Raw genomic sequence first — 57,671 nt, 5'->3', positions numbered from 1 at the left:
GTGGAAATTCCATCTTGATTCCAACCTGTCAGCAATAGTTCTGTTTCTGACAGAAAAGCTAGACCTGTTGCCTTTCCCGATATCGTGGCATGAGTTACGGGGATTCGATCTTGCCCGATGCGAACGATCTTTCCTTCAAAATGGTTGGTGATAAATAACGTATTGTCAGAGTCGATCGCGATACTTTCTAGAAATGTATTGGCAGGAAATTCAGCGATTTGTTGGCTTGGCATCAACTCAATGGGAGTGCTTTCAAAGATAGGCGGTAATCCAATTGGTGTAGACATTGCGATCGTTCCTTTTTCGAGTATAGTCAGACAATCCACAAGTTGGTCAGACACTGAAAAGAATGGACAGTGCGACGAGACTTCGATATTATTTGCGCGAAGGGCACTCACCCAACGCTGAATCGAGAGTAGCACAGTCACATCTATAGTTACCAAATGGATACTAATGGAAATGTTTTACCTATGAAATTTGGATGTCCAGTTGAGCTGACGATTGAACGCATTAGTGGAAAGTGGAAAAGTGTGATTATGTGGTGGCTAAGGCAGCACAGGAAAAGCTTTGGAGAACTGAAACATCTTATTCCTGGAATCTCCGCCAAAATTTTGACGCAGCAATTGCGGGAGTTGGAAAAAGATGGTTTGATTGATCGAGAAGCCTATCGTGAGATGCCTCGACGAGTAGAATACTCCATCACGCCTTTAGGCGAAACGCTCAGCCCGATCATCGAGTTAATGTGCGAATGGGGAAAAAATCAACTGCCTGAATTTAAGTTTGGTTTACGGGATTTGACAGGCTTGCGCGTTCTTATTGTTAGTCCAGAAATGGGAGGTTTTTTGCGATCGGAACTGGAATCTCACGGGGTGCAAGTAGCGATCGCTACCTCCACAATCGAGGCGCTACAGACTTTCGATCTAACACAACCTCAAGCCTTGGTCATTGACACAGATATGCCAGACGACCAAGTATACACGCTCGTTCATCAAATCAAAGAGCTGGAGTCAGCGCAAGGCAAGCAAATTTCCACGATCGCACTGATCGCTGTTGCAAGTTCTGGCGATCGTCGGCAAGCTCTTCGCTCTGGTTTCCAGATTTGTCTGACTCAGCCTGTGGATATCGCAGAATTAGTTTGCTCTCTAGCTAGTTTAACTGGGTCGCTAGTAGATAACTAAAGCAGCCCAATATTCCCAATCAACTGCCGTAGACAACACAGATATGGTAATAGCGCAATACGGTTCAGTTAATATTTTTTTGTCATTGCGAGCGAATAGCGTTAGCGTAAGCGATCCGTTCCCCGTAGGGGTTCCCGAAGGGTAGGAAAGCAATCGCAGTATCTGTTTTTCACCAAAAAACGGGGTCTGAAGCCCCGTCGTTCTACGACGGCTTTTTCTTCTCTTTCAATGTCCTAATTAATTCTCTAAGTACATCGGTCTTGGTTCTACCCACGTCCTTGCAGTATTGCTCAAGAATCTCAAACTCAAATCCCTCGATCCGAAAATCTAAACGTTTCTTCATGATTTATCCGGCTTTTTGCTGTACTATATTATAGGAGGATGAGTCATGTTTGGTTGCCAACAAAATCTAATTCGAGCTGGTTCAGATACAGTATCTGAACCAGCTCTCAAGTAGATGACACTTCACAATGTTTCTGGATCGAGTTCTTGGGTTTTACCTGCGCGATACTCATTGAAGGCTACTGTTACAGATATTCTTCACTAATCCCAGCATCCTTGAGAAGAATTCTTAAGATTCCAGTAGGTAAGTCTCGATTGCTATGCACAGGAATAGAGAGGATAACTGCAACATCCTCTTTTGCGTAGATATGATGGCTACCAGTGATTCTTTTTAGCTCCCAACCAGATCGCTCAACAATTTTGCAGAGTGCTTTGCCAGAAACAGATTTCATAGAGATAACTCAATTAACTGTTTATCGGGCGCAAGTTCATTTTGCTGACTGGCGACTTCAAGCCAACCCTGAACAGCATCTTCCAGCATCTCTAATAACTGTTCATAACTCTCTCCCCATGTGTGACAACCTGGAAGTGCTGGAACTGAGCCGCACCATACACCATCTTCTTGCCAGATAATCGCCTTAATCTTCATGAGCAATCTTTAATAGCTATTTGCTAAGAATTTTAGCGCATTGCTTCAAAACTTGTGAAGAGCGCGATCACCCCACTGGTAATTTTGAAGTATTGGGTATTGCGATCGAGCGTTGAAACTACAACTCATCAATCGTCACTAACCCCCCCTCAGTGAACTGAATCACAAGTTCTTGCTCCTCCAACAAAGCAGTTCCAATCAGAGGTCTTCGCCCTGTAGCGAATATACGAACTTCTCGTTCTTCCCCGTCCCAAAGGATGATTGCTTCGTGAACTGCTACTAGGACTTCACTGTTATCTGCTAAGTTTACAGGCAGATCGTACAGGAACGGCAACCCCAGCAAGGTAACTGCCTCCGGTGGCAAACATAGGTAGTCAGTGAAGCCCGTGTCTATGACAAACTCGATCGGGAAAGTCGAGCCGCTTGGGAGGATAAATGTCAACGCGACGATCGCGTGCCTATCCGTCACAATACCAGAAATCACTTGCTGACACGCTCCATTACACCACCCAACGAGGCAGCCACATTGTAACCAATACGAATGCCAAAAAGTCGAGCATACGGATGCTTTGCCCTCAGACTATGCGCGGCTTTTAGCCCAGTTTCATCAACTTCGTAGTCACCTGTTTCTATGTCAATGATGACCATCTTGCCAATATTTTCTTCTAACTCTATTTTTTTGCGGATGGTGCTCTCATACAAATGTTTCGCACGACGCGCGACTTCTTCACGACTCAAAAGGATTGTTTGCATACATTTTTCCTTTTTTGTAATTCTTGATGCTGTTATGGATATGATAGCTCACTTACACGGCTACATAACGCTGACTGAGTAGGCACGAATTGCTCCATCTACTGTCGCAATAGTCATACCATTCTCTAAAGCTTGACAGATCAGCATTCTGTCAAATGGATCGCGATGTAATGGTGGCAGTTTAGCCAGTTGAGCTACACTACTTTCATCAAGAGCAAGACTGACTATTTGATGAAGATCGCGCTGTTTGGGTAAATATGTTTCGGGATGCTCCGGCAGAGGTAACTTACCCAACTGGTACTTGACAATTGCTTCCCAGACTGAAACTGCACTCAAATAGACCTCATTATCTGGATCGCGAATTGCATCTCGAACATCTGTTGATAACTGCGTGTCACCACTGATGAACCATAAAAATATGTGCGTATCTAGCAGAATCTTCATTTACCTTCAAATGCACTGAGGATATCTTCCGGCAAAGGAGCGTCGAAATCATCTGCAACGGTAAACTCGCCTGCACACAAACCAAATGGTCGCAATTGTTTGGTGCTAGAAATAGGTCTGAGTTCGGCGATCGGCTTATCTGCTTGCAGGATCACAAAAGTTGCACCTGCTTCCACTTGACGCAGATACTTTGAAGGATCGCGCTGAATTTCGTCAACTGTCACGTTCAACATAAAAATGCCTCTAGTGCGTATTTATTTTACCACGACTCTAAAAACTCTTCAACGGTCAATTCAATATCACCTGCAATCTGTCGCAGCAATCTCGGAGAAATATCGCGACCTTTATGAAATGGAACAGTGGTTCCTCGACCATCTTCATGACGAAACTGTTTGTGCGATCCCTTCTGACGAACCTCCACAAACCCAAGATTTTCTAAGATGCGAACAATCTCTTGGGGCTTCAAAACAGGAATATTGCTCATAACCTACGCAACTACAATTTGTTGAGTACCAACAAACTCTGTATTGAACGTTAGATTCTCATCTTCCAACAACATCTCGATCACTTCATGCAGGTTCGCTTGTAATTCGTCTAAAGTTTCTCCTTGAGAATGCGCTCCTGGGAAACCGGGAACATAGCCTACATACAAAGCAGTTTCATGGTCTTTCTCAACAACCGCAGTGAACGTTCTCATAAAGTTAAATTCAAACAGCTTGATTTTTAAGCAAAACCGAACAGCTCTAAGTATAGCAGATATGTCTCACAAAAAACAACAATTAAGACTATAAATTCAGAGAGCGATTTCAATAAGCAATTCAATACTCACAGACTGGCAAGCTGTGGATTTTTTTTCCTAAGATTTTGTAATTGTAATCCATCAAGCTTGATTGGAGCATTCTATTCAAACCAATTGTAAAGCTTGGATGCAAGAGACTCCAACCGCAACGGTTTGGAATTAAAACCCGATCGCATACCTTGACGCACATCATCAATAGTTATTCCCTGCTCGATCAAGAAAGGAATAATATCAATTAAGTTGTTCTCAATATCTTGCGGCTGAAAACTGTACTCTGGATCTGCTTTTAGAGTATACCTACGGCGACGTTTCAAATGATGCTGGTGCATCGCCCAACGGTAGTGATCGTTGTATGCCTCATCATTATCAACAATCACGTCATTGCGATCGATGATATTGGCATTTCCCCAATACACTTTTTCTGCAACAACAAATACGAGATCGCAATAGAGACGACAGAAATTTGGAAAGGAATCGCCACTCACCCAAAAGTTGATATCTCCAACATTAGGTTTCATCTGCGTAATGTGACAATACGTATGCAGAAATTGCTTGTTCCAAATGTATGGATCTTGATTACCGCCAATACGATCGTGATAAACGACAGTAGCATCAAGCGCTGCTACAGCACGAGACGGATGGTAGATGAGATAACCATTCATGCTAAAAACCTAACGAAAATGCAACCCAACGTTCACGCTCACCGGACGCGAATAACCTTTGCATCTCAATCAACTATATTGAGGCGTTCCGGTGCAGCGTGGTTGTTAAACGTCACAGGCGAACAAACTAACGCCAATATCCGATCGATAACGCATCTTGTTCACTTGCAGATAAGGTTTTCAACTTCTGAAGACAGAACTCTTCGTAGAACAATAAGGCTAGAAACTAAAAGAGCGATCGTACCGAATTGAAGGGCGATCGCTCTACTGGTAATTTTTTTGTTAGACAGTCAACTACTAACGCCTTTTTCATTCAAAGATTCAAGTCGTGACAGCCATTTGTTGAAGTGAGAGCATTTGCTCCGAATTACTGGCAATCCAATTTTTTCAGCTAACTGTGACCCAAAAGTAGACTTCGCTTTTCCGTAATCAGGAAACTGCGCCATGATACGCTTGCTAGGTGCTGTTTGCGGCCCATCGTTGATTAACTCAGGTGTCTGATATTGACTAGCGATAGCTTGGAGAGCTTCAATCTCTTTTGTCCGTCCAGCATCAAGGTACTCAAAACACGTTGGGTCAGAAAACAGGTATGCTTCATATTCATGTAACTGAATATAAGGAATGAATCTACGATCACCAATATCCTCCGCAAAGTGTTCCTCTAAAAATTCAACTCGCCGTATCGGATCTTGACGCATACGCTCAGATTCAGCTAATCCCGGAAAATCAGGGTGAATAGCATACAAATCAATCATGGTAGTAAAAAATACATCGGAATTGCTATCTTCCTTGAGCGATCGCAGGATATCGTTTTTCATCGGTGCATAATTGCGTCCACCACCGCGGTGCACTTTCCCATTTTTCCTAGCATGAGCAATTAGCCTAGGACGATTCATAAACACCTTATGTAGAGCTAAGTGCGGTTTTATCAAAGTGTCAGCGAATGTCTGCTCGGTTTGTCCTTCGGCAAATAGGTAGAGACGCACCATTAATGTGGTCCTCCCCCAATGATATTTTTCTCCCAAATTTCTCCCAGACTATACTCGTCAAGCCAAGCATCTAATTTTGTGGGATTTAGCCTCTTAAATTGCGATTCCTTGCCCTCTCGATTCACCGCAATTACATCGTCAGGATCGAAATTATCCAAGAAAGAACTAGATTGAGTGCTAATGAGAATTTGCGTATGGAGTGCAGCCTTACTAAACAAATCTGCCACAACATTTAGAGCGTAGGGGTGCAGCCCTAATTCCGGCTCATCAACGACAATGAGTTCTGGCAGTTCATCTTCTGGCTGTAAGAGCAGCGTGGCAAGACATATGGCACGCAAAGTACCATCTGAAAATTGATGCGGCCCAAATACCCGATCGGACCCCTTTTCTCGCCAGTTGAGAATGACGCGATTAGATGCGTCTGGCTCAAGAACAAAGTCATCGAAGAACGGTGCAATAAGACGGATGGTTCCGATAATGCGTTGATAAGCTGCACCCTCATTTTCTTCACGGAACCTCAGAAGTAATGCAGCTAAATTTCCAGCATCGGGCATTAGCCATCGGCTGTCACCAACGTAACAGGATTGTCGGACTCCCGCCGTAGAAGATGTGTCATGAAAATGGTATACACGGCAACGATTCAGCAAATATTCCAGCATTTTAGCCGTTTGCTTACCTTCCTTTGCTGCTTCTTTGATTCTGGTTTCCTGATGTCCTGCACCTAATTCGTCAGTCCTTGGGGATGTCCTGCCTGTTTGTAGAAAGCTCAAAGTCTCTTCGGCAAAAATAAGGGTATCACCAGCCGCATGAAACAGCCGAAAATGATAGGAGTCCACCCCATTTTCGACTTCAAATTCTAGTTTTGCTTCTATTTGGGGCGTTGTCTTAGGTCCAAAATATAGGAGGGATTGAGCTCGACCAGATACACCAATAAACTGTTGGAAGCGTCCAGCCATCATCTCGTTTAGCATCTTGAAAAACGAGATGAGATTGCTCTTTCCTGCTCCATTTGCTCCAATCAGGATATTTAGGGGATGTAGCTGAATATCTATTGCCTTAATAGACTTAAATCCATTGAGGGTTAATCTTTGTAGCCTATTCAAAAGTCAGTCTCCTAAGTCTGCGATGGTGTGTTTGCTTTTTTGCATAATGTCTAACTATTAATTATACCGCTGTTACGGTCTAACACTCCGATCGCGCTCCTTGACCCCATACCCACTTTGTTTCTCAAACCCAACTCCAGATTACTTGAAAACCAAAGTTTGCCGGATTTGTCTATCAACAAAAACAGAAAACCCCCAAACTCTCTGAAAAATAGGGTTTGGGGGTTTTATTCCTAAATCTCGTTCAAATCACAACTTACTAAGTTCGATCGCCGGAGCACGCAAAGACACCGTTTTATCCGCAGCAGCCTTAGCCACCAACGAAGGCACAGAATCGCGCAATCTTGCCGTCAACTGAACCGTCGTCGCATCATAAACCTGAGTCAACATCTTCGGATACAAACCAATGCCAATAATCGGCACTAACAGCGCAGCAATGATAAACACTTCACGCGGTTCTGCATCCACCAATTCTTCATGTTCCGCCAATTCCTTGTTTTCCGGGCCGTAGAAGATTTCCCGCAGCATTGAAAGCAGATAAATCGGAGTCAAAATCACCCCGACAGCAGCTAAACATACCACGCAAACCTTAAATACTGGATTGTAAGCATCGCTGGTTGCAAAACCGACAAACACCATCAATTCTGCTACAAAACCGCTCATTCCGGGCAATGCCAAAGAAGCCATAGAACAAGCAGTCCACATGGCGAAAACCTTACGCATTTTCTGCCCAACACCGCCCATTTCGTCGAGCATGAGGGTGTGAGTGCGATCGTAAGTGCAACCAACCATAAAGAACAAACTCGCCCCAATTAAACCGTGGGAAACCATTTGCAGCATTGCACCGCTAATTCCCAAATCGGTAAACGAAGCTATCCCGATTAACACAAAGCCCATGTGGGAAATCGAAGAATAAGCAATTTTCCGCTTCAAGTTTCGCTGCGCAAAAGAAGTTAAAGCAGCGTAAACAATGTTTACCACACCCAAAATTACCAAAATCGGTGCGAAGACAGCGTGAGCATCCGGGAGCATTCCTGCATTCATCCGCAACAAAGCGTAGCCACCCATTTTTAGCAGAATTCCTGCTAGCAACATATGGGCTGGTGCGGTGGCTTCGCCGTGAGCGTCGGGGAGCCAAGTGTGTAGGGGGAAAATCGGCAGTTTGACACCGTAAGCTATTAGGAAACCTGCGTATAGTAGCAATTCGATATTGGGGGCGAAGTCTTTAAGTGCGATCGCCCGCATATCAAAAGTCACCGTATCGCCATAAAACGCCATCGTCAGCGCACCAACCAAAATAAACAGCGAACCGCCCGCCGTGTACAGAATAAACTTAGTTGCTGCGTAGAGCCGTTTTTTGCCACCCCAGATGGACAAAATCAGGTAAATCGGCACTAATTCTAATTCCCAAACCAGGAAAAATAGCAACATATCCTGCACGGCAAAAACGGCTATTTGCCCGCCGTACATTGTCAGCATCAAAAAGTAAAATAGCTTCGGTTTAAACGTAACTGGCCAAGCTGCTAAAGTAGCTAAAGTAGTAATAAAACCAGTCAGCAAAATCAGCGGCATCGATAAACCATCAGCACCCACAGACCAATTCAAATCCAGTTGCTGTACCCAAGTATAACTTTCTACCAGTTGCAGTCCCGGATTGCTGAAGTCGTACTGAGTGTAAAAAGCGTAAACAAGCAGAGCAAAATCAATCAAACCGACAATCAAAGCATACCACCGCACCGTCTTGCCATCCTTATCGGGAATTAAAGGAATCAGCAAAGCCGCAGCAATAGGAAACAGGATTGTTGTTGTTAACCAGGGAAAGTTAGCTGTATCCATTGCGTTTTAAAATTATCCATCAATTATTAGGTTTAAACATATTTTGGCAATTTTGCTCTAAATTTTATACTTTCTTTATACTAAACGTAATTTTTGCAATAATTGCTACGAATGATGCGATCGCATAATTCGAGTTTAATCAAAGATTTATTTCTATTTGCTAATGGTCAATTATGAGTTATTGAGCTACTACCCGTTCCCCCCTTATTAAGGGGAACGGGCGTGTTTTCTCTCAAAAGAATTGCCTTAAATTGTAGGTTGGGCCCGTGTCACGAAACCCAACATTTTTCTTAGATTTGTTGGGTTTCGCTACGCTTAACCCAACCTACAGAAGAGTTTGAGAACACGCTCTAGAAAGTAGGGTGCGTCGCTGGCAAATTTTTGGGTAATCTATCATAATCTTATGGCGACGCACCCTACAGAAACTTACAAGGGAGGAGACAGCATTGCCCATAGGTGTCAACTTAAGCCTGAAAGCCTTGGTATCTCTCGTTCATAGCTAAGTCTAGATCCCCCTAAATCCCCCTTAAGAAGGGGGACTTTGATCGGACTCTTATCCCCCCCTTCTTAAGGGGGGCTAGGGGGGATCTAGATTTAATAGTCTTGCCAGCAGTCTGTGACTGGGTTAGAAGTTAAGTTGACACCAATGAGCATTGCCGTTTCCCTACGGATTTAACTAACTCCCGAAACGATCGCAAAACCCAGAACTGCAACAAACACAATCAGGGCATAAAATTGAGCGCGACCGTTTTCAATGTATTTCAATCCTTCGCCTGTTACCAGGGCGAGAAAACCAGTCAAATTGACCACACCATCGACGACTCGCAAATCCACTTCCATGACTTGCCGCGCTAAACGGCGACTGCCTTTGACAAACAGAAATTCGTTGATGTCGTCTAGATACCACTTGTTGAGGGAGAATTCGTAAAGCGGTTTGATTTTTTGGGCGATCGCATTTGCATCAATTTTCCGGCTCAAATACATCAGAGAAGCCAAAGTAATGCCCAACAAAGCAATACCTACAGAACTTCCGCCCATGATTAGAAATTCCGTCAAATCGAACTCGGCGGCGTGTTCCAATACTTCTTCGAGAGACTCACCAGGAGCATGGATAAACTGCTCAAAATAATTAGCAAATGGCGTACCGACAAAACCAATTAACACAGAAGGTATTGCCAACACCACTAAAGGCAGAGCCATTGTTAACGGAGATTCATGAGGGAAATGGTCGTGTTCATCGTGACTTTCCCCAGTTGTGGCCAATTCCTTAACATTCATCGCCCCAGGACCGAAAACCAAACCTGGTTGCAGAAGTTGCTGTTTGATGGCGTTGTCATTACCCCGGAATTCGCCCTCAAAGGTGCTGAAATACATCCGGAACATATAAAACGCGGTCATCCCAGCCGTTACCCAGCTCACAGCCCACAGAGCGGGATTTGCTTGGAAAGCTTGGGCGAGGATTTCGTCTTTTGACCAAAAACCGGCAAACGGCGGAATGCCACAGATTGCCAAATTTCCGATTAAGAAGCAAGTTGCCGTAATCGGCATATATTTCCGCAACCCGCCCATCAGTCGCATATCTTGAGCGAGGGCGGGGTTGTGCCCGACGACATCTTCCATGCCGTGAATCACTGAACCAGAACACAGGAACAGCATGGCTTTGAAGTAAGCGTGGGTCATCAAGTGGAACAGTCCGGCACTGTAAGCGCCGACTCCCATTGCCATTACCATGTAGCCCAATTGGGAGATGGTAGAGTAGGCTAGGCCTTTTTTGATGTCATTTTGGGTAATGGCGATCGAAGCGCCCATAAATGCTGTAAAACAGCCCGTACAGGCGATTAAATTCATGACTGCTGGCAACCCTTCAAATACTGGGTACATCCGAGCAATCAGGAAGACACCGGCGGCTACCATTGTCGCGGCGTGGATCAGAGCTGAAATTGGTGTCGGGCCTTCCATGGCGTCTGGTAGCCAGACGTGGAGGGGGAATTGAGCGGATTTGGCCGCTGGTCCCAAAAATATCAGGACTCCGAAGATGGTGGCCAAAGTGGCGCTCAGGGCACCGGATTCGACTAAGGAGTGCAGGCGCTCCCCCATCACGTCAAATTCAAAGCTGCCGGTGGCCCAGTAAATGCCGAGGATGCCCAGCAGCAGGCCGAAGTCGCCGACGCGGTTGGTGACGAAGGCTTTTTGGCAGGCGTCAGCAGCGGGTTTGCGATCGTACCAAAATCCCACTAGCAGGTAGGAACACATACCTACGAGTTCCCAGAAGATATAAATCTGAACGATGTTGGGGCTGACTACTAGACCTAGCATCGAGGCGCTGAAGATGCTGAGATAGGCGTAAAAACGCACGTACCCGTCATCGTGAGCCATGTAGCCATCGGTATAAATCATCACTAAAAAGGCGACCGTAGTGACGATCGCCAACATGACCGAAGTCAGGGGGTCGATGACGTAGCCCATATTCAGCGAGAAGTCCCCAGCAGAAGCCCACTGAATAGTGCGGGTGTAGGGTGCGTGACCCTGTAGTTGACTCCACAACAATGCAAAAGAGAGTACCATTGACCCTCCGAGCGTGGAGACGATTAGTATCGCATTCCCTTGCCGGAGTTTGTTGGTGGCTTGGTTAAAGGTGATTAAGCCTAGACCTACTAGCATTGCGCCTGCCAGTGGCAGGACTGGAATCAGCCAAGCGTATTGATAAAGCAGTTCCATGACTGATGAAGTTTAAAGTTTCTACTAGATTGACAAAACTGTAAACAATTGTCACACAAGCCTGCATGAATGGGTAGAAAGACTCTCTACAATTCTTAAGATCAGATAAGACGGCGGTTGAAACCGCCCGGTCTTATTTAAATCTATTTCAAAACATAGATAGACAAATCTCGCAGTCCTGTGTCTCCAAGACTGCGATATTTATTTTGGATCGGATGCCGATCGGTTTAGCTGTGTATGTACTTATTGTCAATCGTTGTCCACTTAATTAGTAATTAGAGGCATAGCGATCGACAAATGGGGAATTCCTTCTGCCTTCTACATACCAGCCGAATATTTGCTACACAAGAGCCGAATGCCTTTGAACCGTTGAATTGTTACCTGTTGACTGCTTCCTGGGGTTGCAGCCGTTGAGTTGGGGCATATACCCCAGAGGTCGCCAGCATCCAGGAGTCGAGAGTCCGGCGCAGTTCCTCCCGTCCTTGGTAATGTTCAAATCTAAATCGAACTTTGTCCCCTTCAAACAAAATCAGCGTCGGGAGACTTGTCAGGCGATAAGTGTTGGCTAATTTCAAACTTTCATCGGCATTCACCCCTAGGAGCTTGACTTTTCCTGCCCACTGTCTCTCAAATGTTGTGAGCGTAGGGTCGATCGCGCGGCACAGACCGCACCAGGGCGCCCAAAAATGAACTAACACGGGGGTAGATGCTTGAAAAACCTCTTGTGCAAAAGTGCGTTCGCTAACGGACAACACCATGATCCCTCAAAAATTAATAAATTTTTTCTATCCTAGGGATCATGCTACCAGTATATGTTCCCAGTCGCACGCATCAAAAAAGGATGAATTTTCCACAGCAGGGTAGTAAAAATGACTACACCTACATAGGAAGGGCGCAAAAACTCAAGCAAATCAAGGCTTTGACGTTTTTGGAGGATAGCCAAAAATGGCAAAATTGATGTCCGAGATTTGATGGTTTCAAAGGATTCGCCAAAACGGGCCTGAAGTCGCCTGTCACCGTGCCACACTCCGAACAGGTGGTGAAGTACCAAACCAATGGAAGTCAGGAGGGTAAAGCTAGTGCCAATCCAGAGGGTATGGGCTATGCACCAAATCACCTGTCCCACCATTTGCGGGTGGCGGGTGATGCGGATGATGCCGGTTTCGTAGAGGTGAACTTGGGGTTTTTGGATGGCGGCAATTTCGAGGAGATTGAAAGTTGCTGGGTATAGAAACAGGAAAGAAATTGCCGAAAGTATCCAAACTAGAGGTTTGATAGCGGGGATGCCTTGTAGCTGCCAAAGCTGTATACCGTCGTAGCGGTGGTTGAAAAAGTAGACAATCAGAATGACTGCTAGGGGCAAACTGACTAGGGCAAATAAAACGCGGTAAAGTCTTGCCCCTATGAGCTTTTCAGCTTTGGGGCGGAGGGCTGCTAAACCGCTGTGGGCGGAGGCAAAACCGAGTAAAAGTCCGAGAATAATTAAGTGGGAGTTGAGCGCCAAGTCGATCGTCATCAGAAAAATGGGTAGAAACCCCGTCCTTTTAGGACGGCTTTACTTGAAGTTTTGTTAAAACCTGCTATTTCACACGGGACTTGCTAGAGTGTGAAAGTAACGCGCTCAAGGTGAGCATGACACTAAAAGCCTTCAGCTATCGATTCTACCCAACGCCAGAACAAGAAAGTTTGTTGCGACGCACACTGGGCTGTACCCGTTTGGTCTATAACCGTGCTTTAGTCGCAAGGACCCAAGGATGGTATGAAGATCAAAAGAGAATCGGCTATGCTGAAACTTCTAGTATGTTAACCGAAGGTCAGAAAACGGAAGAACTGGATTTTCTTAATGAAGTTAGCTGCGTGCCATTGCAGCAATGTTTGCGACACCTGCAAACAGCTTATACTAACTTCTTTGATGGGCGAGCGAAATACCCCAATTTTAAGAAAAAGCGGAATGGCGGTAGCGCAGAGTTTACCAAATCTGCTTTTAAGTTTAAAAACGGACAAGTCTACTTAGCAAAGTGCGCGCAAGCACTGCCTATTCGCTGGAGTCGAACACTGCCGAGCGGTGCGACACCATCAACCTTAAGTGTGAAGCTTGCACCGTCTGGTAGGTGGTCAGTCTCTCTCTTGGTAGATGTTGAGATTAAGACGTTACCCTCCTGCGACAATCAAGTTGGCATTGACTTAGGAATTGCGAGTTTACTCACTCTGGACACTGGTGAAAAAATTACCAATCCCAAAGGATTTAAGGCAAAGTATCGAAAACTCAGGAGAGCGCAGAAATCTTTAAGCCGAAAGCAAAAAGGGTCTAACAACCGCCACAAAGCACGACTCAAAGTAGCGAGAGTGCATCAAGAAATTACTGATGCAAGAAAAGATAACCTTCACAAACTAACCACTCAACTGGTGCGCGAAAACCAAACAATTGCCATTGAGGACTTAGCTGTGAAAAACATGGTTAAAAATCGGAAACTCGCCCTAGCTATCAGTGATGCAAGTTGGGGTGAATTGGTCAGACAACTTGAATACAAGTGCAAGTGGTACGGCCGTACTTTAATCAAGATTGACCGATGGTTTCCGAGTTCAAAACGATGTGGCAATTGTGGCCACATCGTTGAAAAGATGCCGTTGAATATCCGGGAATGGGATTGTCCTAATTGCGGGACGCACCATGACCGAGACATCAATGCAGCAAAGAACATTTTGGCGGCAGGGCTTGCCGTTGCAGTCTGTGGAGCGACCGTAAGACCCGAACAGAGTAAATCTGTGAAGGCTGGTGCGAAACCCCGTCAGGGACAGAAGCAGAAACCTAAATCGTAAGGTTTGGGAATCCCCATGCGTTCACGCCGGGGAGGATGTCAATGTAAATATTAAGAAAAGTTATTGATTCGTGGCCAATTTGTGTCACAAAGTATCTATGGGAGCATTCAGTGGTCAGTTGACGGTTGACGGTTGACAGTTGACTGTTCGCTGTTCGCTGTTCGCTGTTTGCTGTTTGCTGTTTGCTGTTGACTGTTCGCTGTTGACTGTTCGCTGTTGACTGTTCGCTGTTTGCTGATGGCAGTCAACCGTCAACCGTCAACCGTCAACTGACAACCGTCAACTGACAACTGACAACCGTCAACTGACCACTGACAATTAGATATATGTCTGACCTTCCTTTCACTTTAGACCAGTTACGTATTCTCAAGGCTATCGCTTCTGAAGGTAGCTTCAAACGCGCCGCTGACAGCCTGTATGTATCCCAGCCAGCAGTTAGCTTGCAGGTGCAAAACTTAGAGAGACAGTTGGACGTGCCGCTGTTCGATAGAGGGGGGCGTAGGGCTCAACTCACGGAAGCGGGACACCTGCTGCTGAGTTACGGCGAGAAAATTTTATCGCTTTGTCAAGAAACTTGTCGAGCTCTGGAAGACTTGCAAAATCTTCAAGGTGGCACCTTGATTGTGGGGGCATCTCAAACTACTGGGACTTATTTGCTACCTCGGATGATCGGGATGTTTCGGCAAAAATACCCGGATGTGGCGGTACAACTTCACGTTCACTCGACTCGTCGTACTGCTTGGAGTGTGGCTAACGGACAAATCGATTTGGCGATTGTGGGCGGAGAAATTCCTACGGAACTTCTGGAAGCCTTGGATGTTGTTCCTTATGCTGAGGACGAACTGGCTCTGATTCTCCCTCCGTCTCACCCGATGGTAAAACAAGAAACAATCCAAAAGGAAGACCTTTACAAATTGCAGTTTATTTCCCTGGATTCCCAGTCTACTATCCGTAAAGTCATCGATCAGGTGTTGTCTCGCAGCGGCATTGATACTCGCCGCCTGAAAATTGAGATGGAACTCAATTCCATCGAGGCGATTAAAAATGCCGTGCAGTCGGGGTTGGGTGCTGCATTTGTGTCGGTTTCGGCGATCGAAAAAGAGTTGCTGATGGGTGTTTTGCACAAATCTCAAATGGAGGAAGTGGTGGTGACTAGGGTTTTGTCGCTGATTTGCAACCCGAACCGCTATCGTTCTAAAGCTGCCGAGGCTTTCAGTAATGAAATTTTGCCTTCCTTTGCTACTTATTCTGGTATCAAGGAGATAAAAGAATCTCCCGGCTTTGAGTTCGATCCTAGAGAGATTCTATCTCCCAACTCGGCGGGTAGTTAATCTGTGGACTGGGGCGCGATGGGTGGCGGGTAGCCATCTCAAGTGTTTGTTGATTTGGGAGGGACACAGGGGTACAAAGGGAGAGGGGGATTGAATTTTACTTTTTTTCCCCAAGGATTTAAGTATACAATTTAAAGGCGCGACTGTTGATTAGACTTCTTTAAAAAAGTAAGTCTTGAACAGGCTTTCTGGTCTGTTGCACAATAAATATGGTCGATGTCTATTAGATTGTTGTGTCTATCCCGGTCTGATTTGGTAGTGAGAATGCTTCTCCTCACCATGAGGTTGAATAGCTAAGGGTCGATTCTTCAATTCTTTTGTCTCAAATCTAAAATTGATAATGGAAGTTTACTGCACGCGCCCAGGATGTCCGCGCCCTCAAAACTATTTTCCCGATCTCGATGACAGTTCGCTGCTGAAAACTGTGCAGCAAAGGTATTGCAAAACCTGTGGAATGCCCCTGATTCTGAGCGGCCGCTATTTGCCGGTCAGGCTTTTGGGTCAAGGGGGTTTTGGGGCTGCCTTTCTGGCTCGCGATCGCTATACTCCGGCGATGCGTCAGTGCGTTGCTAAACTGTTGCAACCGTCGGTGAGTCTGACTCCGGCACAACTAACAATCGCTCAGAATCTGTTTGAACGGGAAGCGGCGGTTTTGGAAGAACTGGGCAACGAACACCCGCAAATTCCGAGTCTGCTGGCTTTTTTTGAGTTGACTGTTCCCAGTTTGCAGGCGGGGAAAACCGATCAGTTTTTCTATCTGGTTCAAGAATTTATTGATGGTGAAAATTTGGAGCAGGAACTGGCTGTAAAAGGCAAGTTTTCGGAATCGGAAACGGTGGAAGTATTGCGGGGAATTTTGAAGGTTCTCGATTTTGTTCACTCTCGCGGTTCGATTCACCGGGATATTAAACCTGCTAATATTATGCGGGGGAAAAATGGTCGGCTTTATCTATTAGATTTTGGGGCGGTTAAACAGGTAACTCAAAGTGCTGGAAGTGCTAAAGCTTCTACTGGGATTTATTCTTTGGGTTATGCTCCCCCAGAACAAATGAATGGCCAAGAGGTTTATCCGGCTACGGATTTGTATGCTTTGGGTGTGACTTGTATTACTTTGCTGAGTGGTTTGCAGCCGACGGATCTGTTTGATAGTTACAGAAATGAGTGGAATTGGCGTTCGCGGGTGCAGATTAGCGAGCGTTTGGCTCAAGTTCTCGATCGTATGTTATTATCAGCTCCCAGCCAGCGTTTTCAATCTGTGGCCCTGGTGGAAGCTGCTCTCAAGTCTGGGCCTCAACCACCTTCTCAACAGTCTACAGTCGTCGTGGCACCGCCTCCGATAGGGACTCCGCAGCCCCCTGGGATCGCACCGCAGCCTCTGCCTCCTACGGTAATTCCTGGGACTCCTCCGGGAGGCTTGCAACCTTCGCCGAGAGGGTCTTTTTCGATCTGGGAGGTGTTGTCGGGGGCGGCGTTTACGGGTTTTGAGGGAGGGTTGCTGGCGATCGCCCTGACGAGTTTATTGCCGTCTCCAGGGCTCAGTATGGGATTGTTGGGGATGATTCTGGGGGGTTTGATTTATGGCCAGTATCGCCGAACGCTGGAAGTAACTGAGATGTTGACTATTGGCGCTGGTACTCTGGCTTTGTTGGTGTTTTTCCCGGCTTTGCGATCGGCGGCAACTGTGATTTATCCTGGTGCTACTATCATGGGCGTGTTGTTTGTGGGGTGGTTGGGGGCTTTAGGTGCGATCGCTGCAACTGCTATATTTCGTTTGATTTATAAGTTTCTTTCTCATCTTTTTTAACTTGGTTATTTGTTATTGGTTATTTGTTGTTTGTTATTAGTTATTAGTTATTTATGACTAACAAATAACTAATAACTAATTAGCTTGCGGGCTGTTATACCGTTTCCGGTTGCATCGGAATGATTTAACCACAGAGAACACAGAGAACACAGAGATATCAGAGAGAAATGAATAATTCCGATGAAGATAGGAATTGATATTAATTAGTCACATCAACTAATAATCAATCAAATCTAAACGGGAAAATTCCTCTACTTTTGTTTCGGTCAAACGTTGTTTTACTAGCTCTAATGCTTCTTGTTTTCGATTCAACCAAATTGATTTTAAGCCAGCATTTATAGCACCGCAATAATCTGCTTTGAAACTATCGCCGATATGCACAACATTTGCAGCAATGCAGTGGTGTTTTTGCAAAGCGGTAGTGAAAATTTTTGAGTCTGGTTTGGCCGCACCAACTTCGGTGGAAATGGTCACTGATGTGAAATATTCTGCTAAATTTAGTGCTTTTAATACGGCATAAAGTCGTGAATCAAAATTCGAGACTACGGCTAATTCTATTCCTTGTTGCTGCCACCTATTTAATGCGGGTAACACATCGGGATAGACAAACCAAGGTTCGGCGGTGGCAAAATGAGCGTACAGTTCGGCAAAGAAATGGGGAAAGTCTGAGAATTGATTGAAAACGCCTGCTATTTGAAAAGCGTTAGCGCAAACTGCTTGCCACCATTCAAATTCTAGTTGGGGAATTTTGGCTGATTCTATTCCGGGAAATGCCATCGGAGTTGAGTTGGCAAAACTTTGGAAAAATGCTGTATTTAACTCTTCGTTAGAAACAGTTATTCCCCAACTGCGGGAAAATTTTCCGTAGACTTCGCCGACGCTACCGCGCACGTCAAATAGTGTACCGGCGGCATCTAAAAAAATTACTTTTGTCATTTGTTATTTGTTATTTGTTATTGGTTGTTGGTTGTTGGTTGTTAGATACTTCGGCGGTTGAAACCGCTACTATACAAACAAAGTCCGCCTACGCGGACTAATGAATACAGTTAATTGTCAAAAATTAATAATTAGCAATTAACCATTAAGTTTTTAACAAATCTTGAATCGGTCTGCTAATCCAATTGAAACCAACTTTCACTTGATGGTCAAAGGTTGGCATTCGATAGAGATAGGCTAAGCGGCGAGCAATGTGGGCTAGTTGTCCGTCGAGTTGAATTCCTAAACCTGCCATGGTGGCGTTGTCTATTCCTAATGTCATCATTTCTCCTAGCGGCTGATACCGGAAAGGAAGTAAAGGCCGACCGGTGAGGGAAGCCCAGATGTTCCAGGCTGTGTAGTCAGCTTGCTGGAAGGCTACTTGGGCTGTGCTGGGAACTTTTTGGCCGCTGGCGTCGTGACATTCGGCTATATCTCCTAGGGCAAATATGTCTGGACGATCGACTATTTGCAATGTGGGGGTAGTGATTAGTTGACCGCGTTGGTTTTGTTTGAGAGGGAGCGATCGCACTGCTTGACTAACTTGAGTTCCTACTGTCCACAATACTATGTCTACTGGCAGAATATCTAATTGTCCTTTGTACATTAAGGAAATTGTGTCTGATCCGATCGAGTCTACGCTGGTTTCTAAGTCGGTCCAAACTTGTCGTTTTTCTAAGGCTTTTGTGGCTGCGTCTCGGTTGAACTCCGGCGATGTCCGCAAAATCATGTCGCTTTGTTCGACTAACCGCACGCGACCTTTTTCTCCGAGTCGATCGGCTAGTTTGCAAGCCAATTCTACTCCAGAATAACCGGCACCGACGATCGCCACCCGAATTTTGTCGGTATTTTTGGCTTCTAAAAATCGCAGTCTTTCTTCTAGTCGGTAAGCGTCCTTGAGTGTGCGAAATGAATAAGCATACTCAACTGCACCATTGACCATATCTAGAGGGGTTTCACCTCCTAAAGCTAACACGAGGCGATCACACGCAAATTCTGGGCCGTTGTGTAATTGGACTCGTTTTGTTTCTAAGTCGATGCCACAGACAGTGCCTTGACAAAAGCGCACCCCTGTGTTTTCTAATAGTTCGGTAAAGGGTGGGGCAATTTCCCAACTTTGTAGTTCGTTGGTTAGGAGTTCGTACAGCAGGGGCACGAACAGGAATCGATCGCGGCGATCGACTAGGACTATTTCGGGTTTTTCGGCTTTGGGGAAGGGTAACTGACTTAAACGCAGGGCCGTGTAGAGTCCGCCGAAGCCTCCGCCAAGAATGCAAATCCGGGGTTGTTGTTGAGTCATGGTGTTTTGAGGGGCGATCGATTCTGGGCAACTTATTTATTGTAACGAGATGGGGAGTGGGAGAGGGGGGGAGTGAAAAAGAGGGGGAGTGGAAGAGAGGAGATAATTTTGATTATTGCTGCTTCCCCCTCCCGATAGAGGTAATTAAACCCAATACAAGTTACGAATTTTCACAGAAGCAAAAAATCAGGAAGACTGAGGCTAAAGTTAGGTCGATCGCTGTTTTTGCCTCGATCCCCACCCCTGTCTTCCCGCTGCTACCAGTCTCAGACGATCGATCCCGTGCCAAAACCTCTGTTTATCCCAAACCCTAGCCTCCACTGTATTTCCGACTCTATACATTTCCCTATTAGCGGCTATCAAATTTTCTGAATGTTTAAACAACAAATTATATACTATATTAATCAATAAGGAATTCTTGTTTTAATCAAATTCACTTTTTATGGGCCATCTACTTTAATATTTCAACCCGCACTCACCAGCGTAAAAAAATATGCAAATTTACTCAAATTCATCTAAAGTTACGGATGGCGCAACCCCCAGTGAAGCAGATTCATTTTTGTTAAACAGTGAAGAAACATATAAAACTTTAGTGGCTAATATTCCTGGTGCTATCTACCGTTGTATCTGGGACTTGAGCGACCCCACGGCTGGTAAACGGAGGATGGCTTTTTTGAGCGAGGCGATTCAAGAAATATCAGGCTATCCCGCCTCGGATTTTGTTAACGATCGCGTCCGTGATTTTGCTAGCATTATTCATCCTCAAGACCGCAAGAATGTCGAAGCTTTGTTGCTGCAAAGTGTGGTATCTAAAACTCCCTACATCCTGGAATACCGGATTGTCAGACATGACGGCGGTATTAGCTGGGTTTATGAAAAAGGCAAACCTGTTTATTGCCAAGTAAAAGAGGCGAATTTGGCATCTAATTCCCAGGAAATACCAAGGGAATTAGATTTAAAAACAGAAATAGAAAATGGTAATATCAGCGATTTGAAATCAGCAGAAAAATTTCGGGATTCCTTAGTCTCCTACCCTGGCCAAATCCCTGATTCGCAGTTGGTAGTGGTTTGTTTCGACGGGGTAATTTTGGATATTACCGATCGCAGACAGACAGAAGAAATACTCAGGGAGAGGGAAAGTTATTACCGCTGCATTGTGGAGACTGCTTCCGAGGGCGTTTGGATGTTTGACTCAGAAAGCAAAACGACTTTTGCTAATTCTCGGATGGCAGAAATGCTAGGGTATACAGTGGAGGAAATTCAGGGGCGATCACTCTTTGAATTTATTGACGACAATACTAAGGAAATTGCCAATATTTACGTGCAGCGACGACGCCAAGGTATCCGGGAACGCCACGATTTTCAGTTTACTCGCAAAGATGGCTCTCACTTGTGGGCGATCGTCTCTGCGACACCGATGTTTGATGTCAACGGCGAATTTTCTGGGGTTTTGCGGATGATTACTGATATTAGCGATCGCAAACAAGCCGAAGCGGAATTGTGGCAAACCCTCCAAGAACTAGAATTTGAAAAATTTGCCTTGGATCAATCTGCGATCGTCTCGAATACCGACGAGTTCGGCGCTATTACTTATGTCAACGACCAATTTTGCGAACTCTTTAAATACCATCGAGAAGAACTGATTGGCAAAACTCACCGACTGGTCAATTCTAGCTATCATTCTGCCGATTTTTTCAAGCAGCTTTGGTCAACCATTCGCCAGGGCAATGTTTGGCGGGGAGAGATGAAAAATCGAGCTAAAGATGGCACATATTTTTGGTTAGATACTACCATTGTACCTTGCTTAAACGCCAAAGGAGAACCCCATCAATATGTAGCTATTCGCAAAAATATTACTGCTAGAAAAAAAGCCGAAGAAGCAGTGCGACTTTCTGAAAGTGAATTGAGGACTAAAAATCAAGAACTGGCCAAGGCTCTGCGGGATGTGCAGCAAACTCAAAGCCTGATGGTGCAAAATGAAAAAATGGTCAGCTTGGGGCAATTGGTAGCCGGAGTAGCTCACGAAATTAACAATCCAGTCAGCTTTATTTACGGCAATGTCATGCACGCTGACGATTACTTTCAAGACTTGTTGAAAATGCTGCTACTTTATCAGAAAGAATACCCGGAACCCACCGAAGCAATTCGAGAAGAGATAGATGATATCGATTTAAATTTTATGCTTCAAGATTTGCCAAAGCTCTTAAATTCGATGAAAATGGGAGCTGAGCGAATTCGCCAAATTGTACTCTCGCTGAAAAATTTTTCACGGTTGGATGAAGCAGGACAAAAGCACGTAGATATTCATGAAGGTATTGACAGCAGTTTGTTGATTTTGCAGCATAGGCTGAAAGAAACGCCGGGACATCCTAAAATTTTGCTAGTCAAAGAATACGGCGATTTGCCTTGCGTACAGTGTTATGCTGGGCAATTGAATCAGGTATTTATGAATATTATTGGCAATGCCATTGATGCTTTGGAAGAAGCTATGGAAACTGGGCAGTGGGCTGAGGATGTGAATTCATTTATTCCTTCTTGTCCTTCGCCAACGTTGCGGATTTGTACGGAAGTAAAGTATGAACCGGACGTGTTGATGGAGAGAAACAATGTTGTTTATGATGCTTCTAGCCGCAATCCCACTCATATTGTAATTCGGATTGCTGACAACGGGCCAGGAATTCCAGCAGCAGTTCACCAAAGGCTGTTCGATCCTTTTTTCACGACAAAAGCACCGGGAAAAGGGACTGGTTTGGGGCTGTCGATTAGTTATCAAATTGTAGTGGAAAAGCACGGCGGACAGTTGCATTGCTATTCAGCGCCCGGTCAAGGAACCGAATTTGCGATCGAGATTCCTATAGTTAGCAGTCATTAGTCAGTTAACCAATTCCTAATGGGTGCATTTCAATGAGTGCAAATATATTGGTACGATGCTCTAGCATGACCGCTGTAAATCTTTGGTTATCATTAATAAATTGTCTGCGGTCATGCTTCGCCCTTACACAATCGGGATGCTCCCTTCCCAATTCCCCATTACCCCTTACCAATTTCTATGAAATATCATGTAATTTACGACGGCAATTGCAATCTCTGCGTCACCTTAGTGCAGCTACTGGAAAACTTAGATCGAGGTCAGAGATTTGAGTATATTCCTATGCAATATTTACAGGAATTAGAGCATTTTGGCATAACTTCTGGTGACTGCGAAATGGGGATGATTTTGATAGATAGTGACACACCTCAACGGCGTTGGCAAGGTAGCGATGCGGCGGAGGAAATCGGGCGAATATTACCCGGAGGTGAGGTGTTTGTGGCTGCTTACCGTGCCATTCCGGGGATGAAATGGATGGGCGATCGCGTTTACGAACAAGTGCGGGATAATCGCTATACTTTATTTGGCAAGCGTTCTACCACTTACAAATCAGTTTATGCTATTGGCTGTCGGGCGATCGACAATTGCGATCGTAGCAAGGACTAAAATCCTTGCTACTAACCTGTTCTTAGTCAGGACTTTAGTCCTCAAAAACCAGGTTTGTAGTCAGGAATTTAGTCCTCAAAAAGATGGATTAAAGAGATTGAATATCTCCTGGCAAAAATGTTTGAGTTTTTGTGCCGACTCCGCAGCAGGTTCGGTTGGGCCCAGAAAACTCCAACTTTCCACAGTAGAAAAACGCCACTGTTGACCAGTATGATCGTAGCCGGCTGCTTCAACTCCGATCGCCCGCCGAGATCCTTCTACCGGATCTTGGTAAAATCGGATTTGAATCAGGATGCTGCGGCTTTGTAACAAGCGACTTCTACCTGGAAAATGAAAGCCAATGTCAATGGAATCGGGATCGACAAGTTCTCTAGTATCTGCGTCATTCATCCAAGGTTTCAAATCGACTTTCACATCCGGGAATTCCGATTTGAATAAATTAACAACCGCAGCAATTTTGCTCGTAAGTTCAATATTTTTAGCTTGTTCGGCAGCGTTCACTGGCAAAACTCCTATCAAATACACTTATGACATTTAGCTAACAATGTAACTGCATACTGCCGAATCTAGACTGTAAACAGCGGACTTTTTCCCAGATAATTAGACATTGACAAATTTTTAAATATATGTTAATCACTCTTAGTCTGCGGAGGCAGACTTCGTTCGTGTAGACGCGGTTTCAACCGCCAATTGCGTGTTTGATTGCCCCAGAGATCCCCCTAAATCCCCCTTAAAAAGGGGGACGAAAGAGAATGCTCTTGTCCCCCCCTTATTAAGGGGGGTTAGGGGGGATCTCCGGGTTGAAAAACACGCCAATTCCCTTAATCCAACGGCAGGGCGATCGCAAATTCTGTCCCTTCCCCCACTACCGAATCACAAGTCAGTTTGCCACCGTGGGTTTCTTCCACAATTTGACGACTGATAGATAAACCCAACCCCGTACCCTTTCCAACACCTTTAGTCGTGAATAAATGGTCAAAAATCCGCGCTACAACTTCCTCAGAAATTCCCCTGCCATTATCTCCAATCTTAATGACAACTATTTGATGCTCGTCATCAATTTGAGTTTTGATAGTAATGATATTAGGCGCGAGTTCAATCTCATCAAAACTCCGACCTTTATTTGCTTCTTCAAAACAGTCGATCGCGTTTGCCAGAATATTCATAAACACCTGATTCAACTGTCCCAAATAACACTTAACTTTCGGGAGATTTCCATACTCCTTAACCACTTGAATCAGGGGACGGTCGGGATTAGCTTTTAAGCGATGCTGTAAAATCATTAAAGTGCTGTCAATCCCTTCATGGATATCTGCCGATACTTGTTGGCTAGTGTCAGCACGGGAGAAGGTGCGGAGAGATGTGCTAATATTGCGAATGCGATCGCACCCAACTTTCATCGACCCCAACATTTTCGGCAAATCTTGTATAAGATACTCTAAATCAATATCTTCAGCATCCTGTTCAATTTTTGAGCTTGGAGCTGTCACTTCTTCCTGATATAACTTCAAATGGTTAATCAAATCAGCAACACTCCTATTAGCTTCGTTAATATTCCCCGAAATAAAACCAACCGGATTATTGATTTCGTGAGCCACACCAGCCACTAAATTACCCAAAGAAGACATTTTTTCACTTTGAATTAATTGCAGTTGTGCTTGTTGCAGTTCCACAAAAGACTTTTCTAACTGTTGAGATTTTTCTTGCTCGCGAGCGTACAAACTAGCATTCTCAATCGCAATAGCAACTTGAGTAACTAAAACCTTTAAAACTTCTACCCTGTCGGTGGTAAAAGCTCCGGCTGTTAACTTATTTTCTAGATAAATAATCCCTTGCAGATGGGATTGATAAATAATTGGCAAACACAGAATTGATTTAATTTGAAATTCTCTAATATAGACATCTGCCTGAAAAAATTCAGCAACAGTCCCATTCTCCAATACCAGAGGCTGTTGACTGCGAAAAACATAGTTAATCACAGAAATTGGCAAATCTTTACTGTTTTCCAAGGGCATAGATTGTAAAACAGTTGCCGTGCTATCTGTAGAATTACCTACTGCTTCAATGCAGAGTCCATCGCCTTTAAGCAGCAACAGCACGACTTTTTGAGCCGCCGCGTTTTCTAAAAGGATTTTAATTAATTTTGTCAACAAGTTTTCGAGAACTATTTCACTGTTAATCGCTTGCGAAGACTTAATAAAAGTAGTCACGTCCAAGAAATCGCCTAAACCATTGCTGGTAGTGCTTCCAGTGGTAGTGCGCGTGACATCGAGAGTTGGAGTTTCTGCCACCCGCGTTTGTGCTACTAAGAAAGAATGTATTGACTCTAAGTGTTTAACTTTCGCGAGAGCTCCCCAGCGGATATAACCGTAATAAGCTTTCGTCAAATATGCTTGAGCAACTATCTGTTTCCCCAGAGATTGATAGAATTCTCCGGCTAATTCATAAGCTAAGGCTTCATCTTGGATGTAACCGTTTTTGGCTGCTCCTTTAATAGCTAAATCATAATAATCCATAGCCGCAAGTTGATCCCTGAGAAGTCGCGCTTTTTCTGCTTCGACTAACTCGTACTTGTGCTGATAATTCATGGGTGCATGGTAGGCCCACTTTTTCAGAATTTGCTGATTAGAATTAACAATAGCTAGGTATTGTTCTTGATTATCACTGTCAGGATAGTGAGCGAGGAGAGCCAGCGAATAGTAGAAATTGTGTACCCCAACAGTGATTAAGCCGATCGCCCCATCTGCATATTCTACCGCTAATTTACCGCTAGCAACAGCCCCAGCATCATCTTTAAATAAATAAAGCAGCATTAATTTAGCAACATAAGCTGCAAACAGCGACATTCGATTATTGTCTTTCTGCCAAGACGACATCACAGCATTTTCATCCAACCCACCGCTAACTAACCTTACATTCTCCGCTGTTTGGCTTCTTAAGCTTGAAGCAATTACTTGCCAAATTTCAGCATAACCTATGGCAAAATCGTGTTTGTTTGTGAGCAAAAACTGCATATATACGGCTTGTTTATATTCGACATACTCTAGCGATTTTCCCACCAAAAATAAATTGCTAACATAGTGCATACAATTATAAATAGCCCATTCTAGATCGCCAGTTTGCACACCAAATTTCATTCCTTCCAGGAATGAATCAAGTGTATTCCAAGTAGGCTCTTTCCAGATTCTTATATGACCATTAAACATTACATAAACCTTAGCTTTTTGTTGGCTAGCATTGAATTGTTCTAGCAGCTTTAAAGCAATGAGTCCAGAGTAGTAGCCAGCTTCGATGTCACCTTTGATGCCGCACAGCATCATTCCATAAAGAGTATAGGGAAAAGTAGCCAATGCTGAATGACCGTGATCGATACAAAGATTGACCATAGTCAAGACGAGCGAGGACACAATTTCTGGTTTGGCAATATAAGCAGGAGGATAGAGGGCTGTCAGGATTTCCATAGCTGCCAGTTGATAGGGATCTGTCATAATTGGCAGGTTTTCTAATTCCTCAATTCGCGGCAATTTTGGTACTGCTATATTTTGGTTGTCTAATAGGCTTATTCCCAGCATTGTCAGCATTTCTAGACCAGTTTCAACAGCTTTTAGCATCAGGCTTTGAGCCTGATAAAATAATATTTTTAACTGATACATTTTCACTAAATCTAGCTGGTTTTTAGCCGATCGCAAAACCACTTCAGCCAAAATTTCTGCTTGTTTGAAGTTACCATTTAAGTATTCAGCTTCTGCTGTTGACTCGTAAATTGCTAACGCTAATTCATACTGACTTTGCCAACAATCCGCTGGCAATAATTCCATAGCCACCCGCAAATATCTCACAGCCGCTTCATAAGCATTAGCCGCCTTTGCTTTGCGTCCAGCAGTTAAATTTAATTTTGCTAAATCAATCTTTTCGACTAGCTGGCTAATCATGTCAATTCCGATATTCAATTGATTGACAATATCAAAGATGTTTTCTTCTAGCTTTTCGGGTGGAGTATTTTGTAACAGTAATTGACCGATTTTTAAATGGGTAGATTGCTTTTGGTTTTCGGGAATGAGCGAATATGCCGCTTGCTGAACGCGATCGTGCAAAAATTTGTAACTAACCCGTGAAGTATCTAATTTGAGATTAATTGATTCCGATTTGTCGAAAACTAAAGGAATACGATAAGCATCGCTCAATGGCAGAATTAACCCAGCTTGCAAGGCTGAATAAAGTTCAGTGGCTGTAGTATTAGCTGACTCTTCGCTGACCAGTGACAGCACATCCAGAGCAAATTTATCCCCCACGCAAGCTGCTAATTTCAACACTTCTTGCGTGGCTGCGGGGAGCTTTTCAATGCGACTAGCTACCAGTTCCACCACACTTTTATCGGTAATGCCAATGGCCTGAATTTCATCGATACTCCAATTCCAACCTCCTTTACCTTCCAAGAGACTAAAGTCGAATTTCAAAAGATTGTCTTGATAAAGTGCTTGGAGTAGTTGCGTCAAGAAAAAAGGATTACCGCCAGTTTTATTACAAATTAATTCTGCTAGATTTCCGACTTTTTCTGTGATGTTGTTAAGTGTTTCAGCAACTAATTCAGTTACATTGTCCAAATCCAGTGGTTGCAGTACAATATTGTTGACAACCGTCCCTGTTTTTTCAATTTCTTCTACAGTTTGAATCAAAGGGTGAGTTGGACTAACTTCGTTATCGCGATAAGCACCGATGAGTAACAGATATTGCTGGTCGGGGTCGGTTATCAGTGTTTGCATTAACTTTAATGTTGCTGAATCTGCCCACTGCAAATCGTCTAAAAAGATCACTAACGGATGTTCTTTTTGGGCGAAGATGCGAATAAATTCTTTAAAAACCCGATTGAAGCGATTTTGCGATTCTACAGCGCCTAATTCTGACACTTCTGGCTGTTTTCCAGCGATTAATTCAACTTCAGGAATTACATCGGCAATTACTTTGCCGTCTGTGCCTAAAGCTGTTAAAATTTTGGTGCGCCATGTTTCTATAGAAGCAGCGTTTTCGGTTAGCAACTGGCGCAGCAGGGAGTTAAATGCTTGAATTAATGAGGCATAAGGAATGTTGCGTTTGAATTGGTCAAACTTGCCGCTGATGAAGTAACCTTTTGCCTTGGTAATCGGTTTGCTAACTTCGTTGACGACGGCAGATTTGCCGATGCCAGAATAACCAGATACTAGCATTAATTCGCTTTGGGAATGGGCAGATTTTTCGGTGTTTTGGTTGGGTGATAAAGATTCGATTGAAAGGTTTTTTTGGTTGGTGAGGGCGGGTTTTTCAGTATTTGGGTTGGGTGGCAAAGATTCGGGTGAAACCGCCCCTACACGTTCAAATGCTGCCAATAGTTCGTTGACTTGTTGTTGTCTACCATACAATTTTTGGGGAATTAACAATTGGCTGAGAATATCTAAGCGACCTGGATGAAAATATGCTATTTTTCCTGTTGTTTCTAACTGCTGCAAACAAATTTCTAAATCTGCTAACAATCCCGCTGCACTTTGATATCTTGATTCGGCGTTTTTTGCCATTAACTTCATCACGATATCTGAGGCTGACGGGGGAATTTCTGAGTTGATTTGATGTGGCGAAATTGCTTGAATTGCAATGTGGCTGTAGACTATTTCTAACGGGTCACTGCTGGTAAAAGGCAAACTACCTGTGAGCATTTCATATAAGGTGATTCCGAGGGAATAAAAGTCGGTGCGGTAGTCGAGGGTGCGGTTCATTCTCCCGGTTTGTTCGGGAGACATATAAGCTAATGTGCCTTCTACTGAGTTGGGATTGTTAAATTGCGGGTTTTCTTTGTTGAGTTTAGTAGCAATGCCAAAGTCGGTGAGTTTAACTTGTTTGGTTTGGGAGTTGATTATGATGTTGCTGGGTTTGATGTCTTTGTGAATAATGTGATTTTGGTGCAGGTATTCTATGGCTTTGACGATTTGGATGGCGATGTCTAAAAAGGATCGCAGACTCAGCCTCTCTTTTTGGATAAGTTGTCCGAGAGATTCGCCACCAAAGTCCTCTAAAACCAGTCCTAATCGATTGTCAAAGGTTTGGATACTCATGGCTTTGACAATTTGTTCGTTGTCTAAATCTTTGCGGATTTGATATTCGTGTTTGAGGCGAGTAATGGCATCGAGTGTGGGATATTCGGCTTTGAGGATTTTGATAATTATGGAAGTCTGGTCTAGAATTGTATGGGCGCGATAGATAATTGTTTCTGCACCTTCATTGATATTAGAATTAATTTGGTATTTTGAAATAATTTGCATAGATTTATTTAAAGTAATATAGGATTATATTTTACCTAGAGTATCGCTAATTTCTTTAATATTAATGTGATATAGATCGCCTTTTTTTATGCCCTAAGTCACAAATAATAGATAGCACTAACTTTTGTAGGGGCAATCCCACACCCGGTTGCCCCTAGATGAGACCCCCATACACCATCCAGGGTCTTTACCGGAATTGCTGTTTAAATTGCGGAGTTTCAATCTTGTACAACTGTAACTTCACTCACATGAACAATGGATTCGGGGTCGGGTAAAATACGGACGCGGGCAAATTTTAAACCGCTGACTCCTTGCAGCGATTCCACCATCCCTGTTTGAATTTTTGATTCTACCCAACCTTCGCGAGACAAGTAGCGCAAATATTGCTGGTACTCTTCCCATTCGTCTTCGGTTGAATAAACTATAGTCAACATTCCTGACTGGGTAATTCGCTCTTGGGCGTCTTTGTCAACGGCTTTTTCGATGCGCTTTTTGACAAGTTCGTAGCGAATGTCGCGGGTGCCTTTGACATCAAACATTTTTTCTGTATTTTCGTTGTGAAAAATGTCGATAGTGGTATTCTGTACTAAGACTAAATGTGCGAGTTCCATATTAATTTGCGAATCTGCTTGCAGGCGAAATACCGTGCGCCCGCAGTCGCAAATTGCTCGTAGTTGTTCGTAACGCAAACTGTGGAGATGAAACTGACTGAATCTGCTATCTATAGATTTGCCAACATAAATCATGTGATCCATGCCGTCGGTACATTCTATGTCGCAGTAGTGGGGGAGAATTTTCTGCATTCGGTCTTGCCAGCGTGTCCAAGTTTCTTGGAGTTCGCTAGTAATTAAATGTAGCATTTCATCGTAGCGAGTGCGATCGCAGTAAACGCAGTTGTGTTCGTTTTCACAAGCTACTCGGTAAGCTTCCACTGCCTCCTGAACTTTCGGCCCGCACTGCAAAAAATAGTCAAAATATACTTCTAAATGTTCGTTCAAATACTCCGCTGCTCGCACCTCCATATCAACTGTTATTTTTTCTTTTAAATGCTCAATATAGTCTAGTAAATCGAGGCGTAGTTGCTGACCGAGGTGAGTAGTTTGTGTTTCACAAACGACATCAACTATGTCTAAAGCTAAGTGAAATTGTTCTAGTAAATCAGTTTGAATGGCTCGATTTCGCTCGTCGCTAGAACCACGAATATCGGAAATTCCAAACAGTGGATAAACTTCAGAAAATACTATTGTTTCCTGTGGTAGTCCCCAACTTCGTCTTTCTGCTTCTTGGATGAAGCGCCATTCGACGGAGGGGTGGATGTTGTGGATGTGGCTAAACCGTTGCTGCATGGCTTGCCGCAGGGCTGCTATGAAGGCGGGAATGAGTTCTTGGGCGTGCTGGGAGTCAATGCGGTTGAAGTGGTTTGGCCGATCGCATAACATTCCTACTAGGCCCAAAATCCGCTGCACGCAGCCCTCGCGGGTGACAGTTTTGACCACTAGGGGTACCAGTAGCATCGATCGCACGCCCATTTTTCGCAAAGCCCGATCGCATTCGGTGTCGCATTCTCGGCGTAAATCGGGGACATTCCAAACTTGATTTGCCGCCGTTGCTTTCAAAAAATGAGAAGATTCTAGGGAGTCCATTGAATAAACTACGGGCTGCAAATGTTGGCCGCCTTTAGCCACTAATATCTGTACCTGTTCGCCGTCAGGGCGCAGCAGCACAGTCCCATCTGCATTAAAGAGCGATCGTAAACAACCATCTATTCTTTCAAATTTGTCTGGGCGCAGCATGGAATCGCGATCGATTAATAACTGCGTCAGCCGCCTAATTTGTTCCTGTATGGTGACATCAAAACCTTCGAGTACCAGTAAACCTTCTACTTGGTAATTATCCAACTGCAAGCGATCGCCTAAAATCGCCAATTGATTCGACTGCATCAACCAAGATTCTCGTTCGTTTACTGGCATTAAATTCAAATGTAAATCCGCAAATTCATCTATCTTTGGGTCAATTCTTGCAATTTGCAACTGTTCCGAACCCAGCCAAAATTCGACAAATCTTGGTTCAGGGTGTACCCGATTTTTTACAGTAGCCATCACTGGTTCGTCGAGGACTCGCAAAGCTGCGAGGTCAATTTGATAAGATTGTTTAAATACCCAGTGCAAAAGATGGCGGCGGTATAATTTTTCCGCTGTTTTGGTGTCCCACTCCTCGAATAGTTCGAGCAAAGTAATACCCATTCCTGCAAACAAACCGCCTAGTGGCCCATTTCCCAGGGGTGTTCCTTCCCAGCCAGCCAAACGACAGAAAGCTGCGTTAGCATACCGCAGGGCAAAAGTCCTCGGCTCGATTACTGCTATTAAAACGCGACGGTTGCCGAGGAATTGAAACACCCACTGCAAGTCTTGTTTCCATGTTTTCAACCGTTCAATTTCGGCAGATTCATTCGGTACTCCAGCAGCCAAAGCTTGCAGTAGCTGTTCCATATTAACTTCGCTTTGCAAACTGTGATTATCTTGATCGGTGGAGTCTATATTTGCGGGCATGAGTGACTTGGCGGAGTTATTGCTGCTTTGACGAGATGAGGATTTAGGAGTAGACATGAGTAAAACACCTGAAAACAGTGAATTTTGCCAATAATAATCTTGGTGAGCCGGAATTTAAGGATTTGTGAAGAAATTACAGCCTGTTTATAAAGCTTTTGTCTGGGAATCGAAAACTGGCTATTTTCCCAGGGCGATCGGGCCCATAAACTTTGACTTTTCTTGACAAACAACCTTTCCCTCTCGACGTTACAGGGTTACATTAACGTTGTTAGCACATTGCCTGTTAAGCTTATTATATGTGCTAAACACTTGATACGTGCTAAATATTAGCTGCCCTAGTCAATATATTTGATCTGGGAAATGGCAAATAGGCAAGCAAGTTGCGCTTGACTGGTTTTACACCAAAAAGTTCCAAAATAAATTTTACTCAAATTGAGAGCGTCTCTGCAAATTTTAAAATATAATAGGATAATCAGCATTTTGAAAAGGAGATATCCATGGTTTTAACGATTAACAATCTACTCGGAGATCTGACAGGATTTCCTGTGTCCGCTGGGGGGGGACCGCGTTTTTTGGGATTTGCTACGGACGATGATATCAATGTAATAGAGGGAGATTTGTCTGCTTTTACGTGGGGAGTCTGGGGATTAGATGGGAACGATACGATTTTAGGCTCCTCCGATGGCAACGAACGACTATTAGGAAATAACGGCAATGATGTCATCGCCGGTGGTCCCGGAAATGACATTATTTACGGTGGCAAAAATAACGATAGACTTGATGGAAATGAGGGCAATGATGTCATTAGAGGTGATGCTGGTAACGATGTTTTGTTTGGGAGCCGTGGCAACGATCTACTGCGAGGTGGGCAAGGAGATGACGATTTAGAGGGCAATGAAGGTAATGATTTTCTCGTGGGCGATCGCGGTGTTGATGTCTTGACTGGTGGCCCTGGTAGTGATATATTTGTGATCAAAAGCAATGATGAACCATTTAGTGTTGCTCAAGCTGATGTGATTACTGATTTTAATTTTGACCAGGGCGATCGCCTTGGTCTCACCGATGGCTTAACTGAATTAAGTTTGCTGTTTACTGACGAGAATCTGATTGCTTATGACAATGACGGACTTGTCAACGATATGGTGATTCGTAACCGCAGTAATGGGCAGATTTTGGGAATCGTGTTGAATAATAACAACTTCGATCTAACTGGTTCATTTGAAACGGCAAGTCCGTTTGCTTTGGCGATTAATGGTTCAGATTTCCAGTTTTTGTAGTTAGTTTTAGGTGGATGTGAAACATGATTTTTCTTGCCTAAATACTGGCTCCTGGCTAGTAACTAACAGTTCATAGATGATGATATTTATGGGTAAGTAGTGAATCGGCTTGCAAAATTCTTCGTTCCCAAGCCAAGCTGAAGAACGAGGAATTTGCGATTTACAACAGCGAACACTTGCGTTTCAAAGCTTCTTCCAAGAGAGCATTGTACTGCTTTTCTTTGACAGTATAAGCCCCGAATCTTTCGAGGTGAGGATTGTTCATTTGAGCATCGAATAGTAGATAATATCGATCGCGCAATCTCTCTACCAATTTCACCATCGCTACCTTAGAACCTTCTGGAATTCGATAAAACATCGATTCGCCAATAAAAGCGCCGCCTATAGACAATCCGAGAATTCCCCCAGCCAATTCGTTACCATACCAAGTCTCGAAGCTGTAAGCCCAACCGGTCTGATACAAAGCCCAATATATCTGTTTGAGTTCTTGAGAAATCCAGGTAGTTTCGCGATCGGCACAACCCTCAACCACCGCTCCAAAATCGCGGTTTACAGCCACGGAAAACCGATTTTGATTGATTTGACGGCGGAGGGATTTAGGATAGGTAAAGCTTCCATCTAGGGGAATCAGCGCCCGCTGGCGGCTGGAATACCAGCCCAAACTATCTTCACCGTCATTTGCCATCAGGAAATAGCCTTGGGCATATCCTTGTATAATTGACTGTATATCATATTGCATAAATTTATCTGTTGTTTGTCACTTGACCGTTAACCGCCAACATTAGCAATTAGGAATTAGGAATAACTATGTCAGAATCGATCGCACCCATCACCTTACCACCAGCCAAAAACCCAGAACAGGAAGGTGAATGGCTCCAACAAACACTGCTCGCATGGCTGGACTCTGAGTTTATCCCAGAAGCTGCCAACCAGCAAATAGCCAAAAGAGCAGCCCAAATCTATGTCCGCCAACGCATGGAAGGCGAAAATGATGTGGGCAGTCTCGTAATTGCGATCGTCACCGAAATGCAAGCCTATGATTTTTCTAAAAGCTTCTACGGCGAATTTGCGATCGCCAATGCCGTCAGCGACTTATTACTAGAAAGTCTGGGCATCGATAAATGCTGCGGACAATGAAGCAAGAAAGAGGAAAATTTAACTCAGAATCAGGAAACAAGAATCTACCCAAAACACAATCTTGCCCATTAAATTGATTGTGAGTTTTTTCTTCCTTCTTCGTACCCCTTCGCGCAGTCGAAGAGTCGAAGGGCTTTCTTCCTTCTTCCTTCTTTCTTCTTCCTTCTTCCTTCTTCCTTCGTTCTTTGTACTACCAGCTAGACTTAACTACACCGGGCAAAAGACCTTCATGAGCCATTTCTCGCATCGTGTTCCGAGACAGCCCGAAGTCACGATAGTAACCTCTGGGACGACCAGTCGCCCAGCAGCGGTTACGCAAGCGAGTCCGGGAACTGCTGCGGGGTAGCTTTTGTAGTTCGCGGTGAATCGCCATTTTATCCATCTGATTCGCAGCTTGGTCGAACTGGTCTTTCAGGTCTGCGCGTTTGTCAGCGTACTTGTCTACGAGTCTTTGGCGTTTTTTCTCGCGCTCGACCATGCTCTTTTTAGCCATAATCTGTTGATATCCTTAGATAAATCACAATCTAGTATTATACTATGTTTTGGTCATTTTGGATGAATTTAAATAATTTAACCGCAGAGAACGCTCCAGAACGCAGAGGAAGAGAGAAGACCGATCGATAATTTTGACCCTATGAAACATTAGCAGAAGGACACAAATCAGCAAGTTGACACACATCACAACTTGGATTTCTGGCATTACAAACCGCCCGACCATGATACACCAACCGAATCGACCAATTTTCCCAATCTGGCTGCGGTAACAAGAGCATCAAATCTCGCTCAATCCTGGCAGGATCTGGATGTTTGGTCAAGCCTAAGCGCTGGCTTAATCGCTTGACATGAGTATCGACTGTCACGCCCATATGAATTCCAAAAGCGTGAGCGAGAACTACATTGGCCGTTTTGCGCGCAACTCCCGGCAATTCTAACAGCAATTCCATTGTCTGCGGGACTTGATTATTGAATTTATTGGCGATCGCCCAACAAGCACCTTTAATATTTTTAGCTTTGTTCCGATAGAAACCAGTCGATCGCACTAAATTCTCCAATTCTTCCAAATCGGCATTCCCCAAAGCAATTGCATCGGGAAAACGCTCAAATAAAGCTGGTGTCACCAGATTAACTCGCGCATCGGTGCATTGAGCAGAAAGAATAGTCGCCACCAGCAACTGTACGGGAGTTTCGTAATCGAGAGTGCAAGGAGCTTCTGGATAGAGGGATTTGAGGCGATTCAAAATTTCTAGCGATCGCTTTTTTAAACTTATTTTTTTAGTCATTAGTTATTTGTTATTGGTTATTTGTTATTGGTTATTCGATCCCAACAACCAATAACCAACAACTAAGAATTATTGTTTCATTAAAAATCTAAAATCTATCCCAGCCAAATTAGCTGTATCCCGAATAATCAAGAAAATCCCCAAACCCAGCAACAGCACCAAACCAGTCTGCATCACGTTTTCCTGAATACGGTTTGGCAAAGGTTTACCGCGCATTCCTTCGATTAACAGAAAAGCTAGCTGACCGCCATCCAAAGCAGGTAAAGGCAAGATATTAATCACAGCCAAATTGATGCTAATTAGCACAGCATACTGAAACAAACTCGCTGCATCCGATCGCGCAATTCCTGCGCCCACCGCCACAATCGCTACTGGCCCGGACAACTTTTCAGCAGTCTGACTGAAATTACTCAATAATTGCCCGAAACCTTGAAAAGTCAGCACCACAATCCGCTCAAATTCAGCCGAGGCTTTAGTTAAGGCCTCGACTATTCCGACTCGCTGCCGCACCACAGTACCATTGGAAGTTAGCTGCACCCCAATACGACCTTTACCGTCAGGGGTTAATTCGGGAGTTACTGTTACTACAAATTTCTGTTCTTGACGCTGAATTTCCAAGGCTAGGGGTTGGTTGGGATGATTTTGGATTTCCGCGACTAAAGATTTGATGGCTTCGCTGGAAGCCCCCAATTCCTTACCGTCTACAGATAGAACGATGTCTCCCGATTTAATGCCGGCTTTGGCGGCGGCTGAACTGACTTCTAGCGCCACTTCTGGGACTTTAACTCCTGGTTGGTAGTCCATGGATGCGAGGCCGACAGTCCCAAATTGCACTACTAACAGGAAGTAAGCAAAAATTAAGTTGGCAATTACCCCTGCACTAATGACGATCGCCCGATCGAGCACGGGCCGATTTTTGAGCAAATCCGGGTCATTTGGGGGGATAGTGCTTTCGGGGTCGTCGTCGGGAAAACCCACGAAACCTCCCAAGGGAAAGGCTCGGAGGGCGTATTCGGTTTCTGGGCCTTGGTATTTCCACAGGATGGGGCCGAAACCGATGGAAAAGCGGTTGACGTGGATGTGTTGCAGTCTCGCCGCCAGGAAGTGGCCGAGTTCGTGAACGACAATGAGGATACCTAAAACTGCGATCGCTGCCAAAACTGACATGAAGGATTCCAATTATGCTTTTATTTGACTTTGATTTATTTTAATATCTTTTTTAATATCGGTGGCATCGGATCGGCAATTTTCCATCACACTGGAAGATAGCATTTTAAGCTAAAGTCCCGTCGAGTGCGCCATCCGGCTGGTGTCGATTTTGGTCAAAAGTGCGATCGACCTACCAAACTAAAGATGAGTCACTACTCAGTTGCTGGTTTTTGCTATAATCACAAAGCAGCAATAACTAATAACTAATAACCCATAACTAATAATCCCTAACCATTTTATGAAAGAAACTTCTTTAAATATTATCGCTATTTCTATATTTGCCATCACTGTTTCAATCTTATTAGGACCCCTATTCAATTTGCCAGAGGCCGTACCGGCGATCGCCACTTTTTGTCTTTTGGGCCTCGCCACCTTAGACACTTTCCAGTGGCAAGGTCAAGGCGGGACAATTTTATTAGACTTGCTCGCGGGCACTTCCAAACAAAGGCGCGATCGCATCCTCCATCACGAAGCCGGACACTTCCTAGTCGCGCACCTATTAGGAATTCCCGTCACAGGCTACGCCCTCAACGCTTGGGAAGCATTTAAACAAGGCCAATCCGCCCAAGGAGGCGTTCGATTTGAAGACGAACAATTAGCCTTGCAACTGCAAAATGGCACACTTTCCGCCCAACTTTTAGACCGATACTGCGCCGTTTGGATGGCGGGAATAGTCGCTGAAAATTTTGTCTATGGCAATGCTGAAGGCGGAGCAGAAGACCGCACTAAAATCAATGCAATTTTCACACAACTCCGGCGTCCAAGTTCCGAAATTCAACTCAAGCAAAACTGGGGTGCTCTCCAAGCCAAAAATCTCATCGAAAGCCATAAATTAGCCTACGAATCTCTAGTTGCAGCCATGGAAAAAAGAGCCACTATAGATGAATGTTATAGAATTATACAGGAAAATTTGTAATCTTTGGCCCGCACCGTTAAACTCTACGTCACAAAAAAAGCAACCTTTACAGGCTGCTTAGAGAAAAAAACCGTTGTTCAGTCACAGGAGAAAACTTTCAATCGAATTCAAATTACCGCTGCTGGAGTTACCGCCTATTTTCACCGTCATTGAGATCTACCGTTGAGTGACTTTGGATTCCGAACAAAACTGTCAATCCCGATCAGAATGCTGCTGAAAATTCGTTGACGATTTTGACTTTGCCTTTTCTGACAGCCCGTAGCAAGCGGTTGACACAGCCTCTCTCTTCCTCATTCAGAGACTCGTCAAAGGTGGCCGCCATCAAACCGTAGCGATCGGCTAGAGTCAAAACACCTGTGTCGCTTACAGAAGCGAGGATTTCAGAGATAGCGCCGGGGAGGAGTTGTACGGGATTCATGGCAGTACGGTTGAATTCGATATATACATCATCTCCGTATTTTCCGAAAACAGCGGTGACATTGATAAGGATAGGAAGGTGATTATTTTGGGTGCTGGCAAGTGATCCAAATAGAGTTTCTTTGTGACTTGAGTCACACTCTCACCGATAGTGGCGGGCAATTCCACCCAACCCTCACCTTTGGGTAGGACTTGGGAATGACTGGGTTTGTAAAATAATGGTTAATCCCTCAAACAGTTCAACTTTTACCCCCGGTACTCAAAATGCTTGAATTTCTCAATCCCATATTAGGGCGCAAACCCGATCGCATGAAAGCCAACGTGGAAATCTACACATGGCAAACCTGTCCCTATTGTATCCGCGCCAAATCCTTGCTGTGGTGGAAAGGCGTAAATTACACCGAATACAAGATTGACGGCGACGAAGCAGCTAGAAATGCCATGGCTCAACGCGCCAACGGACGCCGCAGCGTGCCCCAAATTTTCATTAATAACCAACACGTCGGCGGCTGCGATGAAATTCACAAACTTGATGCCGAAGGAAACTTAGAGCCGCTGCTAGTTCAACCAGCAGTTTAAATACAGTCCCTATCAGGTTCATAGTCAGGACTTTAATCATTAAATTACCCAACAAAGGCATGATTTTTTGACTACGAACCTGGGGCAAATTTACTGAGATTATCTTGCCGCCATTTAGCATCTGTGCGTCTATTTGTTGCCAATTCTAAGACCCGAATCCCCCTATTTGGCAAAAAACTTAATTTTGCTTGGAACAGTTCCCAATCGTCAATTATCTCGTGTTCCACACCATAGGTTGCACACAACTTAGCAAAGTTTATATCTTGCGGGGTGGCAAAAAACTCTTCAAAGGGTGGATCGAATTTAGCAACGGGCAACATTTCAAAAATCCCACCGCCGTTGTTATTAATTAAAATAATTGTCAAATGACCGACCAATTTATTTTTAATTAAAAAACCGTTTGTATCGTGCAAAAGTGCTAAGTCTCCTGTTAACATTATACAGCTTTGATTGCGGTGTGAAATTCCTAAAGCTGTTGATAGTGTGCCGTCTATGCCATTAGCACCGCGATTGAAAAAAGGTTGGATTTTTAAGTTATTTGGTTGCCAGAAAAACTCTACATCTCTGACTGGCATACTGTTGGCAATAAATATCGGTGTGCCTGCTGGTAATATTTGGGAAAGCAGCCAGGAAACTTTGGGTTCAATTATGTTTTGAATTGCTGATATTTTTTGGTCTATTGCTTGTCTGACTTTGGTTTCGGTGTTGTGCCAAAGTTGGAGGTATTCGTTTGATTCAGAGGTGAGAACCCCCCCTAACCCCCCCTTGGTAAGGGGGGGGACTTGAGTTGATTGGGTATTGGTAAGGGGGGGGACTTGAGTTGATTGGGTATTGGTAAGGGGGGGGACTTGAGGGGAGACAACAGTTGCGAGATTTTCTGGGGAGATTCGCAGGTGGATGGTTCTGCCGTGTAGGGGATCGAAGTTGTGGTGGCTGGGGTCGATTATATAGCGTTTGGGTTGCGTTTTATCTAACCAGTTTCGCAGTTCTTTACTTGTGGGTAAGTCTCCGATTTGAATGGCTATTTCTGGGGTTAATTTATCTGCTAGTTCGCCGTTTCTCAGGATTAAATCATAGGTGGAAATGAGATGGGGGTTGAGTTGAGCGTAGTTTCTGAGTGGGGATAGTCCTTCTGCTAAAACAGGCCAGTTTAAGGATTGGGAAATTTGAGCGATCGCCCTACAATACTGTTCGGGAAATTGAGGCTGTGCAACGCCCGCAATAATTATCCCTCTGCTGCACTTTTGCCATTGTTTTATAGCACTTCCTACTCCCCCTTTTAACAAGGGGTGGCTGGGTTCTATGGCACTTCCTCTTCCTACTCCCCCCCTTAGCAAGGGGGGGTTGGGGGGGGTAGAAATTTCTCCTGCAACAATCGGTTCTAATCCTGCAAAGAAATCCTCCATATCAAATTGTGTTTCTAAAGCTTCTACAGCTATATCTGAAACGGGTACAAGGGGGTCACGAAAGGGGATGTTGAGGTGAACGGGGCCTGGAGTGGGAAATTGTGTCCGCTCCCAAGCATAGGCGATCGTCTGTCGCAAATAGCCTAACATTTCTAGGGACGTGGCAGGCATGGCTAATTCCGCTTGCCAGTTGGGATAGTTGCCGTAGATTTTCACTTGGTCGATCGCCTGTCCAGCATGGCAATCCCGCAGTTCTGGAGGTCGATCTGCTGTGAATATTAGCAGTGGAATTCGACTTTCTCTGGCTTCTATGATAGCAGGATAAAAGTTGGCGGCGGCGGTTCCAGATGTGCAAATGAGTGCGACGGGTAAACCGGATTTTTTGGCAATTCCTAATGCAAAAAAGCTGGCTGAACGTTCGTCGAGTACGGGAATACTTTCTATATTGTGATTTTGGGCAAAGGCGATTGTTAATGGTGCCGATCGCGAACCTGGACAAATAACAGCCGTAGTTAATCCCAGGCGCTGTAATGTTTCTGCTAATATTGAAGACCAGAGAGTGTTTGTATTGCGAAAATCTATTGGCATTGCTAAATCTGAGTAGCTCAACTCTGTATTGTGCTAAGATATTATACCCAAATAATTATCAAAATACATTTTTACTTACTCTAACTAAATAAACAATTAACTAAACCAAAGCATTTAAAAGTGGTTGTAATTTGAGCTGAATTTCTGCTAGTTCCTTTTCCGGTTCCGAACCGGCCACAATACCGGCACCAGCGTAGAGTATAGCCCGATCGCCATCGATTAATGCCGATCGAATGCCGACGGCGAATTCCCCATTACCACGGGCATCTATCCAGCCGATGGGTGCTGCGTACAAAGAGCGATCGCAGGTTTCGCAGCGACGAATTTGTTCTAGGGCTATATCTCTCGGTACGCCCGCTACCGCTGGGGTTGGATGCAGTTGGGCTAAAATATTTAATAAATGAATATCAGGCGGAATTTGAGCCGCGATCGGTGTCCACAAATGCTGAATGTTTGATAGCTGTAGCAGTCTTGGTACTGGGGAATAATTGGGAGTTATGCCAAGTTGCGACAGGCGATCGACTATAAAATCAATCACAACTCGATGTTCTCTAATATCTTTTTCACTGTGCAATAAACCTTTGGCTAAATTCCCATCTTCTGCCTCTGTTTTCCCCCTGGGCGCTGAACCAGCTAAAGCATCTGTTGATAACTGATTATTGTGAATGCTAATTAAGCGTTCTGGACTGGCTCCAATAAAATTTTGACCTTGACCGTTACTGGTTAAAAATACATAGCAGCCAGGATAACTGAGCCGTAAATTGTTTAAGGAATCGATCGCACTAAAACTGGTTTCAGAAATCACATTGATGGCTTGGGATAAAACAATTTTACTAAAATATTTAGACTCGATCAATTCTAACGCAGATTTAACTGATGTTTTAAATTGATTGGCATCATTCACTGGTATTTGTTTGAAAGCTATCGAATTATGGATATAATTAGTTAATTTACGGTAGGGCAGAGATGCAATTTTTTCAAAAGTTTGCCAAATGTTTTCCGCTATTTTTTTTACATTTATCTCTTTTTCTACCAGGGCATTGGCGACGATAATACAGCTATCTTGTTGTCGAGAAATCTGCCATTTTGGTAAAAATATGGTAGCGGGTGGAAAGTAAGAACTAGAGGCAAGGTTCTCATCAAAAAAAGCAAAACTGCAAAAAAAGTGAGGCCCGCTTAAGGGCAAGCGTTCCGTACCAATCGTAATTGTACTGGCAAGTGTTGAACGAATAAAGTTTTGCGCCGCAGCAAATCGATCGCTTCCTGCTACTGTGAGATGGATTGCCGAATCAATGGCGGCAATCGCAAAACTTTTGTCGGGAATGGGGTCTCTTTTTTCAAAGTAAAATTGCCGCTGACAAGGTTCGGAAATCTCTTGCAGTACAGCTAGCGGATCGAGAGGGTAAATCTCCTGAGAAATACTAACTATTTTGGTTTGATATTTGTCAGTTAAAGACTGCTGACAATCTAACAGCAACTGATGCAGTTGATTGCGGTCTTGCAAAAGATTAGCGCGGTGCGGTATTACTGTCATGAAATCGAGAATAGCAGATTTGTCAGCAAGAGTGCGGGTTTGTCCCGCCATAACCCCTATTTCGATCTAAGCACGGGAGGGCGATCGCCAAACATGACCTTTCTAGTTTCCCTCCCGGTTTCGACTCCCTAGGGCAAAAAAACAGACTCTGGGGCGATCTATCGAAACATTTAGACACAAAACTTTATAGATCGATCGCCTAACAGTCGCCAAAAGTCGATCGCCCCACAGAGGTTTACAGACGGGATACTTCCACTGTTTGAGTACCTCCACAGCCTCTGAATCGATGCCTGCACGCACTCAACCTGATACAGATTACACCTACTTAACCAATAAAATTGTAAAATTACTAAGCTGCTATCAATTGAATCAAGTTTGTATAATGACAACAAAGTTAATTGAACGTCCCAATAGTAAACTGTGGCTAGCCGCAATCAAGCCACCCATGTACAGCGTAGCCGTGATTCCTATTTCGGTAGGAACAGCCATTGCTTTTGCGGAAACTAAAACGATTAATTCGTCAATCTTTTCGACTTTTTTAATATCAGCCATCTTAATTATAGCATGGCTGAATCTCACCAATGATGTGTTTGACTCAGAAACCGGCATCGATAAAAACAAAGCACATTCCTTGGTTAATTTAACCGGAAATAAAGCTTTAATTTTCTGGTTGGCTAATCTGTTTTTAGCTTTGGGAGTGTCGGGAATATGTGCCATAAGCTGGTGGCAACAGGACTTAACAGTCATTGAGCTGGTAGTTGTGTGTTGCGCTCTGGGCTACACTTATCAAGGGCCTCCTTTTCGTTTGGGCTATCAGGGTTTAGGAGAATTTATCTGCTTTTTTACCTTCGGTCCCCTAGCTTTAGCTGCTGCTTATTACAGTCAAACTCAAAGTTGGTCAGCTACTAATTTTGGCGCTTCAGTAATCGTGGGAATTACTACGAGTATTATCTTATTTTGTTCTCACTTTCATCAAGTTGCGGATGATTTGGCGGCAGGCAAAAAATCCCCGATTGTTCGACTCGGTACAGAAAAAGGTGCCCTGTTGTTGCAGTGGTTTTGCGGGAGCATTTATGCTTTGACTGTGCTGTTTGTGGTGTTGCAAATTTTCCCAATTTGGACGCTGTTGATTTTTGGGAGTTTGTCATTGGCGATCGACCTTTGCCGCCATGTCACAGACAATCACGATCGGCCAACAAAAGTCAGCAACTGCAAGTTTATTGCTGTCACCCTGCATTTTGTCAGCGGTTTACTGCTGGCGTTGGGGTTTGTTTTGTAAATCGGGCGATCGCCAATTGAAGTAAAATAGAATATGTTTCGTAGTCAAGGTTTTAGTCATTTTTGCCAAATTTTAGTCAATCATGACTAAAGTCCTGACTACCAACAGAATTACTTCTATTAATCACAAATGAAACACCTTAAAAAATATAATGTTAACTATTCCTTAACGGGAAAATCCACACAGCCAATAATTTTATTACTCCACGGATTTACTGGTGATTTGCAAGATTTTACCCCCATCATTGCCTTACTTTCTCCAAGTTATTACTGTCTAGCAGTTGACCTTCCAGGTCACGGAAAAACCAGCATCAGGGGCGAAGAAACTTGCTATAATATGTCAAATACAGCGCTAGCATTAATACACCTATTAGATGATTTACAAATACACAAATGTTTGTTATTAGGCTATTCAATGGGCGGGCGATTGGCGCTTTATATGACCTTACATTTTCCTGACAGATTCGAGAAAGTAGTGCTGGAGTCAGCTTCGCCGGGATTGAAGACCCAAAAAGAGCGATCGCACCGCCTAGAATCCGATTTGCAGATAGCACAAAAACTGGAAAATAGCAACCTTCAAGAATTTTTATACTACTGGTACGATCGCCCTTTGTTCCAATCATTAAAAAAATCTCCTAATTTCGAGCGACTCATCGAAACCCGTTTAGCAAATAACCCCATAGAATTAGCCAAATCCCTCCGCAACATGGGAACCGGCAAGCAGCCCTCTCTCTGGGAAAAACTAGCACAAAATCAAATTCCTCTCCTGTTGCTAGCGGGAGAATACGATGATAAATTTCAAAGGATTAATGCAGAAATTGCCAGTTTATGTCCCGCAGCCCATAACAAAATTGTATCCAAAGCTGGTCACAACATCCATTTTGAAAATATCGATGAATTTGTCGGCGCTGTGAGACAATTTTATGATTGACAAAACTTACGCTAAATCTCTGTTTAATTCTGAGTGACGCGCGCAATCTCAGTGCTAATTATTCCCTATTCAGTAAATGTTATATCAATTTCAATTTCAGACTTATCATCGAAAATTTAAGCGTCCATTACAAACAAGTCACGGTGTTTGGGATATTCGAGCGGGAATTATCCTGAAACTTACGGACGAAAAAGGTCAAATTGGTTGGGGAGAAATTGCCCCTTTGAGCTGGTTTGGTTCCGAAACTTTTGACCAAGCTTTAGATTTTTGCACATCGTTACCAACTAATATTTCAAAAGAAACTATTTTCGCTATTTCCAGTGAATTGCCTGCTTGTCAATTTGGCTTTGAGTCAGCACTATCTAACTCGTGTTCAGGCTCTGCATCCATTCTACACGAGGCAGAAAATAGTCGGTACAGTGGTTTATTGCCCGCGGGAAAAACAGCTTTATCAGCTTTACAAACGCTTTGGCAACAGGGATTTAGGACGTTTAAATGGAAAATTGGTGTTGCTGCGATGGACGAAGAATTACAGGTTTTTCAGCAGCTAATCGAGGCAATGGATGATTTGGGCGATCGCGATCCAGTATTTTTACGATTAGATGCCAACGGTGGACTCAATTACTCCCAAGCTGAAACCTGGCTAAACACTGGCGACAATCTGTTAAAAAATCCAGACTTATCCGTAACAATTGAATTTTTAGAACAGCCATTACCTGTATCACAATTTGATAAAATGCTAGCATTGAGTGCTGTTTACAAAACTCCGATCGCCCTAGACGAATCAGTCGCCAATCTCGATCGCATCCAAGAATGCTACGAGGGAGGCTGGAGGGGAATTTTCGTCATCAAACCTGCGATTGCTGGTTCCCCATCCCAACTGCGGAAGTTTTGTGAAATCCACCCTATAGACGCTGTTTTTTCATCCGTATTTGAAACCCAGATAGGCAGACAAGCAGCATTGAATTTAGCAAGACAATTATCTCTTAATTCTAGAGCATTAGGCTTCGGCACCGATGACTGGTTCGACGACAAAAATCATTCAATCTTAGATTTTGGATTTGACATTACCACTGATAACTCAAAAAGTTCGTGAAAGCATCTATGGCAACAAATGTAACAGTAAATATTCTAAATATCGCATCCAGATTGCCTGATAATTGGCTGATTGGTGGTGAGAGTCGCCAAATTGGTCAAATAGTCGATCGCCTATTTCCACAACTAACCCACAATCAACCACAGCCCACACCAAAAACAATTTTCCTAGCCGAATCAGAACCAGTACAATTTATTGCCAGTTTCATAGCTGCTTGTGCCACCAAATCCCACATTTTTCTGTGCAATCCCAACTGGGGAAAATCAGAATGGCAACAAGTTTTTGATTTAGTCAAACCCGACTTAATTTTGGGATACATTCCACTTTGCGAAAGCAGATTTTCTTCATGTAGTAACCAATTCCATTCGCCGGATATCCATTCCTCCGAAACTGACAAATTACCATTAATTATGATTCCCACCGGCGGTTCATCAGGAAAAATCCGTTTTGCCATCCACACTTGGGAAACACTAACCGCATCAGTTCAAGGTTTCCAACAATATTTTCAACTCGATCGAATTAACTCATTCTGCGTTTTGCCCTTATATCACGTCAGCGGTTTAATGCAATTCATGCGTTGCTTTAGTACGGGAGGAAAACTGGCAATCCAGGTATTTAAAAGACTAGAATCAGGAGAAAAATGCCATATCAAACCCGAAGAATTTTTCATTTCCCTAGTTCCAACTCAACTGCAACGCCTGTTGCAAAACTCAGAGACAGCTAATTGGCTTCGACGATTTCCTACCGTACTTTTGGGCGGTGCTCCCCCTTGGCCAGAACTTTTGGCAGCCGCTAGAAAATATGAGATTAAATTAGCCCTTACCTATGGCATGACAGAAACTGCTTCGCAAATTGCCACACTCAAACCCGAAGATTTCCTAGCTGGAAATAACAGTTCTGGTCATATTTTACCCCACGCTCAAGTAACAATTCGTAGTGTTAAAGGCGAGATTTTGGACTATAATCAAGTCGGAAATATTGCAGTAAATGCTAAGTCTTTAGCCTTGGGTTATTATCCCCCAAAATTGGGTGATAGCGACTACTTTCAAGTAGATGATTTAGGTTTTTTGGATCGTAATAACTACTTAAACATTGTCGGACGCAACAGTGATAAGATTATTACAGGCGGAGAAAACGTATTTCCTGCCGAAGTAGAAGCCGCCATTAGGACGACTAATTTAGTTGCCGATGTGGCAGTCATTGGTGTGCTAGACAAACATTGGGGTCAAGTAGTAACGGCGATTTACGTTCCCACAAATACCACAGTTACTGTCACAGCTTTGCAAAGTGCAATAGAAGGTAAATTGAGCAAGTTTAAGCGCCCTAAATATTGGGTTTTGGCGGCACAATTACCGCGAAATTCCCAAGGGAAAATCAATCGCGAATTATTACAAGAAATGGCGATTGTGTCATATAAAATCCGTTAGCATCGGAATTATTAAACTCTCTATTATCTTCCTTCGCGTCCTTTGCGCCTTCGCGGTTAAATCATTCCGCTACAACCGGAATTGATATCATCTCCTGTTAGTCGGTAATAAAAAATGGTTTGTAGTGACGATTAAAGTCCTCAAAATTTGAACGCGACTAAAGTCATGACTACAAACCTATTGAATTCCCAATTACTACAAACTTAATAGCTGTCGCTTCCTTTCCAATTCTTGATTTTGAGCATCCACAAACTTCAACATTCGGTAAAGCACCTCTATTTGTGGCAACTTAATTCCTCTTTGCTCCGCTAATCGTATGGGATTCCCAAAAATCGATTCAACTTCGAGGGGGCGCAATTCATCGTAATCGATTTTCATGCTGGTGCGGTAAGGTTTCATTTTGTGAGTGTAGTCGAGCATATGTGGAATAAAATTATCGGGAATAATGCGATCGTAACTTTTCGCCCCCGCTACTACTTCCCTCATGATTTCTTCAATTAAAATCAGAGTATCGGGATTAGCCATCAGTTCGTCTGTTCTGGCATTCAATACTACAGACAGTCCATTATAAGGAATATTCCAAACCAGTTTTTTCCACCTCGACAAAAGTAAATCTTCGCTCACTTTAATCGGAACTTTGGCGTGTTTAAAATCGTTCGCTATCAGATTCAATCTATTAGTTATTTTTGGGGGATTATAGTCTTCGGAATATTCCCCCAGGGTGATAGTCCCGTAATCGAGATGGCAGATGTGACCGGGCCCAATTTTATAAGAACACAAAAAACACAGCCCGCCAATCACTCGTTCTGCACCGACTATTTTAGCTACTTCTGGTTCGATATCCAGTCCATTTTGCAATACTAAAACCACGCCATTATCTTTTAATAAACCAGGTAAAATCTTGGGCAATAAGTGATTTTGAGTGGTTTTTAGGGCTACAATTACCACATCGCATTTAGGCATTTTGTGCGCGTCGTGGTAGGCGCGGACTTGGGAGAGGGTGAAGTCACCTTCGGGAGACTCGACAATCAAACCGTGTTTTTTGACGCGATCGTAATCGCTGCGTAGCAAAAAATTAACTTCAAAACCGGCTTTTTGCAATTTAGCACCATAGAATCCGCCTAAAGCTCCGGTGCCGACGATGGCATAATTGCGATTGCGATTTGGCATATTAATCATCAATAAATAAACAGTACAAACAATCTAAAATCTAAAATTGGCTGAGCCACTGCATCAATTGTTCCGATAGCTGTCTTCTAGTTCGGTTAACTGAATCAATGCAGACGTGCTTAGTAACAGCCTTAGCTGCGGATTTCCCTGTAATTTCTCCCAAAAAAACTTGATAAGCAATTTCAAATTCATCGCCTGCAAGCTGTTTTGGTGTCAATTGAATAGTTAGGCGATCGCCCGCAAACATCGGGCGGTAAAAATCTACATTAGCATGAATTATCGGAATGGCTAGCTCGGCATTACTAAAAAATGCTTTGAGATTGATTCCCGATGCGGCCAGAGATTCTTCGTAAGCTTCATGGCACATCGCCAAGACGTTAGTAAAGTATACAACTCCAGCAGCATCGGTATCCTGAAAGCGGACAGTGCGGCTATAAGTAAAAGACATTTGCAGTAGGTTTGAGTTTTGAGGTTTGAGTTTTGAGTTAAAAATCTGGTATTTATTTAATTCAAAACTCATTAATTTTGTCCTGAGATTGATTTTTTAACCTTTGTTTTTAATCAACATCACGTCGATAATTTTGAGGGCAATTTCTTCGGAAATTTCCAAGGCAATGTACAGATCGTTCAAAAGCTGTTCTTCTTCTTCGGAAACTTCACCATCTGCTAAAGCAATATCAGTTGTCACCGCAAAAACAGTTTCTTTGAGTTCGTCGGGAAGTGTGGCTAAAGCCGCATTAAATAATACCTGAACTCCTTGTCTTTGCAGCAGCATCAGTAGTCGATCGAGCATTTTTTTCATGACATCATTCGGATAGCTTCTAAACAGTTGCATCCGAGATAAAGTGATGCTTAAGACTTGACTTTCGTTGTCATTAATGTAACCATCGGCTGCTACGGCAATTAGGGCGATCGCTGCAAATGCTTCGGCCGGCCCCAAAGTGACTTCACTATGTTGGCGAGTCTGCGCTATTTTATCAAATAAACCCATGGTAATTTCCTCATTCTTTAATGTTTGAATTGTACTACTTTTGTGAAAGAGCTAACTCTGCCTTCAGAAAATCTACAAACTGTCGCGCTGTTCGGCCCGATCGCCCATTACGGCGAGTTGCCCACTCTTTAGCCCGGTGTTCCAAATCTTCAGGTGCTAGTTGGATACCAGCCAGGAGTGCCAGATGTCGGACAATGGTTAAATAAGTGTTTTGATCGGCCGGTTCAAAAGTTAAAGTCAAGCCAAAGCGATCGCTAAATGAAAGTTTTTCCTGCACCGTATCCCAAGCATGAATTTCATCACCATCGCGGGGGCGGGGCCTATCGTCAAAAAACTCTCGAATTAAATGCCGCCTATTAGATGTGGCGTAAACAACTACATTTTGAGCTTTGGCGGTGACATTCCCCTCTAAAACCACTTTCAAGGCTTTAAAAGCATCATCATCTTCCTCAAAGGAAAGGTCATCTACAAAAATAATAAACTTTTGAGGAACACCTCGCAACTGTTCCATAATTAGCGGCAAATCTTGCAAATTGGATTTAGATACTTCAATCAAGCGCAAATTGCGATCGCCAAACTCATTCAACAGCGACTTCACCAAAGAAGACTTACCAGAACCACGACTACCGTATAGCAAAACGTGCAAAGCCGGATAACCAGCCAGCAAAAATTCCGTATTTTTGACCAAAGCATCTCGCTGCCAATCGCAGCAAACCAACTCTTTCAACTTGATGCGATCGGGATGATAAATACTCGCCAACTGACCATTTCGCCACTGAAAAGCGCGATATTCAGCAAATAAACCAGTACCAAACTTTCGGTAATATTCTGCCAAAGATTCCGCAGCACTAGACCAATTTTCCAGTTTTCCAGACAGAGGCAAATCATCACTTTCTTTGATAGTTTCTGAATGCCAAACCGGAGGTACAGCTTCCAGTTGTCCAGCGACTCGTACCCACTTACTCAACTGCTCCCCACTGCATTGATAAAGATTTTGTAACACTTGTAAATCATGTCGTGCAGCTTCTACTAAGGCGGGAGACAAACTGGCAAAATCTGTTTTCTGAGATTGGCGAGAAAAGGGGTTTTCGTCTTTGAGGATTTGGGAAATCAGGAAATCTTTCCAGCTCACATTTTGAGCAGCCTGAACTTTAAACCAGTTCCCATAGGCTGTCAGACAGTCAAAACCGCTGACTTCGCTGTGGTGCAGGGTTTGCAGCAAATCCAGAAAAGCTTGACCAGCAGGGCTTTTGAAGACAGATTGATATAGCAACAGGGATGCTGCTTGACGTTGGAAGTAGCGAATTTGGGCGATCGCACCAGAAGTTAGGGCCGACATAATTGCTGTTGTATAACGAAGTGAAATATCCCAGTGGGGTTTAATAAATTTTCTAACAATTCGTGACACTAATTGCAGGCAGCGCTGTATAAATTTAGATGCACTTGTGAAATCAGAAGGATAAAAAATGAATTTAGGTATAGCAGCAGCCCTGGGCTATGGGACTTTAACCCTGATTGGTGGCATCATGGGCTACGTCAAGGCAAAAAGCCAAGCCTCCTTAATTTCAGGTCTCGTTAGCGGTTCGCTGCTAATTTTAGCTGGTATCGCCCAGCTCATGGGACAAAGTTGGGGTTTGATATTAGCAGCAGCCATTTCTGCTGTTTTAGTAGTTGTGTTTATTCTGCGGTTAGTAAAAACTCGCAAATTCATGCCAGCAGGAATGTTAATTTTAGCCAGCTTAGCCTCTTTCGGAGCGATCGCCTACGAAATCAGCGGTCAATATCAATAGTCAGTGGACTGTTGACTGTTGTTGAGGGTTAGTTGTTATTTGTTATTTGTTTTGTTGGTTTTGAGTCTTGTAGAGTCTTGTTCCCAGGATATTCCTGGGAATACATACCTGGAGGCTCTGCCTCCAATAACCAATAACCAATAACAAATAACAAATAACCAATAACAAATAACCAATAACAAAAAAACAATAACCTATAACAAATAACCAATAACAAACAATAAATAACAAACAATAAATAACAAATAACCAATAACCAATAACCAATAACAAATAACTATTGACCAATAACTGATTCAATATGCTGCTGAACTTGCCGCAGTTGTTGGGACTGCAATTCCATCCAATCTTTTTCCGCCTCTCGCTGTTCCGGTGTTTCTTTCTGGTATCTCACCTGCTTATCTAAAAAATCATTGTAGAACCTCATCATTTTTTCAATAGTTTGAATTGCTAAATTAATCCGGTCTTCAAATATTAAAATAATCAAATTATCTATAATCGCTCCAATCACCTTACAACATTCTTCAAAATCGACCAAACTAATTCCCATATTGCTTTTATGCACCAGAGTTTCCACAGGAGTTTTGACCGTTTCTTTGAAAGTCTTCATATCAGAGATTGGCAAATATTTCATGGGTTCGGTAAACTTAGAGACAATTTCTCCGCCTATAGACTGTAATTGCTCTCTAAATTTAGATTGACTTTGGCTATCGAAGCATTCAATACAAAATTCAAGTTTTTCTATGTCTAGACCTTGTAATTCTTTAAAAATTGTATTAAGTTCATTTTCCACAATCAAAACTACCCGCTCGGCATGGGAATTCACTTCACTTCGTAACTCTTTATGTAAATTATTTTTCTCATAAAAACCGATATTATCTCTTTGAAACTTTTGCTGAGGTTCATCCCACAAAAACCACTGATTTTGTAACTTAGCAGCCTTTTCTTTCCAGAGTTGGCGCACTTTAACAACAGCTTCATATTTGCCATGTTTTCCTAAATTACGAATTCTCGCATCGCATCCGCTGAGTTTGCCAATTTGCTCCCAAATATCCACGGAAGATGCTTGAGCAATTCTCGGCTTGCTATGCCAGATATCCTCAGCATCAGATACATCTTTAAAACACACCTGAAGTAAAGCCTGGAGTCTGAGGGCAGATTGCTTGATTTCTTGAATGCAAGGTTGCACATCTACGCTGAGGCTAGTAGCTGACTTTTTCATTTCTAGGGATTTGTATTCGTCTGCGAGCAATCGATCGCTAAACTGGGTAATAGCCTGGAATACCTTGAGATATTCATTCATTTCGTTTTATTCCTCTCTCTCCCTAAATAGCATACAATACACAATATCTGCCTTTTTGAATGCAAACTGAGCCACAACATGAATTATGTATTCACCCCTACAACTCAGGCTCTACTCAATACTGGCAACCTGGTGCAGCCTGCTACCCAAACAGGAAAATTGCTGCCGGCTGCTAGAGATCCAGTGACTGGGGAGTTTGTGGAGATTGCCAAAATATTTTATCAATCAACGAGTGAAATTCCAGAAACTCGCGGAGTTTTAGGATTGCTAGCACACTTGGCAGGAGGTAGCCCCCTAGAGCCACTGGTAGCCCCTGTGCATCTGACAATGGCACCCTTGCAGATTGCTCAAACTCATGTGGGATTTCAAAAAATATACAGAGTGCTTAATTCCCTAAAAATTAATTTGGCTGTGATGCAAGCCACTACTGCTGTTATTGGTGTCGGGAATGTATCCCCCACCATTTTGTCAGCAGTAAATCTCGAACAAATATTACAATTAAAAGAAGAAGCAAAGCAGCAAAGGCTAAAAATTAAAGATGGTTTTATCGATCTCAGGCATATCCTCAAAGACAAAGGAGTAGAGGTAATTCAGCACATGTATAAGGTGGCTCATGACTCAAAATTTGAGGTACACCGCCTGCAACTGGTTAATGGTTATGATGTTTTTTCTAAAGGGATTAAACGCTGCCAGTCTGCCCTGACTGTAGGGGATGTGAAACTGCGGAATTCGGAAATTAATAGCGGGCGCGAAGAGTTGTTTGAGGCTTTAAAAATTTATGAAAATTCCTGTTTTTTGGAGGGGTTGTGTTCCGCGGGACAAATGAGGAAAATGGAATGCGTTTGGGCGATAGAACAGGCGATCGCCGTTACGTTTCAGTTGCAGCGGGCCTATGATATGGTTAGCGATCGCCTCCAGGAACTCCAATCAAAAATCCATCAACATTGTTTAACTGTGGTTAAAGAATGCCAATCGGAACTAGAACTAGATTTTTTATTTCCCGAAGTTATCAGAATTCTCGGTCACGATTTAAATGCGCTGGAATTTTGGCATCTGGAGGCTGATTGGATGCAAACTTTGTCCCCAAAAGATCAGCACCAATTAGCGAGTTTAGATCAACTAAGTGTAGATCATTTAAAAAGCACTATCCAGACTCCCTTCACCATAGTAGCCCCGGAATTTTCACTCTATGAAAATTTAAAGCCAAAGTCTCACTTTCTCTCCTTGCGAGACCAGCTAGCGATCGCCCTGAAGCCGGAACTCCGCCGAGGACAGGAATTTTATATCACCCAACAGGCGATCGCCACTGGATATCCAGCTTTAGCCCCCTCCAATTGGCAAGAAATATCAGATTTAACTGTAGCTAATCTCTACTATTATTTTAAGTTCCGAGAAGACTCAATGGACATTTATCCAAATCACGAGGAATTAGAGCAGTTGTCAGTTGTCAATTGTGGACTAAATTTAAAATCGAAAATCTAAAATCTCCCATCTCAAATCTAAAAGTCTCCCAGACAATGATTATCTCAGCCACAACTTAATAGTATTATCTTTAGAACCACTAGCAATAGTTTTGCCATCGGGACTAAAAGCCACCACATAAACCTCATCGGAATGTCCGGTCAAAGTATTCAGCAATTCACCAGTAGCCAAGTCCCAAATTTTAATAGTTTTATCCTTACTACCGCTAGCAATAAATTTCCCGTCAGGACTGATAGCAATCGATACAATATCATCAGAATGTCCCTTAAGAGAACGAATCAACTCCCCGGTTTCCAGATTCCAAACTTTAATACTTTCATCATAAGAACCACTAACTAATGTTTTGCCATCGGGACTAATAGCCACGGTTCTCACCTGGTCTGCATGACCATCAAGAGTCTTGAGCAACCTCCCAGTTACCACATCAACAATTGTAATTTTATTATCCTTAGAAGCACTTACCAAACTTTTGCCATCGGGACTAAAAGCCACAGAATAAACAAAATCTGTATGGTCTGGCAAAGTATTAATTAGTCTGCCATCTACAGCATCCCAAATCTTGGTTGTCTTATCTCCACTGCCGCTAGCAATTAGTTTACCATCGCGACTAATCGCCACGGACCAAACAGAAGCATTATGGTCAAGACTGCGAATCAATTGCCCTGTTTTCAAATCCCACAGCATCACTCTCCAAAAACCCGTACCAGTTACCAATCGCGAGCCATTTGAGTCAAAAGCAACGGACCAAACGGTGGATGAATCACCCTGAAAAGTACGGAGCGACTTACCTGTAGCTAAATCCCAAATTTGGATAGTTTTATCCTTGGAACCGCTGGCTAATATCAAGCCATCTGGACTAAAAGCCACTGCTCCAACTGCATCGGAATGTTGAGCAAAATTTTTGACTTTCGGGTGTTGCCAGCGGAGGCCTGCTTGGCATTGTTCCTGTAATTTTTGAGCTGATAAATAGCTAGTGGAAGTGTTAGCAATTTTTGGTATTTCGCCGATGCAGTCTTGATAATTGCTTTCTTGATAAAGAGCATTAATTTGATTAACTTGTTGCGAGTCTCTCGCCAGTCGCTGCTGCCATTCTTGCCATTTCAAATAGCCATAAATTCCGCCGATCGCCGCTAAAATAGCCGCCATTGCAGCTCCCGCAAGTAAAGGATTGAATTTGGGATTTTTCGGCGGGGCAGTTGGTGCGGTATTCTTGACGGTCAAGTCAGTTTTACCGTTTAAATTCAGCGGTGAGTAGGTTTCTTGACTGGGCGGCAAGTTGAGTGGAGAAATAGTTTCCCCAGGGGACTGATTGGACTTGCCGTGTCCTGCTAAGACTGTAGAAATTGCCTTATATAATTTCGAGAATAAAGATTTAGGGACGACTAATTCTTCTATGTTGGCGGCATCTTCATCCGTAAGTCCTAAAACTTGCTGCAATCGTTTTAATTCGTCGCGAGTTGTCGCCGAAAACGGATATTCTTGCTGCATTGCTTCTTGCAGTGCTTGTTCGTAGCGTTCCCCTTTTTCCCTGTATTTGCGGTAAGGATTTAATACCTCGTCTTCGATGGTTTCTGCTTCTTCTGGTAGCAATTCCAAGCTGACACGCAGTTCATCTAATATTCTGCGGCCGACAACTGTAATGTCGCCGCGACTGCTAGTGCGTCGATCGACTTCTTCGCGATATATGGTGAGTTTCGGAATGCGCGATCGCGAGCGATCGCCTATTTTTCTCAAATCGGCTAAAGCTTCCGACGCCGACTGATATCGTTCCCGAAAATCGTAGCGCACCATATTATCTAAAACATCAGCTAGCCCTTGGGAACAGTTTGCTAAATGCCGCCAAATTATTTCACCTTTATTAGAATTTTTCAAATCTCGCAGTTTCGGCAAATCGTAAGCCGGCACGCCAGTAATCGCTTGGATTCCCATCATTCCCAAAGCATAGATATCGCTATTGAGTTGGGGGTTATATTGAAATTGTTCGATCGGCATATATTCCAGAGTCCCGATCCGCACAGTCACCGGCGCTTGTCTTTGGGCTATATGTATTTCTTTCACCGACCCAAAATCGATCAAAACTAATTTATTGTCGGCATAGCGGCGAATTAAATTGGCAGGTTTGATATCTCGGTGAATTACTCCATGTCCATGTACAAATACCAAAATTTCTAACATTTCTTTCAGCAAAGAAATCATTTTTTCTTCTGTTAGTGGCTTGCCGGGGACAATCTCTGTGGATAAGGAGTGACCAGCAATAAATGATTCTACTAAGAAAAACTCTTCATTTTCTTCAAAATAAGCAAATAATTGAGGAATTTGGTCATGTAAACCGAGCTTTTCTAGAACTTCTGCTTCTTTTTGGAAAAGACGGCGCGTAGCATTAATTAATTTCGGTTCGCTGCTACCTGGACGCAGGTGCTTGACAAAACACTGAGGTTCACCTGGACGGCGAATATCTTTAGCCAGATAGGTTAGTCCAAATTCTCCTGTTTCTATGACTTCAATGATTTGATAGCGTCCATCTAAAAGTTGGCTCACCATGATAATAACGCAGCCTTTTTTTGGTTGATTTTCGCCAGAAACAGTTTTACTGTTGGGTCGGTTGTAGTCGAGTCTCCATTCCATCCTCTCCCCCTTCCCAAGGGGAGTAGGGGGGTGATGCAACCATCCTCTGATCGGGGGTTCAAGGAGCTAATCCTTCTTGCTTCTTCCTGACTCGGTTCCTGTCCTTAGACTACGGGAGCGGATCAACGCAGTCGTTGGATCTTCTTGCTTCAACATCCGCCATACTTTATTTTTTTAACATCTGCAAAGCTTGGTATCCCAAAAAGAAGAAACCCAAAGCACCCACTATCGCTATCCCGTCTGCTAATATATCGACGGTAAGAAATTCACCCATTGCAGTATCCTCTGACAACTGATATATATCCTCGGTTTTTCCCTCGCTAACCGGGTGTTTGGTTTGACCCATGAAGCCCCGTTGAGCGAAAGATGCTCACAAATTATAGCAAGAGCGATCGCCAAAATAACTTTCCGGGCGATCGACTAGCTTTTTGCTGTAATGTTTTTTAGTATTTAACCAAGTCAACTGCGTGACCGCGACGAAATTTTGAGGTAACATCACTTTGATATTGCTAACCCTGCTGATTTTTTCCCTAATTGTCAGTACAGCCTACACTAAGAATTTACGCCGATCGGTCGAAAATGCACCTCGAACGGGTAAAAGTCCGGCTCAGCAGTCAGCACCCTCTACTGCTCAGTTCCCTAAATTTTCTGTAATCGTACCAGCATACAACGAAGCCGAGAATATTCGGGATTGCGCGATCGCGATTTTGGAGAGTACACGGCTGTCTGTGGACAACCTAGAAGTTTTGATTGTAGACGATCGCTCCACAGATGACACACTGGCGATCGCCCAAACTCTCCAACAGCAACTTAATGACCCCCGCCTCAAAATACTAGCAGGTCAGTCCCGACCGGCCAACCAATATTGGGCGGGCAAAAACTGGGCCTGCGCCCAAGCTGTCGAGGTAGCAACGGGAGATTTCTTATTATTTATCGATGCTGATGTCCGACTCAAACCCCAGGCGATCGAAACCGCCCTGGAAACCGTCGAAACCGAAAAAATTGACCTACTAACCTGTATGCCCGCCCTGGTTTGTGAGTGTTTCGCCGAATGGTTAGTCCAGCCCTTAATGTTCAATCACCTAGCAGTTTGCTTCGACTTTACCGCCGTCAACGATCCGACAGTAGACAGTGCTTTTGCCGCTGGGCCATTCATGCTATTTAGGCGATCGGCCTACGAAAAAATCGGCGGTCACGAAGCAGTTGCTGGCGAAATTGTCGAAGATGTGGAATTATCCAGACGCATCAAACGTGCGGGTTTAAAGCTAGGACTTTATG

Annotated in this window: 52 protein-coding genes and 1 pseudogene (1 of these 53 running past the window's edge); 17 read left to right on the top strand and 36 right to left on the bottom strand. The window is 43.6% G+C overall.

The annotated features are described in order from the left end of the window. Positions 1 to 287: the start of an SMP-30/gluconolactonase/LRE family protein gene (locus AAFP11_RS17090; RefSeq protein ID WP_341738151.1), read on the bottom strand. The gene continues 631 nt to the left of window position 1, outside the view; only the first 287 of its 918 coding nucleotides appear in the window; its start codon is at positions 285 to 287; its stop codon lies off the left edge, out of view. A gap of 183 nt (positions 288 to 470) precedes the next feature. Between AAFP11_RS17090 and AAFP11_RS17085 the strand changes: the two genes are divergently transcribed. Further along, a complete protein-coding gene (locus tag AAFP11_RS17085) occupies positions 471 to 1,178 on the top strand; it encodes a winged helix-turn-helix transcriptional regulator (RefSeq protein WP_341738150.1) in 708 nt (235 codons plus the stop codon). A gap of 527 nt (positions 1,179 to 1,705) precedes the next feature. Here the strand turns inward: AAFP11_RS17085 and AAFP11_RS17080 are convergent. The 15 genes and pseudogenes from AAFP11_RS17080 to AAFP11_RS17010 all read right to left on the bottom strand — a co-directional run bounded on the left by AAFP11_RS17080 (position 1,706) and on the right by AAFP11_RS17010 (position 12,929). Then, positions 1,706 to 1,912 carry a type II toxin-antitoxin system HicA family toxin gene (locus AAFP11_RS17080; protein WP_341738149.1) on the bottom strand — a complete coding sequence of 69 codons (207 nt, stop codon included), beginning with the start codon at positions 1,910 to 1,912 and terminating at the stop codon, positions 1,706 to 1,708. Continuing rightward, complete coding sequence (locus AAFP11_RS17075) at positions 1,909 to 2,109, bottom strand: type II toxin-antitoxin system HicB family antitoxin (RefSeq protein WP_106146251.1); 201 nt, start codon at positions 2,107 to 2,109, stop codon at positions 1,909 to 1,911. The genes AAFP11_RS17080 and AAFP11_RS17075 overlap by 4 nt, the downstream gene beginning before the upstream one ends. Before the next feature lie 118 nt (positions 2,110 to 2,227). Beyond that, positions 2,228 to 2,593 (bottom strand): clan AA aspartic protease, encoded by a 366-nt coding sequence (locus AAFP11_RS17070; protein ID WP_341738148.1) that lies wholly within the window; start codon positions 2,591 to 2,593, stop codon positions 2,228 to 2,230. Further along, positions 2,590 to 2,862, bottom strand: coding sequence for a hypothetical protein (locus tag AAFP11_RS17065; protein WP_341738147.1), 273 nt, complete (start codon positions 2,860 to 2,862; stop codon positions 2,590 to 2,592). The genes AAFP11_RS17070 and AAFP11_RS17065 overlap by 4 nt, the downstream gene beginning before the upstream one ends. Positions 2,863 to 2,922: 60 nt before the next feature. After that, a complete protein-coding gene (locus AAFP11_RS17060; protein WP_341738146.1) occupies positions 2,923 to 3,306 on the bottom strand; it encodes a type II toxin-antitoxin system VapC family toxin in 384 nt (127 codons plus the stop codon). After that, the gene (locus AAFP11_RS17055; protein WP_341738145.1) at positions 3,303 to 3,539 is read right to left on the bottom strand and encodes a type II toxin-antitoxin system Phd/YefM family antitoxin; all 237 of its coding nucleotides are present in this window, start codon (positions 3,537 to 3,539) and stop codon (positions 3,303 to 3,305) included. Before AAFP11_RS17055 ends, AAFP11_RS17060 begins: the two co-directional genes overlap by 4 nt. A 26-nt stretch (positions 3,540 to 3,565) precedes the next feature. Further along, positions 3,566 to 3,790, bottom strand: coding sequence for a type II toxin-antitoxin system HicA family toxin (locus tag AAFP11_RS17050; protein WP_333303794.1), 225 nt, complete (start codon positions 3,788 to 3,790; stop codon positions 3,566 to 3,568). A gap of 3 nt (positions 3,791 to 3,793) precedes the next feature. Beyond that, a complete protein-coding gene (locus AAFP11_RS17045) occupies positions 3,794 to 4,003 on the bottom strand; it encodes a type II toxin-antitoxin system HicB family antitoxin (RefSeq protein WP_341738144.1) in 210 nt (69 codons plus the stop codon). A 203-nt stretch (positions 4,004 to 4,206) separates the two neighbouring features. Further along, the gene (locus tag AAFP11_RS17040; protein WP_341738143.1) at positions 4,207 to 4,623 is read right to left on the bottom strand and encodes a hypothetical protein; all 417 of its coding nucleotides are present in this window, start codon (positions 4,621 to 4,623) and stop codon (positions 4,207 to 4,209) included. A gap of 434 nt (positions 4,624 to 5,057) precedes the next feature. Then, positions 5,058 to 5,756: a DUF4276 family protein gene (locus AAFP11_RS17035; RefSeq protein WP_341738142.1), complete on the bottom strand. Its 699-nt coding sequence runs from the start codon at positions 5,754 to 5,756 to the stop codon at positions 5,058 to 5,060. Next, the gene (locus tag AAFP11_RS17030; protein WP_341738141.1) at positions 5,756 to 6,859 is read right to left on the bottom strand and encodes an AAA family ATPase; all 1,104 of its coding nucleotides are present in this window, start codon (positions 6,857 to 6,859) and stop codon (positions 5,756 to 5,758) included. The genes AAFP11_RS17035 and AAFP11_RS17030 overlap by 1 nt, the downstream gene beginning before the upstream one ends. A 303-nt stretch (positions 6,860 to 7,162) precedes the next feature. Continuing rightward, positions 7,163 to 8,695 (bottom strand): annotated as a pseudogene (locus AAFP11_RS17025) (NAD(P)H-quinone oxidoreductase subunit 4); the annotation flags it as partial. A 672-nt stretch (positions 8,696 to 9,367) separates the two neighbouring features. After that, positions 9,368 to 11,413, bottom strand: coding sequence for an NAD(P)H-quinone oxidoreductase subunit 5 (locus tag AAFP11_RS17020; protein WP_341738140.1), 2,046 nt, complete (start codon positions 11,411 to 11,413; stop codon positions 9,368 to 9,370). 377 nt (positions 11,414 to 11,790) lie between these two features. Next, on the bottom strand, positions 11,791 to 12,171 hold the full coding sequence (locus tag AAFP11_RS17015; RefSeq protein WP_341738139.1) for a thioredoxin domain-containing protein: 381 nt from the start codon (positions 12,169 to 12,171) through the stop codon (positions 11,791 to 11,793). Positions 12,172 to 12,215: 44 nt separating this feature from the next. Beyond that, on the bottom strand, positions 12,216 to 12,929 hold the full coding sequence (locus AAFP11_RS17010; protein ID WP_341738138.1) for an NnrU family protein: 714 nt from the start codon (positions 12,927 to 12,929) through the stop codon (positions 12,216 to 12,218). A gap of 116 nt (positions 12,930 to 13,045) precedes the next feature. Between AAFP11_RS17010 and AAFP11_RS17005 the strand changes: the two genes are divergently transcribed. The 3 genes from AAFP11_RS17005 (at position 13,046) to AAFP11_RS16995 (ending at position 17,368) form a co-directional block, all read left to right on the top strand. Beyond that, complete coding sequence (locus tag AAFP11_RS17005) at positions 13,046 to 14,233, top strand: RNA-guided endonuclease TnpB family protein (RefSeq protein WP_341738137.1); 1,188 nt, start codon at positions 13,046 to 13,048, stop codon at positions 14,231 to 14,233. Between the two features lie 326 nt (positions 14,234 to 14,559). Further along, positions 14,560 to 15,564 (top strand): LysR family transcriptional regulator, encoded by a 1,005-nt coding sequence (locus tag AAFP11_RS17000; RefSeq protein ID WP_341738136.1) that lies wholly within the window; start codon positions 14,560 to 14,562, stop codon positions 15,562 to 15,564. Between the two features lie 340 nt (positions 15,565 to 15,904). After that, positions 15,905 to 17,368: a serine/threonine-protein kinase gene (locus tag AAFP11_RS16995; protein WP_341738135.1), complete on the top strand. Its 1,464-nt coding sequence runs from the start codon at positions 15,905 to 15,907 to the stop codon at positions 17,366 to 17,368. A 216-nt stretch (positions 17,369 to 17,584) separates the two neighbouring features. On the opposite strand, the gene AAFP11_RS16990 is transcribed toward AAFP11_RS16995, so the two are convergent. Continuing rightward, complete coding sequence (locus AAFP11_RS16990; protein WP_341738134.1) at positions 17,585 to 18,304, bottom strand: HAD-IA family hydrolase; 720 nt, start codon at positions 18,302 to 18,304, stop codon at positions 17,585 to 17,587. 145 nt (positions 18,305 to 18,449) lie between these two features. Further along, positions 18,450 to 19,643, bottom strand: a complete 1,194-nt coding sequence (locus tag AAFP11_RS16985) for an NAD(P)/FAD-dependent oxidoreductase (RefSeq protein ID WP_341738133.1) — start codon at positions 19,641 to 19,643, stop codon at positions 18,450 to 18,452. 493 nt (positions 19,644 to 20,136) lie between these two features. On the opposite strand from AAFP11_RS16985, the gene AAFP11_RS16980 reads away from it, so the two are divergent. Further along, complete coding sequence (locus tag AAFP11_RS16980) at positions 20,137 to 22,515, top strand: PAS domain S-box protein (RefSeq protein WP_341738132.1); 2,379 nt, start codon at positions 20,137 to 20,139, stop codon at positions 22,513 to 22,515. Between the two features lie 177 nt (positions 22,516 to 22,692). Next, positions 22,693 to 23,118: a DCC1-like thiol-disulfide oxidoreductase family protein gene (locus AAFP11_RS16975; protein WP_341738131.1), complete on the top strand. Its 426-nt coding sequence runs from the start codon at positions 22,693 to 22,695 to the stop codon at positions 23,116 to 23,118. 75 nt (positions 23,119 to 23,193) lie between these two features. On the opposite strand, the gene AAFP11_RS16970 is transcribed toward AAFP11_RS16975, so the two are convergent. The 3 genes from AAFP11_RS16970 to AAFP11_RS16960 form a co-directional block, all read right to left on the bottom strand. After that, positions 23,194 to 23,619: a hypothetical protein gene (locus AAFP11_RS16970; RefSeq protein ID WP_341738130.1), complete on the bottom strand. Its 426-nt coding sequence runs from the start codon at positions 23,617 to 23,619 to the stop codon at positions 23,194 to 23,196. Between the two features lie 320 nt (positions 23,620 to 23,939). Continuing rightward, positions 23,940 to 29,408, bottom strand: coding sequence for an AAA family ATPase (locus AAFP11_RS16965; RefSeq protein WP_341738129.1), 5,469 nt, complete (start codon positions 29,406 to 29,408; stop codon positions 23,940 to 23,942). Positions 29,409 to 29,626: 218 nt separating this feature from the next. Further along, on the bottom strand, positions 29,627 to 32,014 hold the full coding sequence (locus AAFP11_RS16960) for a GAF domain-containing protein (RefSeq protein ID WP_341738128.1): 2,388 nt from the start codon (positions 32,012 to 32,014) through the stop codon (positions 29,627 to 29,629). Positions 32,015 to 32,454: 440 nt separating this feature from the next. Here AAFP11_RS16960 and AAFP11_RS16955 point away from each other — a divergent pair, with 440 nt between their 5' ends. Then, the gene (locus tag AAFP11_RS16955; RefSeq protein WP_341738127.1) at positions 32,455 to 33,234 is read left to right on the top strand and encodes a calcium-binding protein; all 780 of its coding nucleotides are present in this window, start codon (positions 32,455 to 32,457) and stop codon (positions 33,232 to 33,234) included. A 160-nt stretch (positions 33,235 to 33,394) separates the two neighbouring features. Here the strand turns inward: AAFP11_RS16955 and aat are convergent, their stop codons facing one another. Then, complete coding sequence (gene aat / locus AAFP11_RS16950) at positions 33,395 to 33,973, bottom strand: leucyl/phenylalanyl-tRNA--protein transferase (protein WP_341738126.1); 579 nt, start codon at positions 33,971 to 33,973, stop codon at positions 33,395 to 33,397. Positions 33,974 to 34,041: 68 nt separating this feature from the next. On the opposite strand from aat, the gene AAFP11_RS16945 reads away from it, so the two are divergent. Continuing rightward, positions 34,042 to 34,371 (top strand): hypothetical protein, encoded by a 330-nt coding sequence (locus AAFP11_RS16945; RefSeq protein ID WP_340518710.1) that lies wholly within the window; start codon positions 34,042 to 34,044, stop codon positions 34,369 to 34,371. Positions 34,372 to 34,561: 190 nt separating this feature from the next. Here AAFP11_RS16945 and rpsN read toward each other — a convergent pair whose 3' ends face one another. The 3 genes from rpsN to rseP all read right to left on the bottom strand — a co-directional run bounded on the left by rpsN (position 34,562) and on the right by rseP (position 36,818). After that, entirely contained in the window at positions 34,562 to 34,864 is a 303-nt protein-coding gene (gene rpsN / locus AAFP11_RS16940; protein WP_341738125.1) for a 30S ribosomal protein S14, read from the bottom strand. Positions 34,865 to 35,003: 139 nt separating this feature from the next. Then, a complete protein-coding gene (gene nth, locus AAFP11_RS16935; protein WP_341738124.1) occupies positions 35,004 to 35,651 on the bottom strand; it encodes an endonuclease III in 648 nt (215 codons plus the stop codon). A 69-nt stretch (positions 35,652 to 35,720) separates the two neighbouring features. Further along, a complete protein-coding gene (rseP, locus tag AAFP11_RS16930; RefSeq protein ID WP_341738123.1) occupies positions 35,721 to 36,818 on the bottom strand; it encodes an RIP metalloprotease RseP in 1,098 nt (365 codons plus the stop codon). A 280-nt stretch (positions 36,819 to 37,098) separates the two neighbouring features. On the opposite strand from rseP, the gene AAFP11_RS16925 reads away from it, so the two are divergent. After that, a complete protein-coding gene (locus tag AAFP11_RS16925; protein WP_341738122.1) occupies positions 37,099 to 37,776 on the top strand; it encodes an ATP-dependent Zn protease in 678 nt (225 codons plus the stop codon). A gap of 202 nt (positions 37,777 to 37,978) precedes the next feature. Here the strand turns inward: AAFP11_RS16925 and AAFP11_RS16920 are convergent, their stop codons facing one another. Then, positions 37,979 to 38,194 (bottom strand): hypothetical protein, encoded by a 216-nt coding sequence (locus AAFP11_RS16920; RefSeq protein WP_341732576.1) that lies wholly within the window; start codon positions 38,192 to 38,194, stop codon positions 37,979 to 37,981. Positions 38,195 to 38,457: 263 nt separating this feature from the next. On the opposite strand from AAFP11_RS16920, the gene grxC reads away from it, so the two are divergent. After that, positions 38,458 to 38,772: a glutaredoxin 3 gene (gene grxC / locus AAFP11_RS16915; RefSeq protein ID WP_341738121.1), complete on the top strand. Its 315-nt coding sequence runs from the start codon at positions 38,458 to 38,460 to the stop codon at positions 38,770 to 38,772. A gap of 71 nt (positions 38,773 to 38,843) precedes the next feature. Here the strand turns inward: grxC and menD are convergent, their stop codons facing one another. Next, the gene (gene menD / locus AAFP11_RS16910) at positions 38,844 to 40,766 is read right to left on the bottom strand and encodes a 2-succinyl-5-enolpyruvyl-6-hydroxy-3-cyclohexene-1-carboxylic-acid synthase (protein ID WP_341738120.1); all 1,923 of its coding nucleotides are present in this window, start codon (positions 40,764 to 40,766) and stop codon (positions 38,844 to 38,846) included. Positions 40,767 to 40,866: 100 nt separating this feature from the next. Beyond that, the gene (locus AAFP11_RS16905) at positions 40,867 to 42,300 is read right to left on the bottom strand and encodes an isochorismate synthase (protein ID WP_341738159.1); all 1,434 of its coding nucleotides are present in this window, start codon (positions 42,298 to 42,300) and stop codon (positions 40,867 to 40,869) included. A 382-nt stretch (positions 42,301 to 42,682) separates the two neighbouring features. On the opposite strand from AAFP11_RS16905, the gene menA reads away from it, so the two are divergent. The 4 genes from menA to AAFP11_RS16885 all read left to right on the top strand — a co-directional run bounded on the left by menA (position 42,683) and on the right by AAFP11_RS16885 (position 47,032). Further along, the gene (menA, locus tag AAFP11_RS16900) at positions 42,683 to 43,579 is read left to right on the top strand and encodes a 2-carboxy-1,4-naphthoquinone phytyltransferase (protein WP_341738119.1); all 897 of its coding nucleotides are present in this window, start codon (positions 42,683 to 42,685) and stop codon (positions 43,577 to 43,579) included. Between the two features lie 129 nt (positions 43,580 to 43,708). Next, positions 43,709 to 44,509: a 2-succinyl-6-hydroxy-2,4-cyclohexadiene-1-carboxylate synthase gene (gene menH / locus AAFP11_RS16895; protein WP_341738118.1), complete on the top strand. Its 801-nt coding sequence runs from the start codon at positions 43,709 to 43,711 to the stop codon at positions 44,507 to 44,509. A 76-nt stretch (positions 44,510 to 44,585) separates the two neighbouring features. Then, on the top strand, positions 44,586 to 45,605 hold the full coding sequence (locus AAFP11_RS16890; RefSeq protein WP_341738117.1) for an o-succinylbenzoate synthase: 1,020 nt from the start codon (positions 44,586 to 44,588) through the stop codon (positions 45,603 to 45,605). Between the two features lie 8 nt (positions 45,606 to 45,613). Beyond that, entirely contained in the window at positions 45,614 to 47,032 is a 1,419-nt protein-coding gene (locus AAFP11_RS16885; protein WP_341738116.1) for a 2-succinylbenzoate--CoA ligase, read from the top strand. A gap of 195 nt (positions 47,033 to 47,227) precedes the next feature. On the opposite strand, the gene AAFP11_RS16880 is transcribed toward AAFP11_RS16885, so the two are convergent. From AAFP11_RS16880 to AAFP11_RS16865, 4 genes are read right to left on the bottom strand one after another with little or no spacing between them, the layout of a single operon-like run. Next, positions 47,228 to 48,202: a putative 2-dehydropantoate 2-reductase gene (locus tag AAFP11_RS16880; RefSeq protein ID WP_341738115.1), complete on the bottom strand. Its 975-nt coding sequence runs from the start codon at positions 48,200 to 48,202 to the stop codon at positions 47,228 to 47,230. 40 nt (positions 48,203 to 48,242) lie between these two features. After that, positions 48,243 to 48,722 (bottom strand): thioesterase family protein, encoded by a 480-nt coding sequence (locus tag AAFP11_RS16875; protein ID WP_341738114.1) that lies wholly within the window; start codon positions 48,720 to 48,722, stop codon positions 48,243 to 48,245. A 24-nt stretch (positions 48,723 to 48,746) separates the two neighbouring features. Next, complete coding sequence (locus tag AAFP11_RS16870) at positions 48,747 to 49,193, bottom strand: tellurite resistance TerB family protein (protein WP_341738113.1); 447 nt, start codon at positions 49,191 to 49,193, stop codon at positions 48,747 to 48,749. A 34-nt stretch (positions 49,194 to 49,227) separates the two neighbouring features. Then, positions 49,228 to 50,532: an ATP-binding protein gene (locus AAFP11_RS16865; protein WP_341738112.1), complete on the bottom strand. Its 1,305-nt coding sequence runs from the start codon at positions 50,530 to 50,532 to the stop codon at positions 49,228 to 49,230. 127 nt (positions 50,533 to 50,659) lie between these two features. Between AAFP11_RS16865 and AAFP11_RS16860 the strand changes: the two genes are divergently transcribed. After that, a complete protein-coding gene (locus AAFP11_RS16860; protein ID WP_340518725.1) occupies positions 50,660 to 50,983 on the top strand; it encodes a TMEM14 family protein in 324 nt (107 codons plus the stop codon). A gap of 277 nt (positions 50,984 to 51,260) precedes the next feature. Here AAFP11_RS16860 and AAFP11_RS16855 read toward each other — a convergent pair whose 3' ends face one another. Next, positions 51,261 to 52,286, bottom strand: a complete 1,026-nt coding sequence (locus tag AAFP11_RS16855; RefSeq protein WP_341738111.1) for a hypothetical protein — start codon at positions 52,284 to 52,286, stop codon at positions 51,261 to 51,263. 78 nt (positions 52,287 to 52,364) lie between these two features. On the opposite strand from AAFP11_RS16855, the gene AAFP11_RS16850 reads away from it, so the two are divergent. Further along, positions 52,365 to 53,768 (top strand): hypothetical protein, encoded by a 1,404-nt coding sequence (locus tag AAFP11_RS16850; RefSeq protein ID WP_341738110.1) that lies wholly within the window; start codon positions 52,365 to 52,367, stop codon positions 53,766 to 53,768. A gap of 39 nt (positions 53,769 to 53,807) precedes the next feature. On the opposite strand, the gene AAFP11_RS16845 is transcribed toward AAFP11_RS16850, so the two are convergent. The 3 genes from AAFP11_RS16845 to AAFP11_RS16835 all read right to left on the bottom strand — a co-directional run bounded on the left by AAFP11_RS16845 (position 53,808) and on the right by AAFP11_RS16835 (position 56,889). Then, a complete protein-coding gene (locus AAFP11_RS16845; RefSeq protein WP_341738158.1) occupies positions 53,808 to 56,309 on the bottom strand; it encodes a serine/threonine-protein kinase in 2,502 nt (833 codons plus the stop codon). 250 nt (positions 56,310 to 56,559) lie between these two features. Beyond that, a complete protein-coding gene (locus AAFP11_RS16840) occupies positions 56,560 to 56,739 on the bottom strand; it encodes a hypothetical protein (RefSeq protein WP_341738109.1) in 180 nt (59 codons plus the stop codon). A gap of 24 nt (positions 56,740 to 56,763) precedes the next feature. Beyond that, entirely contained in the window at positions 56,764 to 56,889 is a 126-nt protein-coding gene (locus tag AAFP11_RS16835) for a hypothetical protein (RefSeq protein WP_340518730.1), read from the bottom strand. A gap of 4 nt (positions 56,890 to 56,893) precedes the next feature. Here AAFP11_RS16835 and AAFP11_RS16830 point away from each other — a divergent pair. Next, a partial coding sequence (locus AAFP11_RS16830; RefSeq protein ID WP_341738108.1) for a glycosyltransferase family 2 protein occupies positions 56,894 to 57,671 on the top strand: 778 nt, incomplete at its 3' end.

Source organism: Microcoleus sp. CAWBG640 (genome assembly GCF_020883015.1).
Taxonomy (GTDB): Bacteria; Cyanobacteriota; Cyanobacteriia; order Cyanobacteriales; family Microcoleaceae; genus Microcoleus; species Microcoleus anatoxicus.
This window is presented reverse-complemented; position numbering and strand designations above follow the sequence as displayed.

Coding starts and splice junctions, on each gene's coding strand:
- AAFP11_RS17085 (WP_341738150.1), top strand. CDS start 471: ATGAAATTTGGATGTCCAGTTGAGCTGACGATTGAACGCATTAGTGGA.
- AAFP11_RS17080 (WP_341738149.1), bottom strand. CDS start 1,912: ATGAAATCTGTTTCTGGCAAAGCACTCTGCAAAATTGTTGAGCGATCT.
- AAFP11_RS17075 (WP_106146251.1), bottom strand. CDS start 2,109: ATGAAGATTAAGGCGATTATCTGGCAAGAAGATGGTGTATGGTGCGGC.
- AAFP11_RS17065 (WP_341738147.1), bottom strand. CDS start 2,862: ATGCAAACAATCCTTTTGAGTCGTGAAGAAGTCGCGCGTCGTGCGAAA.
- AAFP11_RS17060 (WP_341738146.1), bottom strand. CDS start 3,306: ATGAAGATTCTGCTAGATACGCACATATTTTTATGGTTCATCAGTGGT.
- AAFP11_RS17055 (WP_341738145.1), bottom strand. CDS start 3,539: ATGTTGAACGTGACAGTTGACGAAATTCAGCGCGATCCTTCAAAGTAT.
- AAFP11_RS17050 (WP_333303794.1), bottom strand. CDS start 3,790: ATGAGCAATATTCCTGTTTTGAAGCCCCAAGAGATTGTTCGCATCTTA.
- AAFP11_RS17045 (WP_341738144.1), bottom strand. CDS start 4,003: ATGAGAACGTTCACTGCGGTTGTTGAGAAAGACCATGAAACTGCTTTG.
- AAFP11_RS17040 (WP_341738143.1), bottom strand. CDS start 4,623: ATGAAACCTAATGTTGGAGATATCAACTTTTGGGTGAGTGGCGATTCC.
- AAFP11_RS17035 (WP_341738142.1), bottom strand. CDS start 5,756: ATGGTGCGTCTCTACCTATTTGCCGAAGGACAAACCGAGCAGACATTC.
- AAFP11_RS17020 (WP_341738140.1), bottom strand. CDS start 11,413: ATGGAACTGCTTTATCAATACGCTTGGCTGATTCCAGTCCTGCCACTG.
- AAFP11_RS17015 (WP_341738139.1), bottom strand. CDS start 12,171: ATGGTGTTGTCCGTTAGCGAACGCACTTTTGCACAAGAGGTTTTTCAA.
- AAFP11_RS17010 (WP_341738138.1), bottom strand. CDS start 12,929: ATGACGATCGACTTGGCGCTCAACTCCCACTTAATTATTCTCGGACTT.
- AAFP11_RS17005 (WP_341738137.1), top strand. CDS start 13,046: ATGACACTAAAAGCCTTCAGCTATCGATTCTACCCAACGCCAGAACAA.
- AAFP11_RS17000 (WP_341738136.1), top strand. CDS start 14,560: ATGTCTGACCTTCCTTTCACTTTAGACCAGTTACGTATTCTCAAGGCT.
- AAFP11_RS16995 (WP_341738135.1), top strand. CDS start 15,905: ATGGAAGTTTACTGCACGCGCCCAGGATGTCCGCGCCCTCAAAACTAT.
- AAFP11_RS16990 (WP_341738134.1), bottom strand. CDS start 18,304: ATGACAAAAGTAATTTTTTTAGATGCCGCCGGTACACTATTTGACGTG.
- AAFP11_RS16985 (WP_341738133.1), bottom strand. CDS start 19,643: ATGACTCAACAACAACCCCGGATTTGCATTCTTGGCGGAGGCTTCGGC.
- AAFP11_RS16980 (WP_341738132.1), top strand. CDS start 20,137: ATGCAAATTTACTCAAATTCATCTAAAGTTACGGATGGCGCAACCCCC.
- AAFP11_RS16975 (WP_341738131.1), top strand. CDS start 22,693: ATGAAATATCATGTAATTTACGACGGCAATTGCAATCTCTGCGTCACC.
- AAFP11_RS16965 (WP_341738129.1), bottom strand. CDS start 29,408: ATGCAAATTATTTCAAAATACCAAATTAATTCTAATATCAATGAAGGT.
- AAFP11_RS16960 (WP_341738128.1), bottom strand. CDS start 32,014: ATGTCTACTCCTAAATCCTCATCTCGTCAAAGCAGCAATAACTCCGCC.
- AAFP11_RS16955 (WP_341738127.1), top strand. CDS start 32,455: ATGGTTTTAACGATTAACAATCTACTCGGAGATCTGACAGGATTTCCT.
- aat (WP_341738126.1), bottom strand. CDS start 33,973: ATGCAATATGATATACAGTCAATTATACAAGGATATGCCCAAGGCTAT.
- AAFP11_RS16945 (WP_340518710.1), top strand. CDS start 34,042: ATGTCAGAATCGATCGCACCCATCACCTTACCACCAGCCAAAAACCCA.
- rpsN (WP_341738125.1), bottom strand. CDS start 34,864: ATGGCTAAAAAGAGCATGGTCGAGCGCGAGAAAAAACGCCAAAGACTC.
- nth (WP_341738124.1), bottom strand. CDS start 35,651: ATGACTAAAAAAATAAGTTTAAAAAAGCGATCGCTAGAAATTTTGAAT.
- rseP (WP_341738123.1), bottom strand. CDS start 36,818: ATGTCAGTTTTGGCAGCGATCGCAGTTTTAGGTATCCTCATTGTCGTT.
- AAFP11_RS16925 (WP_341738122.1), top strand. CDS start 37,099: ATGAAAGAAACTTCTTTAAATATTATCGCTATTTCTATATTTGCCATC.
- AAFP11_RS16920 (WP_341732576.1), bottom strand. CDS start 38,194: ATGAATCCCGTACAACTCCTCCCCGGCGCTATCTCTGAAATCCTCGCT.
- grxC (WP_341738121.1), top strand. CDS start 38,458: ATGCTTGAATTTCTCAATCCCATATTAGGGCGCAAACCCGATCGCATG.
- menD (WP_341738120.1), bottom strand. CDS start 40,766: ATGCCAATAGATTTTCGCAATACAAACACTCTCTGGTCTTCAATATTA.
- AAFP11_RS16905 (WP_341738159.1), bottom strand. CDS start 42,300: ATGACAGTAATACCGCACCGCGCTAATCTTTTGCAAGACCGCAATCAA.
- menA (WP_341738119.1), top strand. CDS start 42,683: ATGACAACAAAGTTAATTGAACGTCCCAATAGTAAACTGTGGCTAGCC.
- menH (WP_341738118.1), top strand. CDS start 43,709: ATGAAACACCTTAAAAAATATAATGTTAACTATTCCTTAACGGGAAAA.
- AAFP11_RS16890 (WP_341738117.1), top strand. CDS start 44,586: ATGTTATATCAATTTCAATTTCAGACTTATCATCGAAAATTTAAGCGT.
- AAFP11_RS16885 (WP_341738116.1), top strand. CDS start 45,614: ATGGCAACAAATGTAACAGTAAATATTCTAAATATCGCATCCAGATTG.
- AAFP11_RS16880 (WP_341738115.1), bottom strand. CDS start 48,202: ATGCCAAATCGCAATCGCAATTATGCCATCGTCGGCACCGGAGCTTTA.
- AAFP11_RS16875 (WP_341738114.1), bottom strand. CDS start 48,722: ATGAGTTTTGAATTAAATAAATACCAGATTTTTAACTCAAAACTCAAA.
- AAFP11_RS16870 (WP_341738113.1), bottom strand. CDS start 49,193: ATGGGTTTATTTGATAAAATAGCGCAGACTCGCCAACATAGTGAAGTC.
- AAFP11_RS16865 (WP_341738112.1), bottom strand. CDS start 50,532: ATGTCGGCCCTAACTTCTGGTGCGATCGCCCAAATTCGCTACTTCCAA.
- AAFP11_RS16860 (WP_340518725.1), top strand. CDS start 50,660: ATGAATTTAGGTATAGCAGCAGCCCTGGGCTATGGGACTTTAACCCTG.
- AAFP11_RS16855 (WP_341738111.1), bottom strand. CDS start 52,286: ATGAATGAATATCTCAAGGTATTCCAGGCTATTACCCAGTTTAGCGAT.
- AAFP11_RS16850 (WP_341738110.1), top strand. CDS start 52,365: ATGAATTATGTATTCACCCCTACAACTCAGGCTCTACTCAATACTGGC.
- AAFP11_RS16845 (WP_341738158.1), bottom strand. CDS start 56,309: ATGGTGAGCCAACTTTTAGATGGACGCTATCAAATCATTGAAGTCATA.
- AAFP11_RS16840 (WP_341738109.1), bottom strand. CDS start 56,739: ATGGGTCAAACCAAACACCCGGTTAGCGAGGGAAAAACCGAGGATATA.
- AAFP11_RS16835 (WP_340518730.1), bottom strand. CDS start 56,889: ATGTTACCTCAAAATTTCGTCGCGGTCACGCAGTTGACTTGGTTAAAT.